Origin of the sequence: Promicromonospora sp. NPDC057488, from assembly GCF_042802395.1 — a bacterium.
Lineage (GTDB): Bacteria > Actinomycetota > Actinomycetes > Actinomycetales > Cellulomonadaceae > Promicromonospora.
In genome coordinates this window covers 1-43,808 of sequence record NZ_JBHVEG010000035.1, presented here as the reverse complement: position 1 = coordinate 43,808, position 43,808 = coordinate 1, and the positions used below count along the sequence as shown (strand labels likewise).

33 protein-coding genes and 1 riboswitch are annotated in these 43,808 nt (G+C 74.2%); of the genes, 19 read left to right on the top strand and 14 right to left on the bottom strand.

The window, feature by feature from the left end; all coding sequences use genetic code 11:
* Positions 1 to 201: 201 nt before the first annotated feature.
* Positions 202 to 1,377: an acyl-CoA dehydrogenase family protein gene (locus ACFU5G_RS10000; RefSeq protein ID WP_377243202.1), complete on the bottom strand. Its 1,176-nt coding sequence runs from the start codon at positions 1,375 to 1,377 to the stop codon at positions 202 to 204.
* A gap of 9 nt (positions 1,378 to 1,386) precedes the next feature.
* Entirely contained in the window at positions 1,387 to 2,643 is a 1,257-nt protein-coding gene (locus tag ACFU5G_RS09995) for a PucR family transcriptional regulator (RefSeq protein ID WP_377243200.1), read from the bottom strand.
* 241 nt (positions 2,644 to 2,884) lie between these two features.
* On the opposite strand from ACFU5G_RS09995, the gene ACFU5G_RS09990 reads away from it, so the two are divergent.
* From ACFU5G_RS09990 to ACFU5G_RS09975, 4 genes are all read left to right on the top strand, one after another.
* On the top strand, positions 2,885 to 4,588 hold the full coding sequence (locus ACFU5G_RS09990; RefSeq protein WP_377243198.1) for an aldehyde dehydrogenase family protein: 1,704 nt from the start codon (positions 2,885 to 2,887) through the stop codon (positions 4,586 to 4,588).
* 92 nt (positions 4,589 to 4,680) lie between these two features.
* The gene (locus ACFU5G_RS09985; protein ID WP_377243196.1) at positions 4,681 to 6,282 is read left to right on the top strand and encodes an AMP-binding protein; all 1,602 of its coding nucleotides are present in this window, start codon (positions 4,681 to 4,683) and stop codon (positions 6,280 to 6,282) included.
* A 24-nt stretch (positions 6,283 to 6,306) separates the two neighbouring features.
* Positions 6,307 to 7,488: a D-alanine--D-alanine ligase family protein gene (locus tag ACFU5G_RS09980; RefSeq protein WP_377243194.1), complete on the top strand. Its 1,182-nt coding sequence runs from the start codon at positions 6,307 to 6,309 to the stop codon at positions 7,486 to 7,488.
* 64 nt (positions 7,489 to 7,552) lie between these two features.
* On the top strand, positions 7,553 to 8,086 hold the full coding sequence (locus ACFU5G_RS09975) for a hypothetical protein (RefSeq protein WP_377243192.1): 534 nt from the start codon (positions 7,553 to 7,555) through the stop codon (positions 8,084 to 8,086).
* Between the two features lie 21 nt (positions 8,087 to 8,107).
* Here the strand turns inward: ACFU5G_RS09975 and ACFU5G_RS09970 are convergent, their stop codons facing one another.
* The gene (locus ACFU5G_RS09970) at positions 8,108 to 8,881 is read right to left on the bottom strand and encodes a TetR/AcrR family transcriptional regulator (protein ID WP_377243190.1); all 774 of its coding nucleotides are present in this window, start codon (positions 8,879 to 8,881) and stop codon (positions 8,108 to 8,110) included.
* A complete protein-coding gene (locus ACFU5G_RS09965; protein WP_377243188.1) occupies positions 8,878 to 9,369 on the bottom strand; it encodes a DUF3515 family protein in 492 nt (163 codons plus the stop codon). The genes ACFU5G_RS09970 and ACFU5G_RS09965 overlap by 4 nt, the downstream gene beginning before the upstream one ends.
* A gap of 164 nt (positions 9,370 to 9,533) precedes the next feature.
* On the opposite strand from ACFU5G_RS09965, the gene ACFU5G_RS09960 reads away from it, so the two are divergent.
* Positions 9,534 to 10,658, top strand: a complete 1,125-nt coding sequence (locus tag ACFU5G_RS09960; RefSeq protein ID WP_377243187.1) for a thiamine-phosphate kinase — start codon at positions 9,534 to 9,536, stop codon at positions 10,656 to 10,658.
* 268 nt (positions 10,659 to 10,926) lie between these two features.
* On the opposite strand, the gene ACFU5G_RS09955 is transcribed toward ACFU5G_RS09960, so the two are convergent.
* A complete protein-coding gene (locus tag ACFU5G_RS09955) occupies positions 10,927 to 11,436 on the bottom strand; it encodes a GNAT family N-acetyltransferase (RefSeq protein WP_377243185.1) in 510 nt (169 codons plus the stop codon).
* 151 nt (positions 11,437 to 11,587) lie between these two features.
* The gene (rpmB, locus tag ACFU5G_RS09950) at positions 11,588 to 11,785 is read right to left on the bottom strand and encodes a 50S ribosomal protein L28 (RefSeq protein ID WP_020013756.1); all 198 of its coding nucleotides are present in this window, start codon (positions 11,783 to 11,785) and stop codon (positions 11,588 to 11,590) included.
* 389 nt (positions 11,786 to 12,174) lie between these two features.
* On the opposite strand from rpmB, the gene ACFU5G_RS09945 reads away from it, so the two are divergent.
* The 9 genes from ACFU5G_RS09945 to mutM all read left to right on the top strand — a co-directional run bounded on the left by ACFU5G_RS09945 (position 12,175) and on the right by mutM (position 21,544).
* Positions 12,175 to 14,043 (top strand): DAK2 domain-containing protein, encoded by a 1,869-nt coding sequence (locus ACFU5G_RS09945; protein ID WP_377243183.1) that lies wholly within the window; start codon positions 12,175 to 12,177, stop codon positions 14,041 to 14,043.
* Entirely contained in the window at positions 14,040 to 16,367 is a 2,328-nt protein-coding gene (locus ACFU5G_RS09940) for an ATP-dependent DNA helicase RecG (RefSeq protein WP_377243181.1), read from the top strand. The genes ACFU5G_RS09945 and ACFU5G_RS09940 overlap by 4 nt, the downstream gene beginning before the upstream one ends.
* Positions 16,368 to 16,449: 82 nt before the next feature.
* Positions 16,450 to 17,427 (top strand): endonuclease/exonuclease/phosphatase family protein, encoded by a 978-nt coding sequence (locus ACFU5G_RS09935; protein ID WP_377243179.1) that lies wholly within the window; start codon positions 16,450 to 16,452, stop codon positions 17,425 to 17,427.
* Between the two features lie 109 nt (positions 17,428 to 17,536).
* Positions 17,537 to 18,184, top strand: coding sequence for a 16S rRNA (guanine(966)-N(2))-methyltransferase RsmD (gene rsmD / locus ACFU5G_RS09930; protein ID WP_377243177.1), 648 nt, complete (start codon positions 17,537 to 17,539; stop codon positions 18,182 to 18,184).
* On the top strand, positions 18,181 to 18,687 hold the full coding sequence (gene coaD, locus ACFU5G_RS09925) for a pantetheine-phosphate adenylyltransferase (RefSeq protein ID WP_377243175.1): 507 nt from the start codon (positions 18,181 to 18,183) through the stop codon (positions 18,685 to 18,687). Before rsmD ends, coaD begins: the two co-directional genes overlap by 4 nt.
* 174 nt (positions 18,688 to 18,861) lie before the next feature.
* On the top strand, positions 18,862 to 19,416 hold the full coding sequence (locus tag ACFU5G_RS09920; protein ID WP_377243173.1) for a YceD family protein: 555 nt from the start codon (positions 18,862 to 18,864) through the stop codon (positions 19,414 to 19,416).
* Between the two features lie 2 nt (positions 19,417 to 19,418).
* On the top strand, positions 19,419 to 19,613 hold the full coding sequence (gene rpmF / locus ACFU5G_RS09915; protein ID WP_026365388.1) for a 50S ribosomal protein L32: 195 nt from the start codon (positions 19,419 to 19,421) through the stop codon (positions 19,611 to 19,613).
* Position 19,614: 1 nt separating this feature from the next.
* Positions 19,615 to 20,448 (top strand): ribonuclease III, encoded by an 834-nt coding sequence (gene rnc / locus ACFU5G_RS09910; RefSeq protein ID WP_377243172.1) that lies wholly within the window; start codon positions 19,615 to 19,617, stop codon positions 20,446 to 20,448.
* Complete coding sequence (gene mutM / locus ACFU5G_RS09905) at positions 20,441 to 21,544, top strand: bifunctional DNA-formamidopyrimidine glycosylase/DNA-(apurinic or apyrimidinic site) lyase (protein WP_377243170.1); 1,104 nt, start codon at positions 20,441 to 20,443, stop codon at positions 21,542 to 21,544. Before rnc ends, mutM begins: the two co-directional genes overlap by 8 nt.
* An 83-nt stretch (positions 21,545 to 21,627) precedes the next feature.
* On the opposite strand, the gene ACFU5G_RS09900 is transcribed toward mutM, so the two are convergent.
* Both ACFU5G_RS09900 and ACFU5G_RS09895 read right to left on the bottom strand, forming a co-directional pair.
* A complete protein-coding gene (locus ACFU5G_RS09900) occupies positions 21,628 to 22,605 on the bottom strand; it encodes an NAD(P)-dependent oxidoreductase (RefSeq protein WP_377243168.1) in 978 nt (325 codons plus the stop codon).
* Between the two features lie 140 nt (positions 22,606 to 22,745).
* A complete protein-coding gene (locus ACFU5G_RS09895) occupies positions 22,746 to 23,621 on the bottom strand; it encodes a C40 family peptidase (protein WP_377243166.1) in 876 nt (291 codons plus the stop codon).
* Positions 23,622 to 23,801, bottom strand: a riboswitch (cyclic di-AMP (ydaO/yuaA leader).
* Positions 23,802 to 23,929: 128 nt separating this feature from the next.
* Here ACFU5G_RS09895 and ACFU5G_RS09890 point away from each other — a divergent pair.
* Positions 23,930 to 25,663 carry a phytoene desaturase family protein gene (locus tag ACFU5G_RS09890; protein WP_377243164.1) on the top strand — a complete coding sequence of 578 codons (1,734 nt, stop codon included), beginning with the start codon at positions 23,930 to 23,932 and terminating at the stop codon, positions 25,661 to 25,663.
* 217 nt (positions 25,664 to 25,880) lie between these two features.
* Here ACFU5G_RS09890 and ACFU5G_RS09885 read toward each other — a convergent pair whose 3' ends face one another.
* The gene (locus ACFU5G_RS09885) at positions 25,881 to 28,325 is read right to left on the bottom strand and encodes an FtsX-like permease family protein (protein ID WP_377243163.1); all 2,445 of its coding nucleotides are present in this window, start codon (positions 28,323 to 28,325) and stop codon (positions 25,881 to 25,883) included.
* The gene (locus ACFU5G_RS09880; RefSeq protein WP_377243161.1) at positions 28,325 to 29,125 is read right to left on the bottom strand and encodes an ABC transporter ATP-binding protein; all 801 of its coding nucleotides are present in this window, start codon (positions 29,123 to 29,125) and stop codon (positions 28,325 to 28,327) included. The genes ACFU5G_RS09885 and ACFU5G_RS09880 overlap by 1 nt, the downstream gene beginning before the upstream one ends.
* Before the next feature lie 88 nt (positions 29,126 to 29,213).
* Between ACFU5G_RS09880 and ACFU5G_RS09875 the strand changes: the two genes are divergently transcribed.
* A complete protein-coding gene (locus ACFU5G_RS09875; protein ID WP_377243159.1) occupies positions 29,214 to 29,900 on the top strand; it encodes a response regulator transcription factor in 687 nt (228 codons plus the stop codon).
* The gene (locus ACFU5G_RS09870; RefSeq protein WP_377243157.1) at positions 29,893 to 31,014 is read left to right on the top strand and encodes a sensor histidine kinase; all 1,122 of its coding nucleotides are present in this window, start codon (positions 29,893 to 29,895) and stop codon (positions 31,012 to 31,014) included. Before ACFU5G_RS09875 ends, ACFU5G_RS09870 begins: the two co-directional genes overlap by 8 nt.
* 418 nt (positions 31,015 to 31,432) lie before the next feature.
* On the opposite strand, the gene cydC is transcribed toward ACFU5G_RS09870, so the two are convergent.
* The 4 genes from cydC to ACFU5G_RS09850 all read right to left on the bottom strand — a co-directional run bounded on the left by cydC (position 31,433) and on the right by ACFU5G_RS09850 (position 38,017).
* Entirely contained in the window at positions 31,433 to 33,373 is a 1,941-nt protein-coding gene (gene cydC, locus ACFU5G_RS09865) for a thiol reductant ABC exporter subunit CydC (RefSeq protein WP_377243155.1), read from the bottom strand.
* A complete protein-coding gene (cydD, locus tag ACFU5G_RS09860) occupies positions 33,370 to 35,349 on the bottom strand; it encodes a thiol reductant ABC exporter subunit CydD (protein ID WP_377243153.1) in 1,980 nt (659 codons plus the stop codon). Before cydD ends, cydC begins: the two co-directional genes overlap by 4 nt.
* 28 nt (positions 35,350 to 35,377) lie before the next feature.
* The gene (gene cydB, locus ACFU5G_RS09855) at positions 35,378 to 36,427 is read right to left on the bottom strand and encodes a cytochrome d ubiquinol oxidase subunit II (RefSeq protein WP_377243151.1); all 1,050 of its coding nucleotides are present in this window, start codon (positions 36,425 to 36,427) and stop codon (positions 35,378 to 35,380) included.
* Between the two features lie 93 nt (positions 36,428 to 36,520).
* The gene (locus ACFU5G_RS09850; protein ID WP_377243150.1) at positions 36,521 to 38,017 is read right to left on the bottom strand and encodes a cytochrome ubiquinol oxidase subunit I; all 1,497 of its coding nucleotides are present in this window, start codon (positions 38,015 to 38,017) and stop codon (positions 36,521 to 36,523) included.
* 448 nt (positions 38,018 to 38,465) lie between these two features.
* On the opposite strand from ACFU5G_RS09850, the gene ACFU5G_RS09845 reads away from it, so the two are divergent.
* Complete coding sequence (locus tag ACFU5G_RS09845) at positions 38,466 to 42,362, top strand: Rne/Rng family ribonuclease (RefSeq protein ID WP_377243148.1); 3,897 nt, start codon at positions 38,466 to 38,468, stop codon at positions 42,360 to 42,362.
* Positions 42,363 to 42,544: 182 nt separating this feature from the next.
* The gene (locus tag ACFU5G_RS09840; protein WP_377243146.1) at positions 42,545 to 43,723 is read left to right on the top strand and encodes an acyltransferase family protein; all 1,179 of its coding nucleotides are present in this window, start codon (positions 42,545 to 42,547) and stop codon (positions 43,721 to 43,723) included.
* Positions 43,724 to 43,808 lie beyond the last annotated feature (85 nt).

Genomic DNA, 43,808 nt, shown 5'->3' with positions numbered 1-43,808 from the left:
GCCGCGCTTCCGCGCCGTCGCCCTGCCGCCGAGCCACCCGGCCTCGGCCTGCCGCCGAGCCACCCGGCCTCGGCCTGCCGCCGAGCCACCCGGCCTCGGCCTGCCGCCGAGCCACCCGGCCTCGGCCTGCCGCCGAGCCACCCGGCCCCGGCCTGCCGCCGAGCCACCCGGCCCCGCCCTGCCGCCGAGCTGCCCGCCCTGCTACTCCAGCGGGCCCAGGAGGGACTGGGCCACCGTGGCGTGGGCGGCGTCGTCGCTGGAGGGGTGGAAGATGCCCGCGAGCACGTCCCGGTACAGCCGGCCCAGCTCGGAGCCGTTGAAGTAGGTGGAGCCGCCGGAGACCCGCACCGCCTGGTCCACGATCTCGCGCGCCGCGTCGGTGACACGCACCTTGAGGCCGGCCGTGGCGCGGAACCAGCCCGCGCCGCGGTCCAGCGCCGGGTCCGCGGCCGAGGCGTCGAGGTCGGCGGTGATCCCGTCGAGCTGGAGCCACACGCTGTCCAGGGCCAGCGCCATGTCGGCGATGCGGCGGCGGACGTCGGGGTCCTGGGCGTAGGACTTGCCTGTCTTCATCGACGTCCGCTTGCCCACGGCCTCGACCGCGAGCTCCAGCGCGCGGTCCGCGATCCCCGCGTACACCGACGACAGCAGCACCTCGAACGACGTGAAGATGCCCAGCACGTACGGGTCCAGCGAGGGTCCGGGCGGCAGCATGCGCAGCACCCGGTCGGCGGGCGCGTGGGCGCCGTCGAGCACCGTGGAGCGCGACTGGGAGGCGCGCATGCCGATGGTGTCCCAGTCGTCGAGGATCTCGAACCCGCCGCCCTCGCGGGTGATGAACGCGTGCACCAGGCGCGCCGAGCCGCTGCGGCCGCGCAGAATCCCGGTCTTCTCCAGGCCGAGCACGCCGAGCCGCGTCCAGGCGGGGGAGTTCGAGGTGAAGATCTTTCTGCCGTGGAACGTGAATCCCCCGTTGCCGTCGGACCGCGCCTCCGTGCGCGAGCCGAGCAGCACCAGGTCGTTGCCCGGCTCCGAGTAGCCGAAGCCGAACACCTCGCCGGTCGCGGCCTCCCGCAGCAGCCAGTCCAGCGACGAGTCGCCGCGTTCGTGCAGGTAGCGGCCCACGCCCACCCAGACGTGGTGCATGTTCACGGCCAGCGCCGTGGCCGGCGCGTGCGCGGCCAGGCGGGCCTGCAGGCGGGCGGTCTGCCGCAGCGTGAGCCCGGCCCCGCCGAGGGCGGTGGGGACCATCGCGCCGAGGTAGCCGGCGGCCTGGAGGTCGGCCAGGTCCTCGGAGAAGAAGGCGTTGTCCCGGTCGTAGTCGGCGGCACGGCGGCGGATGTCGGCAAGCAGCTCGTCGGACAGTAGATCGGTCACGTCACGAGGCTAACCCTGGGACGGGCCCGGATGGGGGTGCTCGGGTGTCGGAAGTGTCGCAGTTGGCGTGCCCGGCCGCAGTCGCCGGGCGCGGACCGCCGCGTAGAGCTCCGCCGCGGCGCGCGGGTCGTTGATGTCGCGGCCGGTCAGGTCGGCGACGCGCGCCAGCCGGTTCAGCACCGTGTTCCGGTGGCAGTGCAGGGCCGTCGCGGCCCTGGTGCCCGACCCGCCGTGCTCGAACCACGCCTCGACCGTGGCGAGCAGCAGCTCCTCGTCCCGGGGGTCGCGCTCCCGCAGCCCGCCCAGGACGGCGTGCGCGAGCTCGGCGGCGCGCTCGTCGTCGGCCACCAGCAGGGCGTCCAGCGGACGGTCGCCGAAGCACGACAGCCCGGCGTGCCCCGGCGCCAGCGACCGCACCGCGGTGCGGGCCTGCGCGAGGGCCGCTGGGGCGCCGGCGAGGCTGGTGAACGGGCGGCTCGCGCCCGTTCGCGCGCCCGCCGCGAGCCCGGCCAGCACGTCGTGGGCGTCGTCCGAGGTGGGCGCGGCGACCAGGGCCAGCCGGTCGCCGTCGTGAGTGAGCCAGCGGGTGGTCACCGCGCCCTCCGGGTGGTCCGGCCCGGAGGCGGACGACGGGGCGGGCGACGGGACGGGCGACGGGACGGGCGACGGTACGGGCGGCGGAGCGGGAGCCGGCCCTGCCCCCGGCGCTGGGACCACGACCGCGACCACCAGCATGACGTCGGCCGGCAGGCCGAGCGCCCGCCGCGCGGTCTCCAGGTCGTGCACCGCGCCGGTCAGGACGCCGCGCAGCAGCTCGGTGCGGGCCACGTTCTCGCCGAACCCGGCCGCGGCCTCCAGGTGGCTGCGCACCGCCACGTTGGAGGACCGGTCGATCGCGGACCACACCCGCGACGACGCGCGCAGCAGCGCGGCGGTGTCGCTCTGGTGGCGCAGCCGCCGGGCGAGCTCCTCCCAGATGCGCAGCCCGGCCAGCCGGTAGGCGTCCTGGAGCAGGTCGAGCTGGATGCCTTCGGCGGCCGTGACCCGGCCGGTCTCGCGGGCGGGCGCGAGCGACGAGGTCTCACCGGCCAGGGCGGTGAGGATCTCCGCCACGTTCGCCCGGACCAGCGGCTGCACGACGGCGGCGGGCAGCCGGGTCTCCTGGTAGACGGGCTCCGCGTGCAGGATGCCGTCGGCGACCTGCTCACTCAGCAGGTCCAGCGCATCGCGGAGGTCATGACGCCCAGTCGCGGCGATGTCCGACATGCCAGGCAGCCTAATCGCGGCGCGGTCGTTGTGCATCGAAGACCGATCTGTAAAGCGGATCGATCGGTCGGTCCGGCGCGACGGGGTCTCGCCCCGGACCGCTTTCGCCCCCTAGGCTATTGGAGCGCCGGTCAACGAAGATCGGCCCGGCGGTTGAGAAGAAGCGCGATCGAACGAGCGCGATCGAACGAGCCCGGTCGAACGAGCCCGATCGAACGAGCGCAGTCGAAGGAGACAGCTGATGAGCGTGACGGACACGCAAGCCACCACCGAGCGCGAGCTCGACCAGGCGGTCGAGGAGCTCAAGGTCGGTGCCGAGCGATGGGCCCAGCTGCCCGTCGCCGACCGGGGAGCGTTGTTCCGCCAGGTCCAGGCGTCGATCGCCGAGGTCGCGGACGAATGGGCCACGACCGCCGCGCGGGCCAAGCACGTCGACCCGGCCGCGCCGTACGCGGGCGAGGAGTGGATGACCGGCCCGTACGGCGCGCTGGAGAGCGCCGCCGCCTACGCGCGGTCCTACGCGGCGCTCGCGAGGGGTCGCTCGACGCTCGACGGGCTCCGGGTGGGCCAGGCCCCGGGCGGCCGCGTGTCGGTCCGGGTGCTTCCGCGTACCGCCAAGGAGTGGGTGCTGTTCAACGGCATCCGGGCCGAGGTCTGGATGCCGCCGGGCGTGAGCGAGCGGCAGGTGCGCTCCGAGGCCGGGCTGGGCGCGGACCGGGTCGGCGAGTACGGCGGCGTCGGGCTCGTGCTGGGCGCCGGCAACATCTCGTCGATCGCGCCGCTGGACGCGTTCTACGAGCTGGTCGCGCACAACCGCGCCTCCATCGTGAAGCTCAACCCCACGTTCGCCGCGCTGCTCGACGTCTACCGCCGGGCACTGGCGCCCCTGATCGACGTCGGCGTGGTCCGGGTGGTCACCGGCGACGGCGCAGTCGGGGCCTACCTGACGGGGCACCCCGGTATCGACAAGGTGCACATCACCGGCTCCGCCGCGACGCACGACGCCATCGTGTGGGGCACCGGCGAGGAGGCCGAGCGGCGCCGGGCCGATGATGACCCCAAGCTCAAGGTGCCGATCACGAGCGAGCTCGGCGGCGTCGCGCCCATGATCGTGGTGCCGGGCCGGTGGACCGCCGCCGACCTGCGCTACCAGGCCGAGCACCTGGTCTCGATGCGCCTGCACAACGCGGGCCACAACTGCATCGCCGGCCAGATGGTGGTGCTGTCGGCCGACTGGCCGCAGAAGGACGACTTCCTGGCCGAGCTGCGCGCCGCGCTGGCGCGGATGCCGGCGCGCGACCCGTGGTACCCCGGCACCGCGGACAAGGTCGCGCGGGCGAACGGCGCGCACCCCGAGGCCGAGCACCTGGCCGGCCGGATCCTGACCGAGGTGGCCCCGGGCGACCCGGCGTGCACCGACGAGTACTTCGCGCCCGTGCTGGCCTGGACCCAGCTGCCCGGTACCGGCGCGGAGTTCCTGGAGGCCGCCGTCGGCTTCGCCAACGACTCCCTGTACGGCACGCTCGGCGCCAACGTGCTGGTGCGGCCGCGGGACCGCCGGGCGATGGGCGCCGCGTTCGACCACGCGATCGCGGACCTGCGCTACGGCAACATCGCGATCAACGCGTGGACGGGCCTGAGCTTCCTGCTGGCGGGCGCCACGTGGGGCGCGTTCCCCGGCCACACGGTGGCCGACGTCGGCTCGGGGATCGACGTGGTGCACAACGGGCACCTGCTCTCCGGACCCGAGCGGAGCGTGGTGACGGGCGCCTTCCGGCCGTTCCCGCGCAGCGTGCTGCACGGCGAGCCCTCGCTCTTCCCCAAGCCGCCGTGGTTCAGTGGTTCCCGGAGCGTGACGGACACGGGCCGGCAGCTGACCCGCTACGCGGCGGCGCCGTCGTGGGGGCGGCTGGTGCCGGTCCTGCTCGCGGCGTTCCGTGCCTGACGGCGGCGTGGCGTGACGGCGGCGTCGTACGCCACGATGCCTTTCGCGCCGGTCCAACGGTGGGCCGGCGACCTGACAGAGGGAGTCCGACGATGGTGATCCGCAGCCCGCTGCCCGACGTGGAGATCCCGCCCGTCAGCGTGTACGAGTACCTGTTCGGCACCATCACGGACGCGGAGCTGGAGCGGGTCGCGGTGGTGGACGGCGTCAGCGGCGCGGCCACCTCGTTCCGTTCGCTGGTGGCCCAGATCGACGCCGTGGCGGGCGCCGTGGCGGCTCGGGGCCTCGGGGTGGGCGACGTCGTCGCGCTGCACGCGCCGAACGTGCCCGCCTACGTGACCGTGTTCCACGGCCTGCTGCGTGCCGGGGTGACCGTGACCACGGTCAACGCGCTGGCCAGCGCGCAGGAGATCACCAAGCAGCTCGCCGACTCGGGCGCCCGGCTCCTGGTCACCGTCTCGCCGCTGCTCGCGGCGGGGGAGGCGGGCGCCAAGGGCGCCGGCCTCGGGGACGACCAGATCGTCGTGCTCGACGGCGGCGGCGCTGGTGACGGCTCGGGCCACACCTCCCTGGCCGACCTGCTGGCCGACCCGCACCCCGCCCCCGACGTGACGTTCGACCCGGCCACGCACCTTGCCGTGCTGCCGTACTCGTCCGGCACCACGGGCCGCCCCAAGGGCGTCATGCTGACGCACACCAACCTCGTGGCGAACGTCGCGCAGTCCATGGCCATCGGCGTGGGGTCCGACGACGTGGTGCCGTGCGTGCTGCCGTTCTTCCACATCTACGGCATGACGGTGCTGCTCAACCTGGCCCTGCGCACCCGCGCCCGGCTCGTGACGCTGCCGCGCTTCGACCTGGCGCAGTACCTCGGCGTGATCCAGGAGCACCGCGCGACCTTCTTGTTCGTGGCGCCGCCCATCGCGCTCGCGCTGGCCAAGCACCCGCTGGTCGACTCCTACGACGTGTCCAGCGTGCGGGCCGTGCTCTCGGGCGCCGCGCCGTTCGGGGAGAGCCTCGCGGGCGCCGTCCGCGAGCGGCTCGGCGAGCACCTGCGGGTGCTGCAGGGGTACGGCATGACCGAGATGTCGCCGGTCTCGCACTGCATCCCGTTCGACCGCCCCGACATCCCGTCCGGGTCGGTGGGGCTGCTGGTGGCGGGCATGGAGGCCAAGATCGTCGACCCGGCCACGGGCGCGGAGATCGACCAGCCCGCCGAGGGCGTCTCCGACCCGGGCGAGCTGCTGTGCCGCGGGCCGAACGTGATGGTCGGCTACCTGGGCAACCCCGAGGCGACGGCGGCCACGCTCGAGCCCGACGGGTTCATGCACACCGGCGACATCGTCACGGTGGACGCCGGCGGCGTCTTCCAGGTGGTCGACCGGCTCAAGGAGCTCATCAAGTACAAGGGCTACCAGGTGCCGCCCGCCGAGCTGGAGGCGCTGCTGCTGTCCCACCCGCTGATCGCGGACGTCGCGGTGATCGGGCTGCCCGACGAGGAGGCCGGCGAGATCCCCAAGGCCTTCGTCGTGCCGGTGGCCGGGGCGTCGCTGACGGAGGCCGAGGTCATCGCGTTCGTGGCCGAGCAGGTGGCGCCCTACAAGAAGGTGCGCTCGGTGGAGTTCATCGAGGCGGTGCCCAAGTCGGCGTCCGGCAAGATCCTGCGCAAGGACCTGCGGGCCACGGCGGGGTAGCCGGGTCCGGTAGGGTCGGGCGCGATGTCGCACCACACTCCTGAACCAGCCTCCGCCGGGGATTCGACGAACCTCGTGCCGACGCCGGGCGCTGCCCGCAAGACCCGCGTCGTGATCCTCTTCGGCGGCCGCTCCGGCGAGCACGGGATCTCCGTCGCCACCGCCGGCGGCGTCATGAGCGCGATCGACCGCTCGAAGTACGAGGTGGTGCCCGTGGGCATCACCCCGAAGGGCCAGTGGGTCATCGCGGCCGACGAGCCCGAGCGCTGGGCGATCACCGACGGCAAGGCGGCCGAGGTCCCGGCGTCCGACGCCGAGGTGGTGCTCCCGCTGACCGTCGGCGACTCGGCGCTGCGCGTCATGGAGCCGGGTCAGGTGCCGTCCGCCCTGGCGGACGTCGACGTGGTGTTCCCGCTGCTGCACGGGCCGTACGGCGAGGACGGGACCGTCCAGGGCCTGCTCGAGCTCGCCGACGCGCGGTACGTCGGGTCGGGCGTGCTGGCGTCCGCCGTCGGCATGGACAAGCACTTCATGAAGATGGTGCTCGCCGGGCACGGCCTGCCGATCGGCCCGTACGCCGTGATCAAGCCGGGCGACTGGGACAACCGCCGTGACGTGGTGCTCCGGACGATCGAGCCCCTGGGGCTGCCGCTGTTCGTCAAGCCGGCCCGCGCGGGCTCGTCGCTCGGCGTCTCCCGCGTGGACTCGCTGGACCAGCTCGACGCCGCCGTCGCCGAGGCGCGCCGGCACGACCCCAAGGTGATCGTCGAGGCGGGCATCGTGGGCCGCGAGATCGAGTGCGCGGTGCTCGGCGGCCGCGGCGGGGAGCGCCCGCGCGCGTCCCTGCCGGGCGAGATCGTGGTCACGGACGAGACCAAGAACGGCTTCTACGACTACGAGGCCAAGTACTTCGACGAGTCCGCGGTGCAGCTGACCTGCCCGGCCGACCTGCCGGACCACGTGATCAAGGAGATCCAGGAGATCGCCGTGCGCACGTTCGAGGCCGTCGGGGCCGAGGGCCTGTCGCGCGTCGACGTGTTCGTCACGCCCGACGACGAGGTGGTCGTCAACGAGATCAACACCATGCCGGGCTTCACGCCGTTCTCGATGTACCCACGCATGTGGGCCGCGTCCGGCGTGCCCTACCCGGAGCTGATCGACGAGCTGATCCAGCTCGCCCTCGAGCGCCCCACCGGCCTGCGCTGATCGCCTGTACCCTGCCTCTGACCAGGGCCGGGACCGTCCGGCGGCCGGTGCTTGAGGAGGCAGGATGCTGGGCGAGCCCCGCTACCGCTACGCGGTGCGCGACGTGCGGGTGGCGAACGGGGTGCTCAGCATCGGGCTGACCTCCTTCGCCCTCGGCAACGTGATGCGGGTCGAGGTGATCAGCGTGGCCAAGCCGCAGCCGATCGGCGCCTGGGCCAACCAGGTCGCGTTCCCGTTCTGCATCGCCGCGGTGGTCCTGCTGCTGCTCCGCATGGCCGGGGCCGACGACATCCCGTGGGAGGCCGCCCTGGCCACGGCCTGCGCGGGCCTGGCGTGGCCGGCCACCCGGGTCTGGCAGCGCACCGGGTTCTGGAGGCCGATCTGGCGGTACCCGGTGTTCGCGCTGCAGATGGTCACGGCCTCCCAGCACGTGCACCGCATCTGCGCGCACGACGACCGGCACCTCGCCGCGCTGGCCGAGCTCGTGGGCGCCGCGATGAAGGACCCGTCGATCCGCTACCACGGCAGCATCCAGCTCATCTCGAACGCCGACTCGCTGCACACGCTGGAGGCGGGGCGGGACTCGATGGTGCGCTGACCTGCTTGCCGGCCGTGCGGCTCAGCGGACGGTCGGGTGCGGGTCCAGGCCGAACCGGACCAGCAGCGCCGAGACCAGGTCCTCGTGCAGCGCCACGTGGTCGCCGAACGCGAACTCCTGGTGCCCGTAGACGGCCATGCACTGCAGGCCGTAGACCTGCCGCCAGCTCGTCACCATGAGGTGGGCGATGCCCAGCGGCAGGTCGTGCCCGCCGACGGCGTCGCGGTACCGGCGCACCTGCTCGGCCAGCTCCGGGTCCAGCTCGTCGTCGGCCGCGAAGGGGACGCCGGACGCGGCCAGCAGGCGGAACAGCGGCACGTAGTGGCCGCCCACCATCTCGGCCATGCGGCGCTGCAGGTCGTGGTTCTCCGGCAGCTCCGAGCGGATGCCGGAGCCGATGATCAGGTCGAACTCCGCGGGGTTGCGCACCGCCCAGTCGAGCGAGGTGCGGGTCGAGGCGACCAGCGCCGCGGCGACGTCGCCGGGCTCCTGCCGGGCGACGGCGGCGCCGAGCGTGTCCAGCACCTCCTCGACGATCAGCACGCAGAGCTGCGCGATCACGTCCTGGCGGTTCTCGAAGTGCCGGTACAGGGCGGGCGGCGTGACGCCGACCTCCTTGGCGATCGCGGCCATCGTGAGCTTGCTCAGGCCGTGCTGCCCGGCGAGCTGGTGGCGGGCGGCGTCGAGCACCTCGCGGTGCAGCTCGTCGCGCAGGCGCTCACGCCGGGACTGGACGGGGGCGTCCGTTTCCCCGGCCGGATGCGTGGCGGGTCGTTCCCGCACGGCTGGGCTCACTGACACTCCTTCGTGGCAGGTACCTGGGTCACGGCGGACGCGAGGTCGGAGATGAACGACGTCGAGTGGTCCTTGGTGACCGCGGGGGGCACGACCACCTCGACCGCGGGCTCGCGGCCGTAGGTGATGAACGACCAGGTGTCCTTGTCGTCGGTGGCGACGATCCAGTCGACCGTGGTCCCGTCGCCCGAGGGCACCTGCTGGCAGTCGCCGACCGGGCCCAGCTGCTCCACGCCGCAGCGCAGCGTGACGGCGGCGCCGGGCTCGCCCCAGGCCGCCGTGGCCTGGGCGTCGGTCGGCACCTTGGGCAGGTCGACGGCCAGCTCGTCCGGGACCGCGAGCACCACCTCGGCGCACAGCGGGTCGGCGGCGTTCGGCGCGACCTCCACCCCGATCGTCCGCGAGCAGCCGGCCAGCGACACGGTGGTGAGGGCGGCGGCGGCCAGTACGACGGCGGTGCGGCGGGTGAAGGTTCGAGCGGGAAGCACGGAGACACGTTACCCGGCCGGGGCGGGTGCCCGTCCCGGGGTCTGCGGGCTGCCGGGTTCTGGCCTGGTCGGGGTTGGGCCAGCGCCGGGCCGGTGCCGGCCGGGGCCGGGTCTCTGCCGGGTCGGTGCCGCACGGGAGGCGGACGGGCCCTTAAGGTCTTCCAGTGACCCGCGTCCGTGACCTCTCCGAGGAGCAGATCCTCGAACGCATCGTCCCCCTGCTGCCCCGGGGGAGCGCCACCCTGCTCGGCCCCGGCGACGACGCCGCCGTGCTCGCCGCCCCCGACGGGCGGTTCGTGGTCAGCACCGACGTGCTCGTCGAGGACCGCCACTTCCGTGCGCGCTGGTCCACGGGCTACGACGTCGGGCGGCGGGCCGCCGCGCAGAACCTCGCCGACATCGCGGCGATGGGCGCCAGGCCGACCGCGCTGGTCACGGCGCTGGTCGTGCCCGGCGAGACCGATGTCGACTGGGTGACGGGGCTGGCGAAGGGCCTGGCCGACGGCTGCGCGCCGGTCGGCGCGGGCGCCGTCGGCGGTGACCTGTCGAGCGGCCCGTGCCTCGTGGTGAGCGTGACCGTGCACGGTGACCTGGAGGGACGCGACGCCGTGCTGCGGTCCGGCGCGCGGCCGGGCGACGTCGTCGCGCACGCCGGGGTGCGTGGCTGGTCGGCCGCCGGGCTGGCGCTGCTGGAGGCCGGCCTGGTGCGCGCGCCGCTCTCCCCGGTGCCGGTCGAGGTGTCCGACGGCGTGCACCTGGAGGACGCGTGGGAGCAGCTGGTCTCCGCGCACCTGCGCCCGGAACCGCCGCTGGCCGCCGGGGTGGCGGCCGCCGACGCGGGCGCGACCGCGATGCTCGACCTGTCCGACGGCCTGCTGCGCGACGCCGGGCGGCTCGCCGCCGCGAGCGGTGTGCGGCTCGACCTCGACCCGGGCGCGTTCGCCGCCGACCGGGACGTGCTGCGCTCGGCGGCCCGGGCCGTGGCCGCCGCGAAGGGCCTGGGCGATCCCGGCTGGGGTCCCGGCCGGTCCGACGTCGACGGGATGCTCGACGGCTGGATCTGGGGCGGCGGGGAGGACCACAGCCTGCTGGCCACGTTCCCGCCGGACGCGGAGCTGCCGACGGGATGGACCGCCGTGGGCCGGGTGCTGGAGGCGGCGGTGGACGGCATGGCGGACGGCGGGGCGGACGGCATCACGTCAGGCGGTGGCGCGGCGCCCGCGCCGGCCGTCACGATCGGCGGCGAGGCCCCCGACGTCGGCCAGGGGTGGGACCACTTCCGGTCGTGACGGGGCGGGCGCGGGGCGGCGCTGCGCTGCGCGGCGCGGCGCTGGGCGGGGCGGGGCGGGGCGGCGCGGCGCTGGCGCGCAGCTGGCGCGCACCACGGGATCGGCACGTTGCACTGAGATTCGGCACTTTGCACTGAGATCGGTCCAGGCCTGGGCCGATCTCAGTGCAAGGTGCCGACCGCTGCTCCAGCCGCTGCAGCAGTAGCAACGCAACTGCTGTGCGTGCGGAGCGCCGACCGCGACTGCAACTCCAGGGGGTGGCGGGTGCTCAGCGCTTGCGGAAGCGGAGCTGGGTGAGCGGGCGGCCGCCGATCTCGTCGATGCGCTCGGTGCCGTCGTGCTGGAACCCGTGCCGCCGGTAGAAGTGCTGCGCGCGCTCGTTGCCCTCCAGGATCCAGAGGGTGACCGACCCGGTGTGCAGCCCGTCGAGCACGGTGCGCATCAGGTCGCGGGCCACGCCGCTGCCCCAGGCGCGCGGGTGCAGGTAGATGGCGTAGATCTCCAGGTCGCCGGGTTCGGCGTCCTCGTCGCGCGACGGTCCCACGCTGGTGAACCCGACGGTTCCGCTCTCGTCCTCGGCGACGAGCACGGTGGTATCTCGCGCGGTCACGGCCGCCGTCCACTGCCCGGCGCGGTCGCTGACGTCGAGCGAGGCCAGGTAGGAGTCGGACAGGATCTCTGAGTAAGCACCACGCCAAGAGGCGATGTCGACACGAGCGATAGCTTGGGCGTCGGTCGTCGTTGCTGGGCGGATGGTCACGTCTTCCGGTGCCATCATGACCTTACCTTTTCACCGTGCGGTGCTGGGCGCAACCACCTCTTTGGTTCCGGATGAAGGTTCCGGAAAGCCGAAAACGCCCGCCGGCGGACCGGCGAGCGTCTTCGTCAAGCATGATGCGGGTCGCGTCAGCGACCCGGCTGCGGCAGCGTCAGGCCGAGACCTTGCGCGTGACCTTGCCGGCCTTGAGGCAGGAGGTGCACACGTTGACGCGCTTGGGAGTCCCAGCCACGATCGCGCGAACGCGCTGGATGTTCGGGTTCCAGCGGCGCTTGGTGCGGATGTGGGAGTGCGAAACGCTGTGCCCGAAGCCCGGGCCCTTGCCGCAGACGTCGCAGTTGGCAGCCACGGTGTCTCCTGAGTGTCGTGCACGCCTGTGCATAACGACAGCACGACGTGATGGTGGTCTAAAGGGGAACGCCTGGAGGCTTTTGGAGCAATCAACGCTTCTTGGCGTTCCAGGCAACTTCGACAGAGTACCTGATCGCAGGCCGCCCCCTCAAACCGTAGCCGCGGGGTGGTGCGTCACACCGGGACTTTTCCGGCACCGCGTGCACACCGGCACTGCATACGCACCGGGCCCGTGTACGCACCGGGCCCGCGGACGGCCGCACGCGATCGTCCCACGCGCTGGGTACGGTGGGATCCGTCCGAGCGGGTGCCCGGGCAGGCCGGTCGTTCGTGGAACGGGCGCTCGCGACAGCGGGGCCCGTGACACCAGGTGCAGGAGGACAGAACGTGACCGACGTCCACAGCGGCAGCCGGACGGCTGACTCGGGTCCCCAGTCGTACCCGGAGGCCGTCAGGCTCGACGACCCGGGCCTCGTCCGGGCCTGGACCCAGGGCGCGACGGCGGCGCTGCGGCGCGAGCGCGGCGCGATCGACCGCGTCAACGTGTTCCCCGTGGCCGACGCCGACACCGGCACCAACCTGTACCTGACCCTCCGCGAGGGCGACCGGGCGGTCGCCGCCGCACCCGCGGACGCCACAGGTCCGCAGCTCCTGGCGACGCTCGCCCGCGCCGCGCTGCTGGGCGCGCGGGGCAACTCCGGCGTCATCCTCAGCGAGTGGCTGCGCGGCCTGGCCGTCGCGGCCCGGCGCGGCGGCACCGCGGCCGACCTGCTCACACGGGCCGCGGCGTCCGCCCGCTCGGCGGTGGCGGTGCCCGCCGAGGGCACCATCCTCACGGCCGCCGACGCCGCCGGGGCGGCCGCGCGGGCGGCGGTGTCCGGGACTGCCGCCGGGGCACTGCCGGCCGTGACCGCTGCCGCTGCAGCCGCCCGGGCGTCCGCCCGCGCGAGCCGGGACGAGCTCGACGTGCTGCGCAGCGCGGGCGTGCTCGACGCCGGGGCGCTCGGGCTGGTCCTCGTGCTCGACGCGCTCGTCGTCGCCGCAGAGCAGGCGGCCGGAACCGGCTCGGACCTCGGCCCCGCAACCGGCTCGGACGCCGCGCCGGGCACCGAGCCGGGCACCACGCCGGGCACCGCGCGGGGCGGAGAGTCAGGTGGAGTGCCGGGCGGCGTGCCAGGCGGAGTGTCAGTGGTGCGGGGCAGCATGGATGCCGTGAACCTGGACCAGCTCCTCGACGCCGGTGCGCTCCCGAGCGTGCCGGACGCCGCCGACCCCGCGTACCCTGCGCCGGACCCGGCGTCCGGGACCGCCGAGCCGGCGGGCGTCGCGTCGCACGACGCCGGCTCGGGCGGCCTCGAGCTCATGTTCGTCCTCACCCGTCCGGCCGGCGAGGCGTCGGAGACGGTCGCCGCCGGGCTGCGCGCCGCGCTCGCCGAGGTGGGCGACTCGGTGGTCGTGGTCGGCGGCGACTCGGGTACCGGCGCTGCGGTCTGGCAGGCCCACGTGCACACCGACCACCTCGACCAGGCGCTCGCGATCGCCGCCGAGGTCTCTCGCGCGGGGACGCTCGCGCAGGTGCACGTGCGGCACCTCGCCGCGGCCGGTCAGGACGAGTGGGGCGTGGTGGCCGTGACGTCGGCGCCCGGGCTGGCCGCCGAGCTCGCGCACACGGGCGCCGTCGTCCTCCTGTCGGGCGGGCTCGTGGGCAGCACCGTGGAACCACTCACTCCCGACGACGTGGGCCGCGCCGCCGCCTCGACCGGCGCCCGGCGGGTGCTGCTCCTCGGGGCGCCCGACGTGACGGCCGGCATCGAGCAGCCGCTCGACGTCGACGAGCTGATCACCGTGCCCGCGGCCACCGACGTGCACGCCGTCGTCGCGCTCGCCGCCCTCGGCACCCTGCTGCCCCTCGGCCTGCCGGACGACGTCGGCGTCCCCGACCCGGTCGACGCCAGGGCCCTCGTGGGCGAGGCGCTCGCGGGCCTGACGGTGCGCGCCGTGCCGGGTACGGACGCCGTCGAGACACTGCGGGCGTCGGCCGGGCCCGGGACCACCGTGGTCACGGCGCTGCTCGACGCCGACGCGCCCGCGGACCTGGCCGACCGGCTCACCGCCGTCCTCGGGGAGCGGGCGCCGGACGCCGAGCTCGTCGTCCTGGCGACCGGCCGCCCGGGCGACGGCGTGCACCTCGGCACGGAGACCGACAACCCGGAGACCGACGGCCCGGAGACCGACGTCCCGGAGGTGGACGCATGAGCGAACGGACGGACGAGCGGCTGGAGCGGGCGTTCGACAAGCGGACGGCGACCGCCCTGGGCAAGCTCGGCCTGACGACCGTGGGCGACCTGCTGGGCCACTACCCGCGCCGGTACGCCGACCCGGGCGCCCTGACGGACATCGCGGCGCTCGAGGTGGGCGAGCACGTCACGATCCTGGCCCGGGTCGAGCAGGCGACCGTGCGGGCCATGCGCAACCGCAAGGGGGCGCTCATGGAGGTGGTGGTCACCGACGGGAGCAGCCGCCTGTCGCTCACCTTCTTCGGCAAGCACCGCGGCTCGCTGTACAACCACGAGAAGCGGCTGGTCCCGGGCGCCAAGGGCCTGTTCACGGGCACCGTCGGCCTCTACCGGGGCACGCGCCAGCTCACGCACCCGGACTTCACGCTGATGGGCGAGGAGTCCGACCTCGACAGCGACGAGGCGCTGCTGGAGCACGCCACGAAACCCATCCCGATCTACCCGGCCGCAGCGGGCATCCCCAGCTGGAAGGTCCAGGGCGCGCTGCGCGTCGTGCTGGACACGCTCGCCGACGCCGACGTGCCGGACCCGGTGCCCGACGAGGTGCGGGAGCGCCAGGGGCTGCCGGGCCGGGCCGCCGCGCTGCGCAGCCTGCACCGGCCCGCGACGCTGGAGGAGGCGTACCGCGCCCGGCACCGGATGCGGTTCGAGGAGGCGTTCGTGCTGCAGGCCGCGCTCGCGCAGCGCCGGGCCCGCACCGCCGCCGAGGACGCGACCGCCCGCCCGCCGCTGCCCGCCGGGCAGACCGGCATCCTCGCGGACTTCGACGCGTCCCTCCCGTTCACGCTCACCGACGGGCAGCGCGAGGTCGGCGAGGAGATCGCGGACGAGCTGGCCCGCCCGCGCCCGATGCACCGGCTGCTGCAGGGCGAGGTCGGCAGCGGCAAGACCGTGGTCGCGCTGCGCGCCATGCTCCAGGTGGTCGACGCCGGCGGCCAGGCCGCCCTGCTCGCCCCCACCGAGGTGCTCGCCGCCCAGCACGCGCGCACCCTGCGCACCCTGCTGGGCCCCCTGGCCGACGCCGGCACGCTGTTCGGCGCCGGGCGCACGGGCACGAGCACCCAGGTCGCGCTGCTGACCGGCTCGCTCGGGGCCAAGGCCCGCAAGGAGGCCCTGCTGCGCGCCGCCAGCGGCGAGGCCGGGATCGTCGTCGGCACCCACGCGCTGCTGTCGGAGCAGGTGCAGTTCGCCGACCTGGGCCTGGTCGTGGTCGACGAGCAGCACCGGTTCGGCGTCGAGCAGCGGGACGCGCTGCGGGCCAAGGGCCGTGTCTCGCCGCACCTGCTGGTCATGACCGCCACCCCCATCCCGCGCACCGTGGCGATGACCGTGTTCGGCGACCTGGAGACGTCCTCGCTCACCCAGGTCCCCGCCGGACGAGCGGGCATCACCACCGTGGCCGTCCCCGCCGGGAACGTGCGCTGGACCGACCGCACGTGGGCCCGGGTCCGCGAGGAGGTCGACGCGGGCCGCCGCGCCTACGTCGTCTGCGCGCGCATCCACCCGGACGAGGAGCCCGCACCAGGATCCGGCGCGGGCTCCGGCTCCAGCGCCGGCCGGACCGGCCGCGCCGCGGCCAGGGACTTCGACGACGTCCCGGAGTTCCTGGACCCGGGCGACCCCGGCGGCCCGGGCGGCCCGGGCACTGCCGGCGCGGCCGACCGGCCGCCCCTGCGCGCCGTCCTGGAGGTCGCCGAGGAGCTGCGCGGCCGCCCCGAGCTCGCGGGCATCGAGATCGGCGTCCTGCACGGGCAGCTGCCGGCCGACCAGAAGGACGCCGCCATGGCGGCCTTCGCGTCCGGCGAGACCCCCGTGCTCGTCTCCACCACGGTCGTCGAGGTCGGCGTCGACGTCCCCGAGGCCACCGCCATGGTGATCTTCGACGCCGACCGGTTCGGCATCTCCCAGCTGCACCAGCTGCGCGGCCGCGTCGGGCGCGGCAGCGACCCGGGCCTGTGCCTGCTCGTGTCCGACGCCGAGCCCGGCACCCCGGCCCACGCGCGCCTCGAAGCGATGACACAGACCACCGACGGCTTCAAGCTCGCCAACCTCGACCTCGAGCTGCGCAGCGAGGGCGACGTGCTCGGCGCCGCCCAGTCCGGCCGGGCCAGCTCGCTGCGCCTGCTGCGCGTGGTCAAGGACGCCGGCCTCATCGAGGAGGCCCGCACCGCGGCCGCCGACGTCGTCGCCGCCTCCCCGGACCTCACCGAGTTCCCCGAGCTCGCCGCCGCCATCCGGGCCCAGCTCGACGAGGACCAGGAGGAGTTCCTGGAGCGCACGTGACCGTGTGCGACATGGAAAAATCACGTAAATCAAATAACCGGCTTCTTACGCTCGGAACACACAACCGATAGAGTCCCGGCCCGTGACGGTCGACGCCAGGCATGCGATCCACACCAGCGGGCCCGCGAAGACGGCATGGCAGCGCGGGAGGCTGCTCGCGCTCGGTTCCGTCCTGGCCGCCGCCCTCCTCGTGGGCCATGAGTTCGTACCGAACCGCTGGGGCAACCTCGGCAGCCTCGTCCAGTCGTTCCTGCCCTGGCTCGGCCTCGCGGTGCCGCTCGGGATCCTCGCCGCACTGCTGCGCCGCTCGGCGCTCGCGGTCCTCGCCGTCCTGCTGCCGCTCGCGGCCTGGATCTGGGTCTTCCTGCCGCAGCTGCTCCCCGTCGAGGACGCCCGGGGCGACCTGACGGTGGTGCAGCACAACGTCAGCGACACCAACAGCGACGTCGACGGCACCGCGGAGGTCCTGCTCGCGGCCGAGCCGGACGTCGTGACGCTCACCGAGGTGTCCGAGGACGTCGCGGCGCAGTACACGGAGGCGTTCGGCGAGGCGCTCCCGCACCACGAGACCCAGGGCACCGTCGGCATCTGGTCCCGGTTCCCGCTGGAGGACGCGCAGGCCGTGGACATCCGGCCCGAGGGTGTGGACGCCAGCTGGGACCGCTGCCTGCGCGTCGTGATCCAGCGCGAGGGCGCCGCCGTCACCCTGTATGCCGCGCACCTCCCGTCGGTCCGGTTGGGCACGGGCGGCTTCGAGACGGAGCTGCGCAACGCGAGCGCGCTTCACCTCGCGGAGGCGGTCGACGCCGAGCAGGGCGACACGGTCATCGTGGCGGGGGACCTGAACGCCGTGCTGGCCGACGACGCGGTCGCGCCGCTGACGAACCTGGTCACCGCGCCCAGCACGGGCTTCGAGTTCACCTATCCCGCGGTGTTCCCGGTGGCGCAGATCGACCACGTCCTGGCGCGCGGCGCCACCGTCACGGAGACCCGCGCCCTGCCCCGCACGGGCAGCGACCACCTGCCGGTGGTCGCGTACGTGGACACCCCCTGGTCCTGACCCCCGGCCGGTCCTGACCCTCCGGCTGGTCCTGGCCCTCCGGCCGGTCCCGGCCCTCCAGCACCCGACGGATCCGGGCCGGCTCCGGGGGCGGGTTAGGGTTTTCGGCGTGACCAGGATCGTTGCGGGATCGGTGGGCGGGCGGTCCATCGCGGTGCCCGCGAAGGGGACCCGCCCCACCAGCGACCGCGTCCGCGAGGCGATCTTCTCCCGGCTGGAGCACCTCGACGTGCTCGACGGCGCCCGCGTGCTCGACCTCTACGCCGGCTCCGGCGCGCTCGGGCTGGAGGCGGCCAGCCGCGGCGCGACGGCGGTGACGCTGGTGGACAGCGCCCGCCCCGCGGCCGACGTCGCCCGCCGCAACGTCGCCGCCCTCGGCCTGACCGGGGTGCGCGTCACGACCGAGACCGCCGAGCGGTTCGCGGCCTCGCTGACGACCACGGCGTCGAGGCCCGGGTCCGGCACCGGCGCGGCCGGGCTGGACCTCGTCTTCCTCGACCCGCCGTACGACCTCGCCGAGGACGCGCTCGCCCTCGTCCTGACGCACCTGGCCACGCCGGGCGTGCTGGCCGACGGCGCCGTCGTCGTCGTCGAGCGCTCCACGCGCACCCCCGAGCCCGCCTGGCCCGCCGGCCTCGCCCCCTTTGCGCGCAAGGACTACGGCGAGACGGCGGTCTACTACGCCGAGCCCACCGCCGCCGAGCCGTCCGAGACCGAGCCGTCCGACGCACCGCCGTCGGATAGCGTGGGCGCGTGACCACAGTCGTCTGCCCCGGGTCCTTCGACCCCATCACGCTCGGCCACCTCGACGTGGTCCGCCGCGCCGCCACGATGTTCGACGACGTGGTCGTCGGCGTCGCGAAGAACCCCGGCAAGTCGGGCCTGCTGGACCTGGAGACGCGCGCCGGCCTGGTGCGCGCGGCCCTGGAGTCCGCGGGCGAGTCGGGCCTGGCCCGGGTGCGGGTCGCCGTGGTGCCGGGGCTGCTGGTGGACTTCTGCCGGGAGATCGGCGCGGTCGGGGTCGTCAAGGGCCTGCGCGGGGGCGGGGACTTCGACGCCGAGCAGCCGATGGCGCTCATGAACCGGCACCTGTCGGGCGTCGAGACGATCTTCCTGCCGGGGGACCAGCGCTACGCGCACGTCGCGTCGTCGCTGGTCAAGGACATCGTGCGGCACGGCGGGCCGGTCGACGACCTGGTCCCGGCCGGCGTGCCGGAGGCCCTGCGGGCCGCGCTGGGGCAGCCCGCCGCGGGCTCGTGAGGCCTCTCACTCGGCACGGGCGCGCGTAACGCCCGTTCCATGTCGTAGGATTGCTTTTTGGTCCCTGGCGTGACGTCGTGCGCCGGTCCAACCCCCTTCATCGTCCGATCGGACGCTGTCCTTCTCCTGCCCTCATCGGAGCCCGTTATCTCCCGCGAACCGAACTCGCCGCTCGTGCTCGACACGCACGAGCTCTCTCGGCGTGCCGGATCGATGCGTACGCACAGCGCGACCGTGCAGGCGCCGTCGGACCTCGGCACCGCCGTGATCGGTATCCCGGAGGGTTCTGACCTGGAGCTGGATCTGCGGCTCGAGTCCGTGATGGAGGGTGTGCTGGTCTCCGGCACGGTCCGCGGCACTGCCAAGGGTGAGTGCAGCCGCTGCCTCGACGACATCTCCCGTGACCTCACGGTCGACGTCACCGAGCTGTTCGCCTACCCCGAGCGTGCCGCTGCGTCGGCCGAGGCGGGGGACACGGACGTGGAGGACGAGGAGTCCGTCCTCAAGGACGACATGGCTGACCTGGAGCCCTCGCTTCGGGATTCGGTCGTGACTGCACTACCATTTCAACCGTTGTGCCGGGAGGACTGCCCTGGCCTGTGCTCCGAGTGTGGAGCGCGCCTGGCTGACGACCCCGGTCATCACCATGACGTTGTCGACCCTCGTTGGTCGGCGCTACAGAGCATGCTCGAATCTACGAGCGTGTCGGACGAGACGAAAGAGAGCTAGCCGTGGCTGTTCCGAAGCGCAAGATGTCGCGCAGCAACACCCGTGCGCGTCGCTCGCAGTGGAAGACCACCGCAGCGACCCTCACGACCTGCCCGCAGTGCCAGGCCAACAAGCTGCCGCACACGGCGTGCCCGACGTGCGGCACCTACAAGGGCCGCACGTACCGCGACGCCCTGAAGACCGTCCACGCGGGCTGACGTGGCCAAGGGCGGGACGTCGCCGGCAAGGCCGGAACCTACCGCGCTGCTCGAGAAGCTCGGGGTCCATCTGGACCCCGAGCTTCTTGTGCTGGCACTGACCCACCGGTCGTTCGCACACGAGGCCGGGGGCATCCCCACCAACGAGCGCCTGGAGTTCCTGGGCGACACCGTGCTGGGGCTCGTGGTCACGGAGGCGCTGTACCGGCGTCACCCGGACCAGTCGGAGGGCGACCTGGCGCGCATGCGCGCCGCGACGGTGTCGCAGCGTGCCCTCGCCGCGGTGGCGCGGAACCTCGGCCTGGGCAAGTACGTGCTGCTCGGCAAGGGTGAGATCCGCACGCGCGGCTTCGAGAAGGACTCCATCCTGTCCGACACGGTCGAGGCCCTGATCGGCGCTACCTATCTGTCGCACGGCCTGGAGACCTCGCGCGCGCTGGTGCACCGGCTGGTGGACTCGACGCTCGACGTCGCCGCCGGGCTGGGCGCCGGCCTGGACTGGAAGACTTCCCTGCAGGAGGCCTCCGCCGAGCGCGGTCTCGGTTCGCCGGACTACATCGCCACGTTCGAGGGCCCGGAGCACGCGCGCGTGTTCCACTCGACCGTCGTGATCGACGGCGTCACCTACGGGTCCGGCTCCGGCACGGCGAAGAAGCACGCCGAGCAGGGCGCCGCCGAGGAGACCTACCGGGCCCTGCTGGAGAAGTTCCCGCTGCCCGGGGCCGACGGCGCCGATGCTTCGGCCGGGAAGTCGGCCGACGGCAAGGCTGCCGAGAACAAGGCTGCCGCCGAGAGCAAGGCTGCCGCGAGCAAGGCGCCGGCCGCCGGTGCCTGAGCTGCCCGAGGTCGAGACCGTCCGTGACGGTCTCGACCGCCTGGTCGTCGGCGCGACGGTGCGCGACGTCGAGGTCTTCCGCGAGTACAGCGTCCGCAGGCACGACGGCGGACCGGACTCCTTCCGCGACCAGCTCGCCGGACGGCGGCTGGCGGCCGCCGTGCGCCGCGGCAAGTTCCTCTGGCTGCCGCTGACGGAGCCCACAGCGCTGGTCGAGCCGACCGCGCTGGTCGAGCCGACCGCGCTGGTCGAGCCCACCACGCTGGTCGAGCCCACCGCGCTGGTCGAGCCCACCGCGCTGGTCGAGCCCGTCGAGACCCGGCCCGTCGCAGCGCTGCTGGCCCACCTCGGCATGTCGGGCCAGCTCCTGGTCCGTGGCGCGACACCGAGCGCCGCGACGCCGAGCGGCGAACCGGCGCACTCAGCCGTCCCGGTGGGCGCCGCCAGCCCCGAGGACGACTGGCAGCACCCGCACCTGCGGGTTCGCCTGCACCTGGAGGATGCGCCGTCGGGCGCGCGGTACCTCGACTTCGTGGACCAGCGCACGTTCGGGCACCTGAGCGTCCAGGACCTGGTGCCCGACGGGACGAGCGCGACCGTCCCCGCCGGGTACGGCTCCGACCTGTCCGTGCTGCCCGAGCCCGTGGCGCACATCGCCCGAGACCTGCTCGACCCGAACCTGGACCTGGATGCCCTGGTGAGCCGGGTCAGGCGTCGGCGGACGCAGGTCAAGCGCGCCCTGCTGGACCAGACCGTGGTCTCCGGCGTGGGCAACATCTACGCCGACGAGGCGCTGTGGCGGGCGCAGGTGCACTGGGCCCGGCCCACGGACAAGCTCAAGGCCGCGGACGTGCGCCGCGTGCTGGACTCCGCGGCCGAGGTGATGCGCGAGGCGCTGGTCCAGGGCGGCACGAGCTTCGACGAGCTGTACGTCAACGTGAACGGGCAGTCGGGCTACTTCGACCGGTCGCTCGCCGTGTACGGGCGCGAGAACGAGGAGTGCCGCCGCTGCGGCGCGCTGGTGCGCCGGGACGCGTTCATGAACCGGTCGTCGTTCAGCTGTCCGGTCTGCCAGCCCAAGCCCCGCGGTCTCTGACCGCACCCGGCCGACGACCGCACCCGGCCGACGACCACGCCCGCCGGGCGCCGGCCGACCGGTCGGCGCTCGACGGGAGCGGATCAGCGGCCGGCCACGTTGCGCAGCTCGCCGCCCGTGCGCCAGGCCGTGAGCTGCTCGGCGAGGAAGCGGGCCGCGCCGCGGGGCCGCCCGCCCGCGACGTGCGGCGTCAGGATCAGGTTCGGCACGTCCCAGAGCGGCGAGTCCGCGGGCAGCGGCTCGGTCTCCATGACGTCCAGCGCCGCACCCGCGAGCCGGCCGGAGCGCAGCGCGTCCTCCAGGGCGGCCTCGTCCACGGTCGCCCCGCGGCCCACGTTCACGAACCGCGCCGACGACGGCAGCAGGCCGAGCAGCCGCGCGTCGAGGATGTGCCGCGTGGCGGGCACGGCCGGCAGCAGCGAGATCAGCAGGTCGGTCTCGGCCAGCAGCGCGTCGAGGCCGCCGGCGTCGACCACCGGGTAGCCGGAGCGCTCGCCCGCGCGCGAGGCGACACCCCTTACCTGCGCGCCCAGCGCGGTCAGCAGCGGTGCCAGGCGCAGGGCGATGGAGCCGAAGCCCCAGATGGTCACGCGCGCGCCGTCGAGCGTGTACTCGCGGCCGGTCACGCCGTCGGCCTGGGCGAACGCGATCTCCTTGGCCCAGCGGTGCTCCCGCTGCGCCTCCAGCGACTGGTCGATGCGGCGCACCGACGCCAGGATCAGCGCCAGGGCGTGCTCGGTCACGGTGTCGTCGTGCAGGGACTGGCCGGAGGAGATCACGACGTCGGGCGCGAACCCGGAGCGCAGCGCGACGTCGGGACCCGCCGACAGGGTCTGCACCCAGCGCAGCCTGGTGAGCCGCTCCGCGGCGTCGGCCACGATCTTGGGCGGGCTGGACCACGTGACGAGCAGCTCCGCGTCGGTGTGCTCGGCGGGGATCGGCTCGGTCATCGCGTAGGTGGCGACGGTGTCGGTGCCGCCGGGTGCGAAGGAGGCTCCGCCGTCGGGCAGCAGGGACGGGAAGTCGAGGTCGAAGGGCACGTCCGGTACGAGGATCTTCACGCCGGGGACGTTACCCGACGGGGCGACGAAGCAGAGCGCCCGTCCGGCCGGTCCGAGGAGGTCCTCGGGACGGCCGGGCGGGCGCCCTGTGCTGGGGGTCTTGCGAGTCGTGCGGGTACTGCGTGATGTGCCGGAAGGCGTCAGCCCGTCACCCGGATGAACACCGGGTTGTTCTGCCACATCTCCGTGTAGTGCACGGGGACGCCCGCCTGCTGGGCCTCCACGACCATGCCGTTGCCCGCGTACAGCGAGACGTGGCCGGACGTCCAGACGATGTCGCCCGGCTGGGCCTCCGCGGCGGAGACCTGGTAGCCGACGGTCGACATCGAGGCCGAGCTGTGGGGGAGGCTGACGCCGAGCTTGCCGTAGACGTACTGGATGAGCCCGGAGCAGTCGAAGCCGCTGGGGGAGGCTCCGCCCCACACGTAGGGCACGCCCACGTACTCGAGGGCGAGGTTGACGGCCTGCTGGCCCAGGCCCGCGGAGGACGCGGCGGCCTTGGCCGCGACGGCCTCTGCCTCGGCCGCTGCGGCCTCGGCGGCTGCCTTCGCCTCCGCCTCGGCCTTCGCCTTGGCTTCCGCCTCGGCCTTGGCGCGTGCCTCGGCCTCCGCCTTCGCCTTGGCCTCGGCGATGCCGGCCTTGGTCTCGGCGTACGGGGTCACGCTGACGCGGCCCTGCTCGGCCCAGAAGTCGGCGTCCTGCGCGACCTCGACCTTGGTCACGAGGTTCTCGGCGAGACCCGCGCGGGCTGTGCTGTCGAACGTCTTGTTGGCGAGGGTGGTCTGGGTGTGGCCCTCGGCGGGCGCGGTGTGGGCGGTCTGGGTGAAGACCGACGCGAGCATGCCGGAGGTGACTACCGCGATCGCGCCGGTCCGGGCGGCGTTCTCGGCTGCTGTCTGGGTCAGAGCGGTGAAGGGGGTGAGAGCGGGGCCCTCGGCGCGATGCCGCGCCCGGTTGCTGGGTCGGTTTACCTGGTCGTCCGCCCAGTCCTGGGTGCGGTCGGTGAGTACGGTCACCAGTGATCTCCTCGGACGCCTACGAAGTGAGCTGTCGGGTTCGGATGGGGAGAGCAATCACCCGGCCTCACGAGGAGGCTTCACCCCGAGGACACTCGCGTGCCCGGCTTACTTGGTTCCCCCGCCCCTGTCACGTTCTGGCTGCTCAGGACCGGTGACAGGGTTCGGCGTCCGGACCTGGACCTACCCGTTGCTGGGGAGGCGAGATCGACCGTACTCGCCCGCCGCGCAATTGTCACGATTAGGTCACATACCGTCTTGTGATGGAACGTTCCTGGCAATGAGTGCCCCGTGCCACCATGGCGTGCATGTCCGATTCCACGCTTGACCCCCTGGGCGCCCGGTACGACGTCGTGGTCGTGGGCGCCGGTCACAACGGCCTCACCGCGGCGGCCTACGCGGCCCGCGGCGGGCGCTCGGTCCTCGTCCTGGAGCGCGCGGACCACGTCGGGGGCGCCGCCGTCTCGGCCCGCCCCTTCGCGGGCGTCGACGCCCGCCTGTCCCGCTACTCCTACCTCGTCTCGCTCCTGCCGCGCCGCGTGGTCGACGAGCTCGGCCTGCCGATCCGCCTCGTGCGCCGACGGTGGTCGTCCTACACCCCGGTGGCCGACGGTGGCCTGCTCGTCGACACCCAGGACGACGCCGCCACGCGCGCCTCGTTCCGCCGGCTCACCGGGTCCGACGCCGACTTCGAGGCCTGGGGCCGGTTCTACGCGATGACCGCCGAGGTGGCCCGCCGCCTCGCGCCCACGCTCACCGAACCCCTGCTCCCGCGCTCCGCCGTCCGCGAACTCGTGACCGACGGCGTGGGCGAGGAGGCGTGGCGCGCCCTGTTCGAGGAGCCCCTCGGTGAGGTGCTGCGCCGCACCTTCACCGACGACGTCGTCCGCGGCGTCGCCGCCACCGACGGGCTGATCGGCACGTTCGCCGACGTCGACGAGCCGTCCCTGCGGCAGAACCGCTGCTTCCTCTACCACGTGATCGGCAACGGGACCGGCGACTGGGACGTCCCCGTGGGCGGCATGGGCGCCGTCTCGGGCGCCCTGCGCGACGCTGCCCTGGCCGCCGGCGCGACGATCGTCACCTCGGCCACGGTGACCGCGGTGGACCCGGGGGCCGTGGGCGCCGAGGTGGCCTGGACCGACGCCGGCGGGCGCACGCGCGGCGTGACGGCCGGGCACGTGCTCGCGGGGTGTGCGCCGGCCGAGCTGGACCGGCTGCTGGCCGGGGCCGGGCGGGGCGCCGCGTCGGGGGAGGTGCGCGGGGGTGTGGACGCAGGTGTGGCCGGGGGTGTGGCCGGTGGTGTGGCCGGGCCCGAGGGGGCGCAGCTCAAGGTGAACATGCTGCTCGACCGGCTGCCGAGGCTGCGGGACGACGTCGACCCCGTCGCGGCGTTCAGCGGGACGCTGCACGTCAACGAGTCGCTGACGCAGCTCCAGGACGCCTACACGCAGGCCGCCGCCGGGCGCATCCCCGACCTGCCGCCCAGCGAGATCTACTGCCACACGCTGTCGGACCGCAGCATCCTCGGCCCGTCGCTGGCCGGGACCGAGGCGCAGACCATCACGCTGTTCGGGCTGCACATGCCGGCCCGGCTCTTCCGCGCGGACCCCGACGGGGCCCGCGAGCGGGCGCTCGCGGCGACGCTCGCCTCGCTGAACTCGGTGCTGGCCGACCCGATCGAGGACGTGCTCGCGGTCGACGCCGACGGCGCGCCCTGCCTGGAGGTCCGCACGCCGGTGGACCTGGAGGGCGACGTCGGGCTGCCGGGCGGGCACATCTTCCACCGCGACCTGAGCTGGCCGTTCGCGGAGGACTTCGCGGAGGACAGGGCCGGGGCTGGGGCTGGCACCGGAGCCGTCAGCGGGACCGCGACCTGGGTCGACCCGGGGTCGGCGTCGGGTGCGGCCGAACGTTGGGGCGTCGCGACGGCGCACCCGCGGGTGCTGCTGGCCGGCGCCGGCGCCCGCCGCGGCGGGGGAGTGAGCGGCATCCCGGGCCGGGCCGCCGCGATGGCGGTCCTGGAGACCCCGGCGACCTGACGCCGTCCGACAAGGCCGTCGACCACAGCAGCTGCTGCCACTACGGCCCCAGCCTGGCAGCAACCGCTGTGCTCGACGCCCCGGTCGTACGACGCCGTGGCTCGGCCCGGCTGACTTCGGTTCAGCAGGCTGCAGGCGACCGTAACGTGGCGGTTGACGGTCGTCCTGAGCCTGCTGAATCTGAGTCAGCCGGGTGGTGCCTCAGCCGGGCAGCTGGTCAGTCGAGGGTCAGGGCCGTTGCCGGGGTGACTCCTGCGGCGCGGCGCGCCGGGAGCACCGCGGCCAGCAGCCCCGCGAGGGCGCCCACCGGGAGGACGGCGGCCAGCTCGAGCCACGGGATCCGCCAGGTCGCGGCGTCGAGGGCCGCCCTCACGAAGGTCTCGTAGCCCACCCAGGCGAACCCGACGCCGAGCACCGTGCCGAGCAGGGCGGCCGTCACGGACAGCAGCACCGCCTCGGTCGCGAGCATCCGCCGCAGCTGCCTGCGGGTGAGCCCGAGCGCCCGCAGCACGGCGTGCTCCCGGGCCCGCTCCAGCACGGAGAGCCCCAGCGTGTTCGCGATCCCGACCAGGGCGATCACCACCGAGATGCCGAGCAGCCCGAGGGTCGCGCCGGTGATGATCCCCAGCATCTGGTCGTCGGCGACCTCGGCCCGTAGCCCGTTGTCGACGTCGGCGCCGACCGTGCCCGCCAGCGTCTCCAGGGCGCCGATCAGGGCGACCGGGTCGGCGTCGGCCGCAGCGCGCACCCAGACTGCGTGCGGCCGGGGCGTGCCCAGGGTCGCCAGCGTGTCGGACGCGACCAGACCGGCGCCGCCCCAGCCGCTACCCGTGGTGACCTGCAGCTCCACCTCGGGGTCTGCGCCGTCGCTCGCTCCGCCGTCGGCCACGGCCAGCACCTTGACCGGGTCGCCGAGCGTGTCCGCGGGGTCGTCGCCGTACACGTCCGTGTCCAGCGCGACCGCGCCGGCCTCCACAGCTGCGAAGGTCCCGCCGTCGCGGGCGACCAGGCCGGCGTCCGGCGCGCTGAGCAGCAGCAGCGGCCGGTCGGCGCCGACGTCGCCGCCAGAATCTCGACCGACGTCGACCAGCACCCCCTCCACCGCGATCGCCTGACCCACCCCGGGCGTCGCGCGGACCTGCTCCAGCACATCGGCGGCGAGCGGCCCGTCCCACGACGTGAGCGCCACGTCGAGCGGGTGTGCGCTGCCGTGGTTCGCGTCCACGGACGCGCGCGTCGTAGCCAGCCCGGTGAGCACCGCCGTCGTCAGGGTCACGCCCACCAGCAGGGACGCCGTCGTGGTGGCGGTGCGGCGCGGGTTGCGCACGGCGTTCTCGGTCGCGAGCCGGCCGCCGGGCCCGAGCAGCGCCCCGATCCCGCGCACCACCCTCGGCACGAGCAGCGGCCCGAACAGGAGCACGCCCGCGAACAGGGCGGCGCCCCCGGCCACCATGCTCACCGCGCTGTCCTGGACCGCCGCCACGGCCAGCAACGCCGCCCCGCCGGCGACGAGCACCGCCCCGAGGACCACGCGGACCCGGCCGGCGCCAGTCCGCGCGTCCACGACGCCGTCGGGCCGCAGCGCCGCCAGCGGGCTCACCCGGACCACGCGCCGGGTCGGCAGCCAGGACGCGAGCATCGTCACCACCAGGCCCACGGCGAACCCGCCCAGCAGCCACCAGACCGGCAGCCGGTCGGGAACGCCCAGCGGGCTGTTCCGGGTGAGCGCCCCGGCCAGCGCGATCAGGCCGTAGCCGAGCCCGATCCCGGCGCCGACCCCGCCCAGCGAGGCGAGCACGCCGACGACGACGGCCTCCCGGCGCACCGACCCCACGACCTGCCGCCGGGTGGCGCCGACGCAGCGCAGGAGCGCGAAGTCGCGCACGCGCTGGGCGAACAGGATCGCGAACGTGTTGGTGATGACCAGGACCGAGACGAGCACGGCGACCCCGGCGAACACCAGCAGGAGCAGTCCCATGGTGTTCACGTTGTTGGTGTGCTGGGCCATGCTCGCGGCAACGTGCTCCTGCGGTGTGACCGCCACCGCGCCGTCGGGCAGCCGGCCGGGGTCGCCCACGACCACCGCCCGGTCCAGCAGCAGGGTGTCGTCGTCGCGCCAGTGCAGCAGCTGGTCGAACGTGATGTACACCGAGGCCTGGCCCAGGTTGGCCGACGCCGCGCCGATCCCGACCACCCGCAGGTCGACCGCGTCGCCGCCCGCGCCGAGCGTGACCGTGTCACCCACAGCGACCGTCATCTCCTGCGCGGTCCAGGCGTCCACCACGGCCTCGCCCTCCCGCTCGGGAAAGCGGCCCGAGTCGAGGGTCTGCCAGCGCAGCCGCGGCAGGTCGGCGATCGACCCGACGAACTTGCCGGCGGCCTGCTCCTCGCCCGCCCGCAGCGGCAGGGTCGCGCTGCCGAGCACCGCCACCTCGTCCCCGTGCTGGGCGGCGTAGGTGATGGCGTTCTGCGTGCCGAGGTTCGTGACGACGTAGTCGGCGCCGGCGAACGGGGCGCCCATGCCCGCCATGATCCGGTTCTGGGTCCCCGTCGTGAGCACGCCCACGGCCACCACGAACGCGACCGCGACGACGACGGCGGTCCCCGCCGCGACGTACCGCCGCAGGTGCCGGCGCAACGAGGCGAGAAGAACGGTACGCATCAGGCGATCAGCCCGTCCTGCACGGTGACGACGTCGTCGGCGTACGCCGCGGCGTCCGGCTCGTGGGTGACCATGACGACCGTCTGACCGAGCTCGCGCGCCGACCGCCGCAGGTGGTCCAGCACCTCCGCCGACGTCGTGCTGTCCAGGTTGCCCGTGGGCTCGTCGGCGAACAGCAGGCTCGGGGAGGTGATCAGGGCGCGCGCGATCGCGACCCGCTGCTGCTGCCCGCCGGACAGCTCCGCCGGCAGGTGCTCCAGCCGGTCCGCGACGCCCAGGCTCTCGGCGAGCTCGTGCGCGCGCTCGCGGGCGGCGTCGTCGAGCCGGGGGCCGCCCAGCTCCAGCGGGAGGAGGATGTTCTGCCGCGCCGTCAGCATCGGCAACAGGTTGAACGCCTGGAACACGAAGCCGATGCGCTCCCGGCGGAAGACCGTCAGGGCGTCGTCGCCGAGGGAACCGAGGTCCGTGCCGTCGACGACGACGGTCCCGCCGCTCGGCTGGTCGAGCCCCGCCAGGCAGTGCATCAGCGTGGACTTGCCCGACCCGCTCGGCCCCATGATCGCTGTGAACCGGCCGCTCGGGACGTCGAGGTCGACGCCGCGCAGGGCGTGCACCTGGGCCGCGCCGCGGCCGTACGTCTTGGTCAGGCCCCGGGCGCTCGCGGCCGGGGGCCGGCTGCCGGGCTCGCTGCCGGGCTTGCTGCCGGGCTCGCCTGCGGGCCGGGGCGTGGGCCGGCCGGGGCCGGTCTGGGCGGTGTCCCGCCGGGTGGCGGTCGCGGGTGCGCGTCTGCTGGTGGACATGTGCCCAGCCAAGGCAGCGGGCGGTTGCCGGGGTGTATGCGGATTTTGATACGCCCGCGATATACCCCGCCTCCGTAGCATCGAGGGTATGCGCGTGCTGATCGTCGAGGACGAACCAGAGCTGGCGGACGGCATCCGCGCGGGCCTGCGCCTGGAGGCGATCGCCGCCGACGTCGCGGGCGACGGCCACACGGCCCTGGAGCTGCTGAGCGTCAACGCGTACGACATCGCCGTCCTCGACCGGGACATCCCCGGACCGTCGGGCGACGAGATCGCCCGGAGCGTGGTCGCGTCCGGCAGCGGCATGCCGATCCTCATGCTGACGGCCGCCGACCGGCTCGACGACAAGGCGTCGGGGTTCGAGCTGGGCGCCGACGACTACCTCACCAAGCCCTTCGAGCTGCGCGAGCTCGTGCTGCGGCTCCGGGCGCTCGACCGCCGCCGGGCCCACCACCGTCCGCCGGTGCGGGAGATCGCGGGCCTGCGCGTGGACCCCTTCCGGCGCGAGGTCTACCGCGACGGCCGGTACGTGCCGGTGACCCGCAAGCAGTTCGCCGTCCTGGAGGTGCTCGTGGCGGCCGACGGCGGCGTCGTCAGCGCCGAGGACCTGCTGGAGCGGGCCTGGGACGAGAACGCCGACCCCTTCACCAACGCGGTGCGGATCACGGTCTCGGCGCTGCGCAAGCGGCTCGGCGAGCCCTGGGTGATCGCCACCGTGCCGGGCGTCGGCTACCGGATCGACGTGCCGGCGCCCGCGGAAGCCGGCCGTGGATAGGGCGCCCGGCCTGAGCGTCCGCCTCAAGCTCACGCTGAGCTACACGGGGTTCCTCATGCTGGCGGGCACGCTCGTGCTCGGCGTCGTGTGGGTGTTCCTGCTGCGGTACTCGCCCCGGGACGGGATCGACTCCCTGCGCGAGCTCCTCAACCCCGGGGTGTTCATCGGCGGGTGGGGCCCGCGGGTCTTCCTGCCGGCGGCCATGCTGGTGATGGCGTTCCTGCTGGTGTTCGGCCTGGTGGGCGGCTGGTTCCTCGCGGGCCGGATGCTCGCCCCGCTGGCGCAGATCACCGACGCCACCCGCCGGGCCTCGGGCGGGTCGCTCGCGCACCGGATCCGCTTGCCCGGCCGCCGCGACGAGTTCCGCGAGCTCGCCGACTCCTTCGACGCCATGCTCGCGCGGCTCGAGGCGCACGTCGCCGAGCAGCGCCGGTTCGCCGCCAACGCCTCCCACGAGCTGCGTACCCCCCTCGCGATCGCCCAGACCTTCCTCGAGGTAGCCCGCAAGGACCCGGACGGCGACACCGGCGAGCTCGTCGAGCGGCTGCACGCCGTCAACTCCCGGGCGATCGACCTCACCGAGGCGCTGCTCGTGCTCAGCCGCGCCGACCAGCGCTCCTTCACGCCGGAGCACGTCGACCTCTCCCTCCTGGCGGAGGAGGCTACCGAGACGCTCCTGCCGCTCGCGGGACGACGCGGCGTCACGATCGAGACCTCGGGCGACGTCACCCCGACCACCGGTTCGCCGGCGCTCCTGCTGCAGCTGACGACGAACCTCGTGCACAACGCGATCGTCCACAACCTGCCGGACGACGCCGCCGAGCCCGGCACCGTGCACGTCCACACCGACACCCGGCCCGGCGGCGCGACCCTCGTCGTGGAGAACACCGGGGAGCGGCTCACCGAGGGGCTGGTCTCGACGCTCGCCGAGCCGTTCCAGCGCGGCACCGAACGCGCCCGCGCCGCCCGGACGGGCGCCGACCACGTGGGGGTCGGCCTGGGCCTGGCGATCGTCCGGAGCATCGCCGAGGCCCACGACGGGACCCTGTCGCTCGCGCCCCGGCCCGGCGGGGGCCTGCGCGCCACGGTCCGGCTGCCGCCGGGGCCCGTCTGACGGCGGGCCGAGTCTGACGGCGGGGCGGGTCTGACGACGTGGCGCACCTGACGGCAGGGCCCGGCCGACCGCGGGCGCACCCGACGGTCGGGCACATCCGACGGCGGGACGGGTCTGACCGTGGGGCCCGTCTGACGGCGGGGCGCGCGCCGTCCGCGGGACGCCGGCGGTGCCGTGCGCCGGCTGCGGTGTGTGGGGCGACGGACCAACCATGCAGTTGCTGCCAGGTGGAACTCTCGCCTGGCAGCAGGTGCATGGTCGACGACCAGTCGGACGCACGGGCCGGCTAACTGGTCAGGGAGCGGCTCGATGGGCTTGGCCGGTCGTGCGCCTGGCCATGGCGCACCATGCAGTTACTGCCAGACGGAACTCTCGCCTGGCAGTAGCTGCATGGTCGATCGTCGACGCCTTCGGGCCGTCAGCCTTCCTGCGCCGCTGCCCAGGCGTATGCCGGGTCCGTGGCGAGCAGGTCCTCGTGCCGGCCGCGGGCCACGACCGTCGCGGGGGCGCCGGACGCCCCCGGGGCGCCGTCGGCCAGGAGCAGCACCTCGTCCGCGACGGCCAGCGGTGTCAGCCGGTGCGTCGCGACGAGCACCGCGCGCCCCGTCGCGCGGGCGTGGGCGGCGACGGCGTGCACCAGCGCGTCGGCGGTCCGCCCGTCGAGGTGCTCGGCGGGCTCGTCGACGAGCAGCACCCGCGCGGGCGCCAGCAGCGCGCGCGCCACCAGCAGCCGACGGCGCTCGCCGCCCGACACTGCCGCGGCGTCCGTGCCGACCACGGTGTCCAGGCCCGCGGGGAGCGCGGCGAGCCACGCGCCCAGCCCGACGGCGTCCAGCGCCGTGCGGGCCTCGTCGGGCGTGACGTCACCGCGCGCGACCCGCAGGTTCTCCAGGACGGTGGTGTCGAAGACGTGCCCGTCCTCGGCGACGAACAGGGCGCTGTTCTCCGCGTCCCGGGTCCGCGCGGTCGGTAGTTCGTCAGGTGATCGGTAGTCCGAGCTGCCGACCACCTGACAAGCTGCCGACCTTCCGCCACCGACTCCGCCGGAGGCCGGCGGGATCAGCCCGGCCGCCGTCATCAGCAGCGTCGTCTTGCCGACGCCGGACGGCCCGGCCAGCGCGACCACCGAACCCGGCCGCAGCGTGAGGGAGACGCCGTCGACGGCCACGACCGGCCGTCCGTCCGGACCGGGCCAGCCCGCGGCGACGTCGTCGAGCACGAGCAGCGCCCCGTCGTCGCCCACACGTCCCTCGTCGCCCACGGCCCGCGGCGTGTCAGACGCTGAGGTCACTCCGGTGACCTGTGGGTCTGACACGGGGGAGGGCTCGGGCAGCAGCGCCAGCAGTCGTCGCGCCGCCTCGCGCGACCGGTGCAGCTGCACCGCAGCGGCGGGCAGCCCCGCCGTCGCCTCGAACACGGCGAGCGGCGTCAGCACGATCACCGTCAGCGCCTCGGGCGACAGCGTCCCGGACAGCGCCGCCGGGATCCCGAACGCCAGCGCCGCCAGCACCGCCACGCCCTGGGCCAGCGCCCCCAGGGCGGCGGCGAGCCCGGAGGTGCGGGCGCCGTCGTCGGCGACGGCGGACAGGCGCGCGTCCGCGGCGTCCAGGTCACCCAGCCGCGCGCCGAACCGGCCGGCGACCCGCAGCGGCGCCGACTCCTCCAGGAGCTCCAGCGACAACGCCGTCACCTCACCGCGGGCTGCCGCGCCCCGCGCCTCCGTGCGGGCCGCGGCCCGCGCCGCGAGCCATGGCGTCACGACGCCCGCGAGCACCAGGCAGACCGCCAGCGCGAGACCCGCGGCCGGCAGCAGCACGCCGAGCAGGATCACCGACCCCAGCGACGTCACGACCGCGACCCCGGCGGGCACCATCGCGCGCACCACCACGTCGCCGACGTCGTCCACGTCCTGGCCGATCCGCGCCAGGAGCTCACCGCGCCGAACCGTGACCGGCCGGTCGTCGGCGGCGAGCCGCTCGTACAGGTTGGCGCGCAGGGCCGCCATCCCGCGCAGCGCGACGTCGTGCGAGGCGAGGCGCTCGCAGTAGCGCAGCACGCCGCGCCCGATGCCGAACGCCCGCACCGACACCACGGCCACCGACAGCGTGAGCACCGGCGGCATCTGCGACGCGCGGGCGACGAGCCAGGCGGCGACCGCCGCGAGCCCGATCGCGCAGGTCAGCGCCAGCGTGCCGAGCGCGATCGCGGCCGCGACCTTGCCCGGCCGCACCTCCAGCAGGGGCAGGATGCGCCGCAGCGGATCGGCACCGGGACCGCCGCGCGAGCCGCGGGCGGCACGGCGCGGGCCGGGAGGGGACGCGGTCGGCCGGGCCGGGTCCCGGGTCACCTGGTCGTTCATCGTGCCTCCTGACCGTTCGTGGGACCGGACGCCGCCGCCGGGTCCGTGCCGAGCGGCGGGGCGACAGGCGAAGCGACAGGCGCATCGGCAGCCGGAGCGACAGACGCATCGGCAGCCAGGGCGACAGCCGCCGGGTCCGCCGCCGAGCGGACGTCGATCACCTGGTCGGCGAGGGCCAGCAGCGAGGCCCGGTGTGCGACGACGAGCACGGTGCGGCCCGCGTCCCGCCAGGCCCGCACGGTGTCGAGCACGGCCTGCTCACCGCGCGCGTCCAGGTGCGCGGTGGGCTCGTCGAGGATCACCAGCGGCCGGGCCGCGGCGTCGTCGAGCAGGGCGGAGGTGAGCGCGACCCGCTGGCGCTGCCCCACGGACAGTCCCACGCCGCCGAGCCCGATGCGGGTGTCCCAGCCGTCGGGCAGGCTGCCGACGACGGCGTCCAGCCCCGTCAGGCGGGCGGCCTCCGCGAGGGCTCGGTCCTGGTCGGTCCCGGTGGCGCCGTCGAGCACGACGTCGCGCAGCCGCCCCGGCGGGAGCGCCGGCCGTTGCGGCACCCAGGTGAGTCCCGACCACCACGCGTCGAGCCCGCCGGAACCGGCGTCGGCCAGTCCGCGGAGCGGGGCGCCGTCGGGGATGCCGTCCGCGGCACTGCCCGCACCGTCGTCCGGCAGCAGACCCACGCGTCCGGCGTCCGGTTCGAGCAGGCCGAGGACGGTGAGCACGGCGGTCGACTTGCCCGACCCGCTCGGCCCGCGCAGGGCCACGACCCGGCCCTCGCCGGGCGCGCCGGATCTCAGCGGGATCCGCGCGGACAGCCCGGCCGGGGCGATCACGCCGCGGCCCCCGGCGCGCACCGAGACGCCGTCGAGCACGAGCGTGTGCGGCACGGGGACGCGCGCCGACCGGACGCCGTCCTTCGCACCCGCCGAGCCACCCGACCCCGCCGAGCCTCCCGAACCCCCGGCCCCCGCCGCACCGCCCGAGATCAGCGCGAACGCCCGGTCCACCGCGGCGACGCCGTCGACCGAGGCGTGGAACTCCGCCCCGACCCGCCGCATCGGCAGGTAGATCTCGGGGGCCAGCACGAGCACCGCCAGCGCGGGCTGCAGCTCCATGGCGCCCTCGACGAGCCGCAGCCCGACGCCCACGGCGATGATCGCCACGGACAGCGTCGTGAGCAGCTCGAGCACCATCGACGACAGGAACGCGATGCGCAGGGTGCCCATCGTGGCCCGGCGGGAGGCGTCGCCCAGGGCGCGCACCCGTTCGCCTGGCCCGAACGACCGGCCGAACGCGCGCAGCGTCGGGAGCCCGGCCACCAGGTCGAGCACCTGGGCGCCCAGCCGTTCCACGGTGGCGAGCCGCCGCTGCGACATCCCCGCCGTCAGGCGGCCGACGAGCACCATGAACATCGGCACGAGCGGCAGCGTCACGATCGCGATCAGGGCGGAGACCCAGTCCAGCCCGAGCACCACGCACACGAGCGCGGGCGTGACCAGCGCCGTCAGCACGAGCTGCGGCACGTACCGCACCAGGTAGGGCTCGAGCGCGTCGAGGCCGCGCGTCGCGAGGGTCGCGACCTCGGCCTCCGGGCTCGCCCCGCTCCCGCCGCCCGACGTCGCCGCGGGGCCGGGCGCCGTCGTCGGCCACGCGGCCCGGGGCCCGCGCAGCGCCCAGGCCTCCACGACCGCCCGGCGCAGCTCGGCGATGGTGCGGGCGGCGGCGCGCAGCGCGTACCGCTCCTGCGCCCAGGCGACGACGGCGCGCCCGGCCACCACCGCCGCGAGCCCGGCGAAGGACCACGCCAGCGCGGGCGCGGACGTGCCGTCCCCGCGCACTACCGGGGTCAGCAGCGCGGCGATGAGGAGCGCCTGCGCGACGATCAGCGCGGCGGCGGCCACACCGAGGCCGACCGTGAGCGCCACGTACCAGCGGGCCGCGTGCACGTGGCGCAGCAGGCGGGGGTCGAGCGGTTTCATGTCGAGAGGGTCCCGTAGCCGGACGGCGTCAGAACGCCGACTCCTTGATCTTCTTCCAGCTCAGGCCGGCCGGGGCGGGGATGTGGTCCACCGTGAGCCGACGCCGGAAGACCCAGTAGGTCCAGCCCTGGTACAGGATCACCAGGGGCGTGAGGAACACGGCGACCCAGGTCATGATGGTCAGGGTGTACGGGGTCGAGGAGGCCTCGGCGATGGTCAGCGAGTTGCCGCCGTCCAGGCCGGGCATGACGTCGGGGTACATGGAGCCGAAGATCAGCACGACCGCCGCGACGATGGTCACGGCCGAGAGCCCGAAGGCCCAGCCCTCGCGTCCGGCGCGGTTGGTCAGCGCGACGCCGACCAGGCCCAGCGCGGCGACCACGACGACCGCCCAGGTCCAGGTCACCGAGAACGCGACCTGCGCCCAGACCGCCCAGCCGCCGGCCACGAGCAGGGCCACCAGGGACAGCACGCCGGCGAGCCGCCGGGCGCGGGCCCGGATCTCGCCGTCGGTCTTGAGCGCCACGAACACCGACCCGTGCAGCAGGAACAGCACGAGCGTGGTGGCGCCGCCGAGCAGCGCGAACGGGTTGAGCAGGGCCCAGAAGCCGCCCACGTACTGGTGCGCCTCGTCGAGCTGGACGCCGCGGACGAGGTTGGCGAACGCGACGCCCCAGAGCACGGCGGGCACCCAGGAGCCCACCTGGATCGCGATGTCGCAGCGGCGCGCCCACACGGCGTCGGCGATCTTGCCGCGGTACTCGAAGGCGACCCCGCGCACGATCAGGGCCACGAGGATGAGCAGCAGCGGGAGGTAGAAGCCGGAGAACAGGGTGGCGTACCACTCGGGGAAGGCGGCGAAGGTGGCGCCGCCCGCCGTGATCAGCCAGACCTCGTTGCCGTCCCAGAGCGGTCCGATGCTGTTCACCAGCACGCGCCGCTCCTTCTCCCGGTGCTCGGCCCTGCCGCGCGGCAGGATCGACATCAGCATGCCGACGCCGAAGTCGAACCCCTCGAGCACGAGGTACCCGGTCCACAGGATCGCGATGATGAAGAACCACACGAGTGCGAGGTCCACGGTCACTTCCTTGTCTTCGAAAGGCTGAGCTTCAAGGGGCTGATGTGCGTGCGGCCGGTCTGCGTCAGTTCAGGGAACATGAGGCGCGCTCGGTCAGTAGGCGAACGAGAGGGGCCGGTCGGAGTCGTCCCCGGCCGCCTCGGGCGACTCGTCGCGGACGGTCTTGGGCACGCCCTCGATCGCGTACCGGTGCATGAGCCGGTACCAGACGAAGGCCAGCACGCCGTAGAGCAGGGTGAAGACGATCATCGAGGTGAGCACCATGCCGGGGCTCACCACCTCCGAGACGCCGTTCATGGTGAGCAGCCGGATCTGGTCGATCCCCGTGGGGTTCGGGGTGACCACCCAGGGCTGGCGGCCCATCTCCGTGAAGATCCAGCCGAACGACGACGCGAGGAACGGCGTGGGGATCGCGATGATGCCGATGCGGGCGAGCCACTTGTTGTCGCTGACCCGGCCGCCGCGCGTGAACCAGAGCGCGGCCAGCGCGAGCAGCACGGACCCGGCCGCGAACCCGATCATGAGCCGGAAGCTCCAGTAGGTGACGGCGAGGTTCGGCGTGTACGAGATGTCGTTGCCGGCCTCGTCGGTGGCGCCGAACTTCTCCGAGTACTGCTCCTGCACGTCGTTCACGCCGGGCAGGAAGCTGTCCGGGCCGGAGAAGTGCCCGGTGCCGAGGTAGCTCGCCAGGCCCGGCACCTCCAGGACGTGCCGCACGCCCTCGCAGGAGTTGGAGAGGTCGCCGATCGTCAGGATCGAGAAGTTCGCGGCCTCCTCGCCGTCGCACAGCGCCTCCGCGGACGCCATCTTGCCCGGCTGCTGCTCGAACATGAGCTTGCCCTGGACGTCGCCCGACAGCGCGACGCCGACGCCGGCGACCAGCATGACGACCGTGCCGAGGATCACGGCGGGGCGGTACACGTTGCGGGCGAGCTCGACGGACTCGGGCTGCTTGGTCCGGGCCAGGCGCACCATCCACCACGCGGCGATACCGGCCACGAACGTCCCGGCGGTCAGGAAGGCTGCGGCGACGGCGTGGGGGAAGGCCGCCCACAGCGTGTTGTTGCCCAGGATCGCCCAGATGGACTCCATCTCGGCGCGACCCGTCTCCGGGTTGTACCGGGCGCCGACGGGATGCTGCATCCATGAGTTGGCGGCCAGGATGAAGAAGGCCGACAGGTTCACCGCGACGGCCACGGCCCAGATGCAGGCCAGGTGCACCTTCTTGTTCACCCGGTCCCAGCCGAAGATCCAGACGCCGAGGAAGACCGACTCCACGAAGAACGCGGCGAGGGCCTCCATGGCCAGCGGGGCACCGAACACGTCGCCGACGAACCGCGAGTACTCGCTCCAGTTCATGCCGAACTGGAACTCCTGCACGATCCCGGTCACGACGCCGAGCGCGAAGTTGATCAGGAAGAGCTTGCCGAAGAACTTGGTCAGCCTCAGCCACCGCTCGTTCCCGGTCCGGACCCAGGCGGTCTGCATGATCGCCACGAGGGGCGCCAGACCGATCGTGAGGGGGACGAAGATGAAGTGATAGACGGTGGTGATGCCGAACTGCCAGCGTGCCAGGTCGAGAGCTTCCACTCCGGGCTCCTGTGGTTTCTTCGAACGGCTCTGTCCCTTTGGACGCTAGGCCTGATCTGCCAGGTCCGCGCGTTGCCGCGGGGTGAATCCGTCGCTTGTGAATGTCTTCACAAGGCACTGTACACGCACTCGGGGTGCCGTTCGGCGCGTTGTTGTCCGCGCCTTCAGCAGGGGCGATGCGGAAGGGGTCTCCTGTGCGATACTGGTCGAACCCGCGTAGGCCCACATCCCTGCGCGGCCTGCAGAGTCCAACACTGCCCGCGATCCGCACGCGGTGCCGCAGTCACGCAGAACGTGGCCGCAGGCGTCCGCGAAGATCGTAGGAACAGGGCCGCAGCCGAGACTTCCGTCCAGATGTGTCGCTTCGCCGCGATGCATCCACCGGACGACCGACCGCCTGGCGGTCCGCGTGGTGTGGGGCGGACGCCGGGCTACAGGAGCACCTCACGTGACGCCTTCCAGCACCACCGGTTCGACCATCGGGTCACAGGATGATCACGACGCACCTGAGGCGAACGCCCAGGTCACCACTGGTGGGGAGGCCTCGGCGGACGCGACGTCCACCAAGCGCCCGCGTCGTCGCGCCACCCGGTCCGTCGTCTCGACGGCCAAGCACGTCGAGCCCATCGTGGTCGGTTCGTCCGACACCCCCGCGACCCCGGCCGAGGGTCAGCCCGTGACCACGGGCGGCACCGCAGCCGTCGCCACGCCGACGACGCCCGCGGCCGGTGAGCCGGCCGCCAAGCGGCCGCGCCGTCGCGCCACGCGCGGCGTGTCCACGCCCTCGGCGACCGAGCCGGCTCCGGCCGCGCCCGTCGCCGAGCCGGCCCAGGACCAGCCGGTCGCCGCCGAGCCCGTCGTCGCCGAGGCTGCCGAGCAGGTTGAGGCGACGCAGTCCGAGGCAACGCAGGCTGAGGTAACGCAGGCTGAGCTAACGCAGACTGAGACAGATCTCACTGCCGGCGTCGCCCCCGAGGTTGCGCCCGCCGCCGAGCCTGTTGTCGCCGAGCCTGCTGCTGCCGAGCCCGAGGCCGTCGTCGCGGCCGAGCCCGCGGCCGTCGCCGAGCCCGAGGCCGCCGAGCCCGAGCAGCAGCCGGAGGCCGCCGCGGAGGAGTCCGCGCCGGTCGAGATCGACCTCCCCGAGCCGGTCGCGGCCGCCGAGGCGCCCGCTCGCGGGGTCGTCAGCCTGGACGACATCGTCCTGCCCGGCGGTCCGGCGGCCGAGGCCGCCCCCGCCGAGAAGTCCGCGCCCAAGCGCCGCAGCCGCAAGAAGGCCGAGCCGGTCGCCGACGTCGACACGACGGTCGAGCCCGCCGCCGAGGTCACGCAGGAGCCTGCTGAGCAGGTCGCCCCGGAGCAGTCCGCCCCGGAGCAGGCCGCCGAGCCGGCCCCCAAGCGCAGCCGTTCGCGCCGCAAGCCCGCCGCCGAGGCGACCCCGGCCGAGGAGGCCCCGGCCGCCGCCGCGGCTCCCGCCGCCGAGGAGCCCGCGCGGTCCCGCACGCGCCGCGGCGGCCGCCGCCCGGCGTTCGAGCAGCCGGAGGCACCGGCGCAGCCCACGCAGTCGCCCGCCGCGACCACCTCGGGTACCCGGGTGCCGCGCCTGGCCACGACGGCGCTGCTGTTCCAGGCGCCGGACGACTCCGCGCGCCGGTCGCGCCGCGCCCAGGCCCCGGCCGGTCCGCCGCGCCCGCAGGACCTGACGCCGCAGTTCGCCCGTCCCGTCGCGCGCCCGGTCGAGCCGGCCGCCGAGAAGCCGGCGACCCCGGCCGAGACCCCCGCGCCCGCCGAGCAGGCTGCCGAGCAGGTTGCCGAGACTCCGGTCGCGACGCCCGCGGCGTCCGCCACCGAGACGGCCCCGGAGCCCCGTACCCGCAGGTCCGGCTCCCGCCGGGCCGTGCGCCGCACGGGCCCGAGCGCCGAGCAGCCCGCGCAGACCCCGGCCGAGCCCGCCGCGCAGGAGAGCGCGCCGGCCGAGACCGAGCCCACGCCGGAAGCACCCGAGGCATCCGAGGCCACCGCCCCGGCCGCCCCGCAGTTCGTCGCCGCCGACCTGAGCGACGACGACGCCGCGGCGGTCGACGAGGTCGGCGCCATCGAGGAGGAGCTGGTCGCCGAGGGCGTCGAGCTCGAGGAGCTCGCCCCGGGTGACTTCGAGGAGTACGACGACGAGGACGTGCGCCCGTCGCGCCGTCGTCGTCGGCGGGGTGGCCGCGGACGCCGTGGCGGCCGCACCAACCGCTCGGACGACATGGACGACTCGGCCGACGAGGACCAGGACGACGAGTCCGAGGAGGACGCCCAGGCGTCCGACGACGAGGACGGCGACGCCGAGGACTCGGGGCAGGACTCCGCAGAGGGCGACGCCGAGGGTGAGGCCGAGGGTGAGGCCGAGGGTGAGGGCGGCAGCCGTCGTCGTCGGCGTCGTCGCCGGGGCACCCGCGGTGAGCGCGCCGAGGCCGCCGCCGCACGCTCCAGCCGCAGCGACGAGGTGACCGCGCTCAAGGGCTCCACGCGCCTGGAGGCGAAGCGTCAGCGTCGCCGCGAGGGCCGTGACCACGGCCGTCGTCGCCAGATCATCACCGAGGCCGAGTTCCTGGCCCGCCGCGAGTCGGTGCAGCGGTCGATGATCGTGCGCGAGAAGGACGGCCGCACGCAGATCGCCGTGCTGGAGGACGGCGTGCTCGTGGAGCACTACGTCTCGCAGCAGTCGCAGGCGTCGATGGCCGGCAACGTGTACCTGGGTCGGGTCCAGAACGTGCTGCCCTCCATGGAGGCCGCGTTCGTCGACGTCGGCAAGGGCCGCAACGCCGTGCTGTACGCGGGCGAGGTCAACTGGGACGCGGCGGGCCTGGAGGGCCAGCCGCGCCGCATCGAGCAGGCGCTGAAGTCGGGCGACTCGGTGCTGGTGCAGGTCACCAAGGACCCGATCGGCCACAAGGGCGCGCGCCTGACGAGCCAGGTCACCCTGGCCGGCCGGTACCTGGTGTTCGTGCCGGGTGGCGGCATGACCGGCATCAGCCGCAAGCTGCCTGACACCGAGCGGTCGCGCCTCAAGAAGATCCTCCGCGAGGTCGTGCCCGACGGCGCGGGCGTCATCGTGCGCACCGCCGCCGAGGGGGCGAGCGAGGAGGAGCTGCGCGCCGACGTCCAGCGCCTGCAGGGCCAGTGGGACGCCATCCAGGCCAAGTCCAAGAAGGCGAACGCCCCGGCCCTGCTCCAGGGCGAGCCGGACATGGCGATCCGCGTGGTCCGCGACATCTTCAACGACGACTTCTCGTCGCTGGTGGTGCAGGGCGAGGGTGCGTGGGACGAGATCGCGCACTACGTCGAGGAGCTGGCTCCCGACCTGCGCGAGCGCGTGTCCAAGTGGGTCGAGAACACGGACGTGTTCACGGTGCACCGGGTGGACGAGCAGCTCGCCAAGGGCATGGACCGCAAGGTCTGGCTGCCCTCGGGTGGCTCGCTGGTCATCGACCGCACCGAGGCCATGACGGTCGTGGACGTCAACACCGGCAAGTTCACCGGTGCGGGCGGCACGCTCGAGGAGACCGTCACGCGGAACAACCTCGAGGCGGCCGAGGAGATCGTGCGGCAGCTCCGCCTGCGCGACATCGGCGGCATCATCGTCATCGACTTCATCGACATGGTGCTGGAGTCCAACCGTGACCTGGTGCTGCGTCGCCTGGTCGAGTGCCTGGGCCGGGACCGCACCAAGCACCAGGTCGCCGAGGTGACGTCGCTGGGCCTGGTCCAGATGACGCGCAAGCGCGTGGGCCAGGGCCTGGTCGAGGCGTTCTCCGAGACGTGCGAGCACTGCAAGGGCCGTGGCTTCATCGTGCACGAGGAGCCGATCGAGAAGCAGGGCTCCGGCTCCGGCTCCGGCTCGGGCGCGCCCGCCGCGGTCGAGGAGAGCCCGCGGGCGGCGCGTTCGCGCCGCAAGCGCGGCAAGGAGGCCAAGGAGAAGGCCGCTCCGGCCCAGGAGCCGGCGGCGCCCGTCGCCAGCCTGCCCGAGGAGCGGTCCGAGGCGCGCGAGGCCGTCAAGGCCACGCTCGCGACGATCGCCGCCGCGGCGCAGCACGCACACGAGACGCACGAGACGCACGAGACCAAGGACGCCGCGGAGGACGGTCCCGCCACGCTGGACGAGATCCAGCTGCCCTCGGCGGGCTCCGGCTCGTCGAACCCGGCCGCCCCGGCGGACGGTGCCGCGCCGGCTTCCGCGGGCTCGTCCGCCGACGCCGGTTCGCCGGCGGACGCAGCGCCGTCGACGGACGACACGCCGGAGGGGGGCTCCGGCACTGGGCAGCCGGAACCGCCCAAAGGAGCTGGCGACGAGGTCGCCTGAGCAGAAGAAGGGCTTCTGGGCGCGGCTGATGGGCCGCTGACCTGAACCCGACGAGGGTCGCCACCGCGAGGTGGCGGCCCTCGTTTTTTGTGCCCGGAGACTCCTTCGGAACTCGTCGGGCAAACCTGTTGCGGGCAGGCCACGTTCTGTGGTTCATTAGTCGAGTAATGAACCAACGAGGCGTGACCGAGACGACGGAGACCGAGATGACGACGACCGCCGCGAGACCGATGACTGCCCGGCTCGGGTATGTCGACAACCTGCGGATCCTGCTGACCGTGCTGGTCCTGGCCCACCACAGCGCGCTGACCTACGGCGCGCTCCCCATGTGGTACTGGACCGAGCCCAGCGAGAGCCTGTCCGGGCTCGCCCTCGTGGCGTTCGTCGTCGCGAACCAGCTCTGGTTCATGGGCTTCTTCTTCCTGCTCTCCGGCCTGTTCGTGCCGGGCTCGGTGGACCGCAAGGGGCCGGGCGCGTTCGCCCGCGACCGGCTCATCCGGCTCGGCGTCCCGCTGATCGTGTTCTGGCTGGTCGCGCGGCCGGTGCTGTCCCTCCCGGGCTGGCCCGAGCACCGCGACCAGGGGGAGTCGTTCCTGCAGTTCTGGTTCACCGCGGGCGACCCCGGGCCCATGTGGTTCGTCGAGGTGCTCCTGGTGGTCTCGCTCGGCTACGCGGCCTTCCGTGCGCTGCGAGCCCGGTCGGCCGCCCGGCGTGGCGTGCTCTCGGCGGCCGCCGACGGCGTCGTCCTTCCGCAGACGGAGGCACGCCCCGTCACCTTCCGCCTGATCGCCGGGCTCGTCGCCGTCCTGACCCTCGTGACCTTCGTCTGGCGCCTGGCCGTGCCGCTGGGCACCTACTGGACGGGGGTCGGCCTCCCGACGCCGGCCTACCTGCCGCAGTACGTGCTGCTCTTCGTCGTCGGCCTGCTCGCGGCGCGCCGCGGCTGGCTGACGTCGCTCACGGTGCGGCAGGGTCGCGTCGCGCTGATCGTCGCTATCGTCGGGGTCGGCCCGGCCCTCGGCGCCTCGGCCCTCGCGTCGGCGCCCGACGCCGGGGTCCTCGCCCTGGTCGCCCAGAGCCTCGTCGAGAACGTCGTCGCCGTGGGCGCGGCCCTCGGGCTGCTGGTGCTGTTCCGGGAGCGGTTCTCCGGGCAGCCGGCCTGGGCCCGGTTCGCCGCTCAGCACTCGTTCGCGGTGTACGTCATCCACCCGCTGGTGCTGGTGGGCGTGGCGATGCTGTTCGCGCCGCTCGTGGCTCCCGCGGGCGTGAAGTTCCTGCTCCTGCTCGTGCTGTCGGTGCCGCTCTGCTGGGGCGCCGCCTACCTGCTGCGCCGCGTCCCGGGCGTGGCCCGGGTGCTGTAGGTCCCGCAGGGGCCGTTGCCGGGCGAGGCCCGGAGAACGTGTTCGCAGGGGGATGGGTAACGGAGACGTAGCAGTGCTACGTCTG

Excerpts from the sequence above, each read along its gene's own strand:
- ACFU5G_RS09885 (WP_377243163.1), bottom strand. The coding sequence starts at position 28,325 with ATGCGTACCGTTCTTCTCGCCTCGTTGCGCCGGCACCTGCGGCGGTAC.
- ACFU5G_RS09985 (WP_377243196.1), top strand. The coding sequence starts at position 4,681 with ATGGTGATCCGCAGCCCGCTGCCCGACGTGGAGATCCCGCCCGTCAGC.
- cydD (WP_377243153.1), bottom strand. The coding sequence starts at position 35,349 with ATGAAACCGCTCGACCCCCGCCTGCTGCGCCACGTGCACGCGGCCCGC.
- ACFU5G_RS09880 (WP_377243161.1), bottom strand. The coding sequence starts at position 29,125 with ATGTCCACCAGCAGACGCGCACCCGCGACCGCCACCCGGCGGGACACC.
- ACFU5G_RS09940 (WP_377243181.1), top strand. The coding sequence starts at position 14,040 with ATGAGCGAACGGACGGACGAGCGGCTGGAGCGGGCGTTCGACAAGCGG.
- ACFU5G_RS09990 (WP_377243198.1), top strand. The coding sequence starts at position 2,885 with ATGAGCGTGACGGACACGCAAGCCACCACCGAGCGCGAGCTCGACCAG.
- cydC (WP_377243155.1), bottom strand. The coding sequence starts at position 33,373 with ATGAACGACCAGGTGACCCGGGACCCGGCCCGGCCGACCGCGTCCCCT.
- ACFU5G_RS09980 (WP_377243194.1), top strand. The coding sequence starts at position 6,307 with ATGTCGCACCACACTCCTGAACCAGCCTCCGCCGGGGATTCGACGAAC.
- ACFU5G_RS09875 (WP_377243159.1), top strand. The coding sequence starts at position 29,214 with ATGCGCGTGCTGATCGTCGAGGACGAACCAGAGCTGGCGGACGGCATC.
- ACFU5G_RS09975 (WP_377243192.1), top strand. The coding sequence starts at position 7,553 with ATGCTGGGCGAGCCCCGCTACCGCTACGCGGTGCGCGACGTGCGGGTG.
- ACFU5G_RS09890 (WP_377243164.1), top strand. The coding sequence starts at position 23,930 with ATGTCCGATTCCACGCTTGACCCCCTGGGCGCCCGGTACGACGTCGTG.
- ACFU5G_RS09955 (WP_377243185.1), bottom strand. The coding sequence starts at position 11,436 with ATGATGGCACCGGAAGACGTGACCATCCGCCCAGCAACGACGACCGAC.
- ACFU5G_RS09995 (WP_377243200.1), bottom strand. The coding sequence starts at position 2,643 with ATGTCGGACATCGCCGCGACTGGGCGTCATGACCTCCGCGATGCGCTG.